The sequence below is a fragment of the Erythrobacter aurantius genome, assembly GCF_023823125.1.
GTDB classification, from domain to species: Bacteria; Pseudomonadota; Alphaproteobacteria; order Sphingomonadales; family Sphingomonadaceae; genus Erythrobacter; species Erythrobacter aurantius.
In genome coordinates this window covers 1,988,300-2,045,771 of record NZ_CP090949.1, presented here as the reverse complement: position 1 = coordinate 2,045,771, position 57,472 = coordinate 1,988,300, and the positions used below count along the sequence as shown (strand labels likewise).

General features: G+C 61.7%; 52 protein-coding genes, 4 tRNA genes and 1 other RNA gene (2 of these 57 cut by a window edge). 22 read left to right on the top strand and 35 right to left on the bottom strand.

The window, feature by feature from the left end; genetic code table 11:
* On the top strand, nt 1-303 hold the end of the coding sequence (locus L1K66_RS09710; protein ID WP_252257684.1) for an NAD(P)H-dependent flavin oxidoreductase. Its footprint begins 702 nt before the window's first position; 303 of the gene's 1,005 nt are visible here — the last part of the coding sequence; the start codon falls outside the window, past its left edge; it ends in the stop codon at nt 301-303.
* A gap of 6 nt (nt 304-309) precedes the next feature.
* Here the strand turns inward: L1K66_RS09710 and L1K66_RS09705 are convergent, their stop codons facing one another.
* The 3 genes from L1K66_RS09705 to L1K66_RS09695 form a co-directional block, all read right to left on the bottom strand.
* On the bottom strand, nt 310-741 hold the full coding sequence (locus L1K66_RS09705) for an AHH domain-containing protein (RefSeq protein WP_252257683.1): 432 nt from the start codon (nt 739-741) through the stop codon (nt 310-312).
* A 127-nt stretch (nt 742-868) separates the two neighbouring features.
* The gene (locus L1K66_RS09700; protein WP_252257682.1) at nt 869-1,459 is read right to left on the bottom strand and encodes a hypothetical protein; all 591 of its coding nucleotides are present in this window, start codon (nt 1,457-1,459) and stop codon (nt 869-871) included.
* Between the two features lie 341 nt (nt 1,460-1,800).
* Complete coding sequence (locus L1K66_RS09695; protein ID WP_252257681.1) at nt 1,801-2,283, bottom strand: flavodoxin family protein; 483 nt, start codon at nt 2,281-2,283, stop codon at nt 1,801-1,803.
* Between the two features lie 80 nt (nt 2,284-2,363).
* On the opposite strand from L1K66_RS09695, the gene recJ reads away from it, so the two are divergent.
* From recJ to phoB, 8 genes are all read left to right on the top strand, one after another.
* Nucleotides 2,364-4,151, top strand: coding sequence for a single-stranded-DNA-specific exonuclease RecJ (gene recJ, locus L1K66_RS09690; RefSeq protein WP_252257680.1), 1,788 nt, complete (start codon nt 2,364-2,366; stop codon nt 4,149-4,151).
* A gap of 104 nt (nt 4,152-4,255) precedes the next feature.
* Nucleotides 4,256-4,330, top strand: a tRNA-Glu gene (locus tag L1K66_RS09685).
* 38 nt (nt 4,331-4,368) lie between these two features.
* On the top strand, nt 4,369-5,670 hold the full coding sequence (locus L1K66_RS09680; RefSeq protein WP_252257679.1) for an ATP-binding protein: 1,302 nt from the start codon (nt 4,369-4,371) through the stop codon (nt 5,668-5,670).
* A 125-nt stretch (nt 5,671-5,795) separates the two neighbouring features.
* Complete coding sequence (pstC, locus tag L1K66_RS09675) at nt 5,796-7,181, top strand: phosphate ABC transporter permease subunit PstC (protein WP_252257678.1); 1,386 nt, start codon at nt 5,796-5,798, stop codon at nt 7,179-7,181.
* Nucleotides 7,174-8,439: a phosphate ABC transporter permease PstA gene (gene pstA, locus L1K66_RS09670; RefSeq protein WP_252257677.1), complete on the top strand. Its 1,266-nt coding sequence runs from the start codon at nt 7,174-7,176 to the stop codon at nt 8,437-8,439. The genes pstC and pstA overlap by 8 nt, the downstream gene beginning before the upstream one ends.
* Before the next feature lie 41 nt (nt 8,440-8,480).
* The gene (gene pstB, locus L1K66_RS09665; protein WP_252257676.1) at nt 8,481-9,227 is read left to right on the top strand and encodes a phosphate ABC transporter ATP-binding protein PstB; all 747 of its coding nucleotides are present in this window, start codon (nt 8,481-8,483) and stop codon (nt 9,225-9,227) included.
* Nucleotides 9,228-9,896: a phosphate signaling complex protein PhoU gene (phoU, locus tag L1K66_RS09660; protein ID WP_252257675.1), complete on the top strand. Its 669-nt coding sequence runs from the start codon at nt 9,228-9,230 to the stop codon at nt 9,894-9,896.
* A gap of 127 nt (nt 9,897-10,023) precedes the next feature.
* Nucleotides 10,024-10,713, top strand: coding sequence for a phosphate regulon transcriptional regulator PhoB (gene phoB / locus L1K66_RS09655; protein WP_034953895.1), 690 nt, complete (start codon nt 10,024-10,026; stop codon nt 10,711-10,713).
* A 234-nt stretch (nt 10,714-10,947) separates the two neighbouring features.
* Here the strand turns inward: phoB and L1K66_RS09650 are convergent, their stop codons facing one another.
* From L1K66_RS09650 to L1K66_RS09630, 5 genes are all read right to left on the bottom strand, one after another.
* Nucleotides 10,948-14,484, bottom strand: coding sequence for an error-prone DNA polymerase (locus L1K66_RS09650; protein ID WP_252257674.1), 3,537 nt, complete (start codon nt 14,482-14,484; stop codon nt 10,948-10,950).
* A 165-nt stretch (nt 14,485-14,649) separates the two neighbouring features.
* The gene (locus L1K66_RS09645; RefSeq protein WP_252257673.1) at nt 14,650-14,985 is read right to left on the bottom strand and encodes a PilZ domain-containing protein; all 336 of its coding nucleotides are present in this window, start codon (nt 14,983-14,985) and stop codon (nt 14,650-14,652) included.
* Nucleotides 14,986-15,050: 65 nt separating this feature from the next.
* Entirely contained in the window at nt 15,051-16,613 is a 1,563-nt protein-coding gene (locus L1K66_RS09640) for a DNA polymerase Y family protein (RefSeq protein ID WP_252257672.1), read from the bottom strand.
* Nucleotides 16,555-17,433, bottom strand: coding sequence for an ImuA family protein (locus L1K66_RS09635; protein WP_252257671.1), 879 nt, complete (start codon nt 17,431-17,433; stop codon nt 16,555-16,557). Before L1K66_RS09635 ends, L1K66_RS09640 begins: the two co-directional genes overlap by 59 nt.
* A 108-nt stretch (nt 17,434-17,541) precedes the next feature.
* Nucleotides 17,542-18,942: a sodium-dependent transporter gene (locus L1K66_RS09630; RefSeq protein ID WP_252257670.1), complete on the bottom strand. Its 1,401-nt coding sequence runs from the start codon at nt 18,940-18,942 to the stop codon at nt 17,542-17,544.
* Between the two features lie 135 nt (nt 18,943-19,077).
* Between L1K66_RS09630 and panB the strand changes: the two genes are divergently transcribed.
* Nucleotides 19,078-19,950 carry a 3-methyl-2-oxobutanoate hydroxymethyltransferase gene (gene panB / locus L1K66_RS09625; protein WP_034953884.1) on the top strand — a complete coding sequence of 291 codons (873 nt, stop codon included), beginning with the start codon at nt 19,078-19,080 and terminating at the stop codon, nt 19,948-19,950.
* Here the strand turns inward: panB and L1K66_RS09620 are convergent.
* The 6 genes from L1K66_RS09620 to L1K66_RS09595 form a co-directional block, all read right to left on the bottom strand.
* Nucleotides 19,935-20,906 carry a bile acid:sodium symporter family protein gene (locus L1K66_RS09620; RefSeq protein ID WP_252257669.1) on the bottom strand — a complete coding sequence of 324 codons (972 nt, stop codon included), beginning with the start codon at nt 20,904-20,906 and terminating at the stop codon, nt 19,935-19,937. The genes panB and L1K66_RS09620 overlap by 16 nt on opposite strands.
* A 47-nt stretch (nt 20,907-20,953) precedes the next feature.
* Nucleotides 20,954-22,432, bottom strand: coding sequence for a tetratricopeptide repeat protein (locus L1K66_RS09615; RefSeq protein ID WP_252257668.1), 1,479 nt, complete (start codon nt 22,430-22,432; stop codon nt 20,954-20,956).
* Nucleotides 22,425-23,789, bottom strand: coding sequence for a PEP-CTERM-box response regulator transcription factor (prsR, locus tag L1K66_RS09610; RefSeq protein ID WP_252257667.1), 1,365 nt, complete (start codon nt 23,787-23,789; stop codon nt 22,425-22,427). Before prsR ends, L1K66_RS09615 begins: the two co-directional genes overlap by 8 nt.
* Complete coding sequence (prsK, locus tag L1K66_RS09605) at nt 23,789-25,909, bottom strand: XrtA/PEP-CTERM system histidine kinase PrsK (protein ID WP_252257666.1); 2,121 nt, start codon at nt 25,907-25,909, stop codon at nt 23,789-23,791. Before prsK ends, prsR begins: the two co-directional genes overlap by 1 nt.
* The gene (locus L1K66_RS09600; protein ID WP_252257665.1) at nt 25,909-27,294 is read right to left on the bottom strand and encodes a TIGR03013 family XrtA/PEP-CTERM system glycosyltransferase; all 1,386 of its coding nucleotides are present in this window, start codon (nt 27,292-27,294) and stop codon (nt 25,909-25,911) included. The genes prsK and L1K66_RS09600 overlap by 1 nt, the downstream gene beginning before the upstream one ends.
* A gap of 147 nt (nt 27,295-27,441) precedes the next feature.
* Entirely contained in the window at nt 27,442-28,779 is a 1,338-nt protein-coding gene (locus tag L1K66_RS09595) for a helix-turn-helix domain-containing protein (RefSeq protein ID WP_252257664.1), read from the bottom strand.
* A gap of 156 nt (nt 28,780-28,935) precedes the next feature.
* Between L1K66_RS09595 and L1K66_RS09590 the strand changes: the two genes are divergently transcribed.
* Nucleotides 28,936-30,534 (top strand): isocitrate lyase, encoded by a 1,599-nt coding sequence (locus L1K66_RS09590; protein WP_252257663.1) that lies wholly within the window; start codon nt 28,936-28,938, stop codon nt 30,532-30,534.
* A gap of 118 nt (nt 30,535-30,652) precedes the next feature.
* Nucleotides 30,653-30,838, top strand: a complete 186-nt coding sequence (locus L1K66_RS09585) for a hypothetical protein (RefSeq protein WP_034953864.1) — start codon at nt 30,653-30,655, stop codon at nt 30,836-30,838.
* 85 nt (nt 30,839-30,923) lie between these two features.
* On the opposite strand, the gene L1K66_RS09580 is transcribed toward L1K66_RS09585, so the two are convergent.
* The 6 genes from L1K66_RS09580 to efp form a co-directional block, all read right to left on the bottom strand.
* Nucleotides 30,924-32,279, bottom strand: coding sequence for an amidohydrolase (locus L1K66_RS09580; RefSeq protein WP_407931940.1), 1,356 nt, complete (start codon nt 32,277-32,279; stop codon nt 30,924-30,926).
* A gap of 312 nt (nt 32,280-32,591) precedes the next feature.
* A complete protein-coding gene (locus L1K66_RS09575; RefSeq protein ID WP_330221223.1) occupies nt 32,592-34,364 on the bottom strand; it encodes an SLC13 family permease in 1,773 nt (590 codons plus the stop codon).
* Nucleotides 34,365-34,441: 77 nt separating this feature from the next.
* Nucleotides 34,442-35,236: a hypothetical protein gene (locus L1K66_RS09570; protein WP_252257661.1), complete on the bottom strand. Its 795-nt coding sequence runs from the start codon at nt 35,234-35,236 to the stop codon at nt 34,442-34,444.
* 28 nt (nt 35,237-35,264) lie between these two features.
* A tRNA-Leu gene (locus L1K66_RS09565) sits at nt 35,265-35,349 on the bottom strand.
* A gap of 41 nt (nt 35,350-35,390) precedes the next feature.
* Nucleotides 35,391-36,209 (bottom strand): inositol monophosphatase family protein, encoded by an 819-nt coding sequence (locus tag L1K66_RS09560; protein ID WP_252257660.1) that lies wholly within the window; start codon nt 36,207-36,209, stop codon nt 35,391-35,393.
* A gap of 5 nt (nt 36,210-36,214) precedes the next feature.
* Complete coding sequence (gene efp / locus L1K66_RS09555; RefSeq protein ID WP_252257659.1) at nt 36,215-36,778, bottom strand: elongation factor P; 564 nt, start codon at nt 36,776-36,778, stop codon at nt 36,215-36,217.
* A 200-nt stretch (nt 36,779-36,978) separates the two neighbouring features.
* On the opposite strand from efp, the gene L1K66_RS09550 reads away from it, so the two are divergent.
* Entirely contained in the window at nt 36,979-37,389 is a 411-nt protein-coding gene (locus L1K66_RS09550; RefSeq protein WP_252257658.1) for an elongation factor P, read from the top strand.
* A gap of 95 nt (nt 37,390-37,484) precedes the next feature.
* On the top strand, nt 37,485-38,309 hold the full coding sequence (locus L1K66_RS09545) for a hypothetical protein (protein WP_252257657.1): 825 nt from the start codon (nt 37,485-37,487) through the stop codon (nt 38,307-38,309).
* Nucleotides 38,310-38,342: 33 nt separating this feature from the next.
* On the opposite strand, the gene L1K66_RS09540 is transcribed toward L1K66_RS09545, so the two are convergent.
* On the bottom strand, nt 38,343-39,128 hold the full coding sequence (locus L1K66_RS09540) for a hypothetical protein (protein ID WP_252257656.1): 786 nt from the start codon (nt 39,126-39,128) through the stop codon (nt 38,343-38,345).
* 149 nt (nt 39,129-39,277) lie between these two features.
* Between L1K66_RS09540 and L1K66_RS09535 the strand changes: the two genes are divergently transcribed.
* The gene (locus L1K66_RS09535; RefSeq protein ID WP_252257655.1) at nt 39,278-40,873 is read left to right on the top strand and encodes a caspase family protein; all 1,596 of its coding nucleotides are present in this window, start codon (nt 39,278-39,280) and stop codon (nt 40,871-40,873) included.
* Nucleotides 40,874-40,888: 15 nt separating this feature from the next.
* On the opposite strand, the gene thiE is transcribed toward L1K66_RS09535, so the two are convergent.
* Nucleotides 40,889-41,524, bottom strand: coding sequence for a thiamine phosphate synthase (thiE, locus tag L1K66_RS09530; RefSeq protein WP_252257654.1), 636 nt, complete (start codon nt 41,522-41,524; stop codon nt 40,889-40,891).
* 129 nt (nt 41,525-41,653) lie between these two features.
* Between thiE and L1K66_RS09525 the strand changes: the two genes are divergently transcribed.
* Nucleotides 41,654-42,115, top strand: a complete 462-nt coding sequence (locus tag L1K66_RS09525) for a hypothetical protein (RefSeq protein ID WP_252257653.1) — start codon at nt 41,654-41,656, stop codon at nt 42,113-42,115.
* A 27-nt stretch (nt 42,116-42,142) separates the two neighbouring features.
* Here L1K66_RS09525 and L1K66_RS09520 read toward each other — a convergent pair whose 3' ends face one another.
* The 7 genes from L1K66_RS09520 to tkt all read right to left on the bottom strand — a co-directional run bounded on the left by L1K66_RS09520 (nt 42,143) and on the right by tkt (nt 48,938).
* Nucleotides 42,143-43,033, bottom strand: a complete 891-nt coding sequence (locus tag L1K66_RS09520; protein WP_252257652.1) for a fructose bisphosphate aldolase — start codon at nt 43,031-43,033, stop codon at nt 42,143-42,145.
* A gap of 88 nt (nt 43,034-43,121) precedes the next feature.
* A complete protein-coding gene (locus tag L1K66_RS09515; protein ID WP_252257651.1) occupies nt 43,122-43,577 on the bottom strand; it encodes a PaaI family thioesterase in 456 nt (151 codons plus the stop codon).
* A 10-nt stretch (nt 43,578-43,587) separates the two neighbouring features.
* Nucleotides 43,588-44,229 carry a TIGR02466 family protein gene (locus L1K66_RS09510; protein WP_252257650.1) on the bottom strand — a complete coding sequence of 214 codons (642 nt, stop codon included), beginning with the start codon at nt 44,227-44,229 and terminating at the stop codon, nt 43,588-43,590.
* Between the two features lie 26 nt (nt 44,230-44,255).
* Entirely contained in the window at nt 44,256-44,684 is a 429-nt protein-coding gene (locus L1K66_RS09505) for a nuclear transport factor 2 family protein (protein ID WP_252257649.1), read from the bottom strand.
* A complete protein-coding gene (locus L1K66_RS09500; RefSeq protein WP_252257648.1) occupies nt 44,685-45,884 on the bottom strand; it encodes a phosphoglycerate kinase in 1,200 nt (399 codons plus the stop codon).
* Nucleotides 45,885-45,908: 24 nt separating this feature from the next.
* Nucleotides 45,909-46,916: a type I glyceraldehyde-3-phosphate dehydrogenase gene (gene gap / locus L1K66_RS09495; protein WP_252257647.1), complete on the bottom strand. Its 1,008-nt coding sequence runs from the start codon at nt 46,914-46,916 to the stop codon at nt 45,909-45,911.
* A gap of 15 nt (nt 46,917-46,931) precedes the next feature.
* On the bottom strand, nt 46,932-48,938 hold the full coding sequence (tkt, locus tag L1K66_RS09490) for a transketolase (RefSeq protein WP_256471502.1): 2,007 nt from the start codon (nt 48,936-48,938) through the stop codon (nt 46,932-46,934).
* A 234-nt stretch (nt 48,939-49,172) separates the two neighbouring features.
* Between tkt and L1K66_RS09485 the strand changes: the two genes are divergently transcribed.
* The 5 genes from L1K66_RS09485 to L1K66_RS09465 all read left to right on the top strand — a co-directional run bounded on the left by L1K66_RS09485 (nt 49,173) and on the right by L1K66_RS09465 (nt 51,086).
* Nucleotides 49,173-49,394: a hypothetical protein gene (locus L1K66_RS09485; protein ID WP_252257645.1), complete on the top strand. Its 222-nt coding sequence runs from the start codon at nt 49,173-49,175 to the stop codon at nt 49,392-49,394.
* A complete protein-coding gene (gene zapA, locus L1K66_RS09480; protein ID WP_252257644.1) occupies nt 49,391-49,969 on the top strand; it encodes a cell division protein ZapA in 579 nt (192 codons plus the stop codon). The genes L1K66_RS09485 and zapA overlap by 4 nt, the downstream gene beginning before the upstream one ends.
* Before the next feature lie 11 nt (nt 49,970-49,980).
* A non-coding RNA gene (ssrS, locus tag L1K66_RS09475) (6S RNA) lies at nt 49,981-50,149 on the top strand.
* A gap of 87 nt (nt 50,150-50,236) precedes the next feature.
* On the top strand, nt 50,237-50,818 hold the full coding sequence (locus L1K66_RS09470) for a 5-formyltetrahydrofolate cyclo-ligase (protein WP_252257643.1): 582 nt from the start codon (nt 50,237-50,239) through the stop codon (nt 50,816-50,818).
* 13 nt (nt 50,819-50,831) lie between these two features.
* Nucleotides 50,832-51,086, top strand: a complete 255-nt coding sequence (locus L1K66_RS09465; protein ID WP_034953831.1) for a DUF2842 domain-containing protein — start codon at nt 50,832-50,834, stop codon at nt 51,084-51,086.
* Nucleotides 51,087-51,124: 38 nt separating this feature from the next.
* Here L1K66_RS09465 and L1K66_RS09460 read toward each other — a convergent pair.
* The 5 genes from L1K66_RS09460 to thyA all read right to left on the bottom strand — a co-directional run bounded on the left by L1K66_RS09460 (nt 51,125) and on the right by thyA (nt 55,951).
* Nucleotides 51,125-51,201, bottom strand: a tRNA-Asp gene (locus tag L1K66_RS09460).
* An 88-nt stretch (nt 51,202-51,289) separates the two neighbouring features.
* Nucleotides 51,290-52,564, bottom strand: a complete 1,275-nt coding sequence (locus L1K66_RS09455) for a dihydrolipoamide acetyltransferase family protein (RefSeq protein WP_252257642.1) — start codon at nt 52,562-52,564, stop codon at nt 51,290-51,292.
* 6 nt (nt 52,565-52,570) lie between these two features.
* On the bottom strand, nt 52,571-53,629 hold the full coding sequence (locus L1K66_RS09450; RefSeq protein WP_252257641.1) for an alpha-ketoacid dehydrogenase subunit beta: 1,059 nt from the start codon (nt 53,627-53,629) through the stop codon (nt 52,571-52,573).
* Complete coding sequence (locus tag L1K66_RS09445) at nt 53,626-54,942, bottom strand: 3-methyl-2-oxobutanoate dehydrogenase (2-methylpropanoyl-transferring) subunit alpha (RefSeq protein WP_252257640.1); 1,317 nt, start codon at nt 54,940-54,942, stop codon at nt 53,626-53,628. The genes L1K66_RS09450 and L1K66_RS09445 overlap by 4 nt, the downstream gene beginning before the upstream one ends.
* A gap of 73 nt (nt 54,943-55,015) precedes the next feature.
* Complete coding sequence (thyA, locus tag L1K66_RS09440) at nt 55,016-55,951, bottom strand: thymidylate synthase (RefSeq protein ID WP_252257639.1); 936 nt, start codon at nt 55,949-55,951, stop codon at nt 55,016-55,018.
* A gap of 109 nt (nt 55,952-56,060) precedes the next feature.
* Between thyA and L1K66_RS09435 the strand changes: the two genes are divergently transcribed.
* Nucleotides 56,061-56,137 (top strand) — tRNA-Pro (locus L1K66_RS09435).
* A 57-nt stretch (nt 56,138-56,194) separates the two neighbouring features.
* Here the strand turns inward: L1K66_RS09435 and L1K66_RS09430 are convergent.
* Nucleotides 56,195-57,472: the 3' portion of a sodium:solute symporter family transporter gene (locus L1K66_RS09430; protein ID WP_252257638.1), read on the bottom strand. Its footprint extends 306 nt past the window's final position; the window shows 1,278 of its 1,584 coding nt (coding positions 307-1,584); its start codon lies off the right edge, out of view; it ends in the stop codon at nt 56,195-56,197.

Genomic DNA, 57,472 nt, shown 5'->3' with positions numbered 1-57,472 from the left:
AACCTCTTCACCGGGGTGCACGGCAACTACCTGCGCTCCTCGATCGAGGCAGCGGGCCTTGATCCCGACAATCTGCCGGAAAGCGATCCGTCGAAGATGAACTTCGGCAGCGGCGGCAACACCAAGGCCAAGGCTTGGAAGGACATCTGGGGCTCGGGCCAAGGCGTCGGCGCGATCAAGTCGGTCGGCACGGTTGAAGACCTGGTGGCGCGGATGGAGCGCGAATACCACGAGGCCAAGGCCCGGATGTTGGCGAATTCGAACTACACCTCGTGGGCGCAGTTGGCGGAGGCGGCGGAGTAACCGCCCTCAGCTTGCGGCCCACAGCGCCTCGGCCATGGCGTCGAGCTCGGTAAAGTCGAAGCCGGTGCCGAGCGGATCGTTGCGATTGAGGATGATGCGGTTGCGTTCCGCCAGCAGCCGCCGTCGCAATGCCCTCTGAAGCAGCGCGAGGCGGAAGACGGCCTCCTCGGCAGCGACCTCTGGTGACTGGCGGCGTGTGGTGGCCCAGTTCGCTTCGATGGCACCGACGCGCTCGATCACCATCTCGTTATAGCGATGGTGCGGCCCCCGGTGCAGCGGCAGCGAAGTGCGCATCGACGCCTTCTCGGTCGCAGGAAGCAGCAGGCCGTTGGCGCGAAAGTCGTCAAACCGTATCGACCCGCGCCCGATCGCCGCGAACATCCGCCCGAAACACTGCCGCCCAAGCAACTGTCGGGGAAGCAAGTGATGCCGCTGCATTGTCGGGTCATGCTCCTTGGACCCGCGGCGATTGATTGAGCGAAAGGGTATCGCGACGCGCGAAATATCCGCCTGCCCGCGGAACTGCAGTTCACAAAGAGCGATAGCGACCCCTTCGTTTAGGGAGCTATTCTCTTGAAACCCTGATAAACTTCTGGTTCCGGGACAAGGTTAACAGCAAGCGGGAACCATCCGGCCCGACGATCCGTTCGCTACCCTCGATGCCGCCGAGAATTACCAACTGATTGACGAGGCGCACCCCAAGACGCGTGGCGGCAACTGGGTCTACGGAAAGGGGTGGTTCAATCCGGATTTCCTGACCGATCCAGTATTCAAGCCCGACGCTTTGCACAGCACCTTCGAGCGTTTCACGAAATGCGGTCAGGCCAAGTGCTGGAAAAGGGCCTCCTGAGATCCAGGCGCTTGTCGTCGATTCGAAGAAACGCCGGCCGATTACGCTGTTCGAAGGTGGCCAGACCACAGCAACCAGATCGTCAAAATGGCGAAGCAGATCACTGGCGAGTCCAACGAGTGCCTTGGCCACCGGCAGACTGTTGCCCCCAGCGGACACATGCGGGCCTGGCAATAATTGGAGCGGATCGCATTCCGACGGATCAGGCATTTCAGCCATGTCGAATTGGTGGTTGATCACGGGCAAGTCCATCTTCCCACCGGGTGCGATGCCGACGAGATCGAAGACAAGGCCTTCGCGAAGCAATTCGAGCCAAATGGAATTCGACCCGGATGGTTCATCATCGCTCGGGCCAAGCGAATGCCCGTCGTTGGCGACCAGATGGATCGATCGATCTGCCTCCGGATCATGGGTGAGCGATATCGCCCGCTGACTTGCGACAAACGCTCTTATCGCAGCGCGGTCAGGCCGCTTGCCTCTCGCAAACAGCAGAAATAGCCCCTTGGCAACTGAATCCGATGACCCAGCGATACCCTAAAATCCCTTCCTCACCGCGACCCGCGGTAGGCTGCGATCTAAGCTTGGCCGCATTTCATTCCAGCGTCGAGTCTCGATTGTTCAGAAACAACACAATTAGCCGAGTTAAGTCAGAAAAGCCCCATCGACAGCCCCTCGGCCAACCCGGTGCCGAGTTCTCGGCAATCATGCAAGACTTTGTTGCATGGCGATTTTTCTGCAAGGATCGCTTCGGGCGTCTGAGCGTCGAAATGGACAATCATCGGGTCAGCCACCCTGCGCAACCGCCAGCCCGTCGCGATGCGATCCAGCTGCCGCTGAGCCCCCTCGCCATCCGATCCCGCCGCGATAATCGTCGCATAGGCACGGCCTTCAAGCCTGCCGAGCACCGGGTAGTAATTCGCATCGAACATCTCTTTCATCTCGCCCGACAATGCGGCGAGATTTTCGGGGCCGACAAAGAGGAAACCCGCGTGTGCGAGCAGATGCTCGGCGCCTACGTCCCGAGCGCGCATCAAATTCGCATTCGGGTGATCGGCCGCGGCTTGCGCCATCGCCTTGCTGGCTCCAGTCCGGCTGTGCCAGATGACGAGAAGATTGCGGGCATTGTTCATGCCCCGGCTTCGCCAATAGGGCTGTCGATTGTCAATCCGCATCACTGTCGCACCAGCCCGGTATCGGCTAATGTCACGAGATGAATTGCCGTTCCCTCTCCAATGTTCTCGGTGTCGCACAATCGCTTAACGGGCGTGCGTGGCAGTGGCGCGGCGGCAATATGGAACTGGCAGAGGGCGCACATGGCCTTGATAACGACATCGTCACCCAGTTGCTGATGACCCGGGGGGTCGCTGCAGACGAGGTGGAGAAACATGCGAAGCCCACCATGCGCGAATTTCTGCCCAATCCATCCGAGTTCCGGGATATGGATCGCGCTGCCGAAAGGATCGTGAAGGCGATAGCCGCCGGCGAAAAGATCACGATCTATGGCGACTACGATGTCGATGGGGCGACAAGCGCCGCGCTGCTGGTGGAATTGCTCCGTTCGCTGGATGTTGATGCAGGTTATTACATTCCGGACAGGCTGCTCGAAGGTTACGGTCCAACAGGTGAAGCCCTGGTGCAGCTTGCGCGCGAAGGCTCCAGCCTGATTGTCACTGTCGATTGCGGGGCCATGGCGCACGAAGCGCTGACTATGGCGCGCGATGCGGGTGTGGATGTCATCGTGGTGGATCACCACAAATGCGCAGCGGAGCTTCCTCCCGCCGCCGCATTGGTCAACCCCAATCGCCTTGACGAAAGCGATCTCGCGGCAAGCCACGGGCATCTTGCAGCGGTCGGCGTAGCCTTCCTGCTCGCCATTGCTATCGTTCGAGTCTTGAGAGCCGACGGCTACTTCAATGGACGTCAGGAACCAGACCTGATGAGCCTGCTCGATCTGGTAGCACTCGGCACAGTGGCCGACGTTGCTGCATTGCACGGGCTCAATCGTGCCTTTGTCGCTCAGGGCCTAAAGATTCTCGCGCGGCGCGAGCGGATCGGCATGGCCGCGCTGATGGATGCAAGCCGCCTTACCCGTGCGCCAGTGGCATCAGACCTAGGCTTTGCGTTGGGTCCACGGATCAATGCCGGTGGGAGAATTGGCGAGTCGACATTGGGTGTCCGATTGCTGACAAGCCGTGACCCGGAGGAAGCGCGCGAGATCGCAGAGCAGCTGTCGCGGTTGAACGAGGAACGGCGAGCCATCGAGGCGGAGGTTCAGGAGGCAGCCGAAGCGCAACTTGCCGGCCAGCACAATATGGCGGTGCAGGTGCTTTCCGGGAGTGGCTGGCACCCCGGAGTGATCGGGATCGTCGCCGGCCGGATCAAGGAGAAGACCGGCAAGCCGTCCATTGTAATTGCGCTGGACGATGCGGACGGGACGGGAAAAGGCTCAGGCCGATCGATCAGCGGCGTGGATCTTGGGGCAGCGATCATTGCTGCCCGCGAAGAAGGATTGCTGGTGGCCGGTGGCGGACATGCGATGGCGGCGGGCCTCACCATTCCCGCAGACAAGCTGTCTGCCTTTACCGAATTTCTCGATTCGCGGCTGGCTCGCGATGTCGAGCGCGCACGGGCCGGACAGGTCATGCACCTTGACCTGTCGCTGGCACCCGGAGGCCTTACGCCGGATCTTGTCACCGCGTTGGAGGCGGCAGGCCCGTTCGGTGTTGGCTGGCCGGCTCCGCGTGTCGCCGTTGGCCCCGCACACATCATCAAGGCAGACATAGTGGGCAAAGACCACCTGCGGGTGATTGCCGCTGGCCAAGACGGGCGTTCGTTCAAGGCCATCGCATTTCGTGCGGCTGAGACCGAGATGGCACAGACGCTGATCCACCGCAGCAAGGGACGGCGGTTCCATCTGGCTGGTCGGGTCAAGCTGGATGACTGGGGTAGCCGTCCGGCAGCAGAATTGCATCTGGAAGACGCGGCGTTTGCCGATTGAATCGTGCACCAACTTTGGCGGCAGACAAATTTTCACAAATCCTGCCAATACGGGCTTGACCCGTCGGACACACACCCCTAGATGCGCGCTTCCGCAACGAGCGTGGCCCGTTCGTCTAGCGGTTAGGACGCGGCCCTTTCACGGCTGAAACACGGGTTCGATTCCCGTACGGGTCACCAACTTTTCACGCTCGGCTTGCCGGTTAATCACACAAAAATTGACCTTGCAGCCGAGCGCTGTAGAGCGATTGCCTATGGGCTCTTGGCAGACCTTTCCTGTGGCCGGCATTCTCCTTGCGATGGTGGTTTTCGTTGCCTTGCTGCTGCTTGGCACGGATCCGATTCTGTCTGCTGCCGTCATCATTGTCTGGATCGGATCTCTGCTCGTAACCGCAGGTCAACCGCCCGAGCCACCGCCGGTCGTGGTAAAGCCATCCTTTACCCGCGACGCCATGCGCGATCTGATCGAGAACTCCTCGACACCCCTGCTGGTGACGGAAAAAAACCTGATCGTGATCGCCAATCGCGTCGCGCGCAAGCTGTTGGGACAGCACATAATCGGACAAGATGCACGGGTCGCGTTTCGCCACCCGGAGGCGGCAGCATTGGTTGGCGAACAGCGCAATGGCCAGGCCATCGTGCGCGGCCTCGTGCGTCGGCAGGACATCTGGCAGGTCAATCGGCAAGCTGTCGATGACAAGCTCGCCGTTATCGAACTGATCAACCAAACTGCCGAAGCCGATATCAGCCGCGCCCATACCGATTTTGTGGCCAACGCGAGCCATGAGCTGCGCACGCCGCTTGCCGCGATCCTCGGCTACGTCGAAACGCTAAGGGAAAGCGGCGGCAACCTTGGTTCGCCCACCTCGCAGCGCTTTCTCGAGACAATCGAACGCGAGGCACAACGCCTCCACAGCCTGATCAGCGATTTGATGAGCCTGTCACGCGTGGAAGCGGAAAAGCACGATTTGCCTCAACAGTTGCATCCGCTCGGAAAGCTGGTGGAACGCGCAGCGCGGGATGCAGCGGGTTCCGAGAGGATGCAGCGCCTAGCGATTGAATTGACGGAGAGCCCGAGCGTTCGTGGCGATGAACAGCAGCTGGAACAGGTGGTGCGAAACCTCGTCGACAACGCGCTGAAATACGGCGCAGCAGATTGCATCGTGAAGGTCCGCCTGGACCTCGCGCGCGATGGCATGGCGAGAATCAGCGTTATCGATCAAGGGGATGGAATTGCGCCTGAGCATATCCCGCACCTGACACGGCGATTCTATCGCACCGATCCGGGCCGCAGCCGGGCATCAGGCGGCACCGGCCTCGGCCTCGCCATCGTCAAACACATCGTGGAACGTCATCGCGGAAAGCTCGACATTGAGAGCGACCTGGGCAAAGGGACCCGCGTGATTGTCCGTCTGCCGACCGTCGAATCCACCGGAAAGGCATCAGGATCCGTTCCAGCATCCGCCATTGCTGACCTTCCTGATGCGCAAGATGATCAGGATTCGACAGCCCTGTCGTAATTTTGTCTTATTTCTTCAACATTCGCACTCCATTGCTCAAGTCAATCGCCTCTGAAGTCCATCATCACCTCCCAGTTCCGGCTCTCCTGACCGAACCAACCGCTTCAGGGAAAACAGGTTAACCCATGTCGCCCATCACTCTTTTCTTGATTGCCGTCGGACTTGGTCTCATCGGCTGGCTTGCCGGCAGGGCCAAGGCGTGGAGCTTTCAGAAGGAAAACCCGGATGTCCGGCCCGCTGCACGCCCGGTGTATTATGCCTGGTATGTAGCGGTGTGGGTGATAGTGCCTGTTCTCGCGTTCGCGGTGGCATGGTCTCTGATTGCCCCGCAACTGATCATGCAGAGCGTCCTCGCATCACCCGCCGCGGAAGTACTCCCGAGCTTCGGCTTTGAACGCGAAGCATGGATCGCCGAAGCGCGAGCGGTTGCCACAGGCAATGCAGTCGGCGTCTTCAACGAAGAAGCAGCAGCGCTGGTCGAACCCTTCCGCGAAGCAATAGGCCGCTACAATCTGATCGGCATTGCAATCACCATCCTTATCGCTTTCGCTGGCGGTGCATGGTCGTTCTTGCGCGTGAAGCCGGACTTCCGCGCTCGCACCAAGGTCGAACGGACGGTGATGACTGTGCTGTTGCTCGCATCGCTCGTCGCGATCCTGACCACCTTCGGTATCGTTGCGAGCCTCGTTTTTGAGACCGTCCGTTTCTTCGGCATGGTTTCGCCGATTGATTTCCTATTCGGCACTTTCTGGGCCCCCGATCCGATGAGCAACCCGGCAAATCCGGACGGTTCACGTTACGGAGCGATCCCGCTGTTCTGGGGTACGATCCTGATCGGGGCGATCATCGCAATGATTGTCGCCATCCCACTTGGCCTGATGAGCGCAGTTTACCTCACCCAGTATGCAGATCCGCGCCTGCGTGCATGGATCAAGCCCGCGCTGGAGATTCTCGCGGGCGTTCCTACAGTGGTTTACGGCTATTTCGCCGCGCTTACGATTGCCCCCGCTATCCGTGACGCAGCAGTTGCTGTGGGCATTTCAGGCGCATCGACGGAAAGCGCGCTAGCCGCCGGTGTCGTGATGGGCGTGATGATCATTCCATTCGTTTCCTCGATGGCTGACGATGCCATGGCGGCCGTTCCTGGAGCCATGCGTGATGGCAGTCTCGCAATGGGAGCAACCCAGTCCGAAACGATCAAGCGTGTGCTTTTTCCCGCTGCCCTTCCGGGGATCGTGGCGGGCATCATGCTCGCCGTGAGCCGCGCGATCGGAGAAACAATGATTGTGGTCATGGCCGCCTCGCCTGCGGCAAACCTTACTGCCAACCCGCTCGAACCGATGTCGACCGTGACCGTTCAGATTGTCAAGCTGCTGACTGGCGAACAAACGACCGAGCACCCGGCAACGCTCAGTGCATTCGCACTGGGCTTCGTTCTTTTCGTCGTGACCCTTGTCCTTAACATCATCGCGCTTCGTGTCGTCAAACGGTTCCGTGAAGCTTATGAGTAACGCCGTGAACACCTCCAGCCTGGGCCCCACCCGAACAGACGCTTTCGCAAAACGGCTCAAGCAGCGCTACACTGCCGAGCGCCGCTTTCGCGCGCTGGGTATGGGCGCCATCGTTTTCTCAGTTTCAGTTCTGGTCTTCCTCCTCGGCAACATGCTGATCAACGGTATCGGCGGGTTTCAGCGGGCCGAAGTCGAAGTCACGATCGACTTCCCTGCCAGCGGCCTGAGCGGTGATGTCGCTTCCCTGTCAGCACCGAGCGCGATCCAGACACTGGAGATGCAGGGACTTGATCAGATCGTCGCTTTCTATGCCGAGAAGCAACTCGGAACAGATGGCGCAGCAGAAGTCAGCCGCGACGCATGGCGCGACGTGGCGGCCGAATTGCAGGCTGACCCCACGCTGATTGGCCGGACGGAAGCGTTCAACCTCGCCGCCTCTTCGAACCTAGCTGCAGGCCTCGCTGGCGAAGGATCGCCGGAGATGCAGGCGCTTGCCCAAAGGCTGGTGAGCGAAGGCAGGCTGGCCAAGAACTGGGACTCCGGCTTTCTGACCCGGTCGGATGCAACCAGCCCGCAGCAAGTCGGCATTTGGGGCGCGCTCAAGGGGTCGATCTTCACCATGATCGTCACCTTCGTTCTGGCGTTCCCGATCGGCGTCCTGGCGGCTCTGTATCTTGAAGAATACGCGCCGAAGAACCGTTGGACCGAACTGATCGAGGTCTCGATCAACAATCTGGCCGCAGTGCCTTCGATCATCTTTGGCCTTCTGGGTCTGGCCGTGTTTCTGACGCTGTTCCCCAACTTGCGATCAGCGCCCCTGATCGGGGGTATGACGCTGGCGCTGATGACCATGCCGGTCATCGTCATTTCCGGGCGCAACGCGATCAAGGCGGTACCTCCTTCGATCCGTGATGGCGCCCTCGCCGTCGGCGCATCGCCGGTACAGGTCGTGTTCCACCACGTCCTGCCGCTTGCCCTGCCCGGCATGCTCACGGGTACGATCATCGGCATGGCACGCGCGCTTGGTGAAACCGCGCCGCTGCTGTTGATCGGGATGCGCGCATTTGTCGCGACCCCTCCTGATGGTTTCACTTCCCCAGCCACCGTCCTGCCGATGCAAATTTTCCTGTGGTCGGACGAGATCGACCGGGGCTTTGTCGAGCGCACGAGCGCCGCAATCATCGTCCTGCTGCTGTTCCTCATGCTGATGAACGGCCTCGCCATTTATCTGCGCAACAAGTTCGAGAAGACCTGGTGACACGCATTCACGAAAGCATCAAACAAGACAAAAGCGCGAAGATGATCGCGCGTGATGTCTCTGTCTATTACGGCTCCAAGAAGGCCATCGACGAGGTGTCGATCGACATCTCGCCCGATTACGTGACCGCCTTCATCGGCCCGTCGGGCTGTGGGAAGTCGACCTTCCTGCGATGCTTCAATCGCATGAACGACACCATTGGTGCGGCAAAGGTAACCGGGCTGATCGAACTGGAAGGCGAGGACATCCACGGTGATGCCATGGATGTGGTACAATTGCGCGCGCGGGTCGGCATGGTTTTTCAAAAGCCCAATCCTTTTCCCAAATCGATTTACGAAAACATTGCCTACGGCCCGAAGATCCATGGTCTTGGCGAAAAGAAGGCGGACCTCGACGAAATCGTCGAGCGTTCGCTCAGGCGTGCCGGGCTTTGGGACGAAGTGAAGGACCGTCTCGACGAGTCGGGTACGGCACTTTCTGGCGGCCAGCAGCAACGCCTTTGCATCGCCCGAGCTATCGCCGTCGATCCAGAAGTCATCCTGATGGACGAACCGGCATCGGCGCTCGATCCCATCGCGACGGCCAAGATCGAGGAACTGATCGACGAACTTTCGGGTCGTTATGCGATTGTCATCGTCACGCACTCGATGCAGCAGGCCGCTCGCGTCAGCCAGCGGACCGCGTTTTTCCATCTCGGCAAGATGATCGAGTACGGGCCCACCTCGGATATCTTCCAAAATCCGATAGAAGAGCGTACCCGTGATTATATCACAGGTAGGTACGGATAATTGTCTGATCATACAGTCAAAGCATTCGATGAGGACATCACCCGGCTTCGCGGCCTGATCGCGGAAATGGGCGGCCTTGCCGAGGTCGCCATTCAGGAAGCACTCGAAGCGCTGGTTCGCGGTGACGAGGCGCTGGGCGATCAGGTTGTCGCGCGTGACAAGAAGATCGATGCGCTCGAAACCGAGGTGGACAAGCTCGCCGTCAGGATCATCGCCCTGCGCGCGCCGATGGCGGATGACTTGCGCGAAGTCATCGCCGCGCTAAAAATCGCCGGCGTTATCGAACGGATCGGCGATTACTCGAAGAACATCGCCAAACGCGTCGGCATGATCGAAGGGCGCGACCGTTTCGAACCGCTGACCTTGCTGCCCGCTATGGGCGAAATCGCGGGCGAAATGGTGCATGATGTGCTGACGGCATACTCGGCGCGCGATCCCGATCTGGCCCGCGAAGTGATCGCAACCGATGCCAAGGTCGATGCTTTCTACAACAGCATTTTCCGCAATCTTGTGAGCCACATGGTTGAGAACCCTGCAACCATTTCGAGCGCGGCCCAACTGTTGTTCGTGGCCCGCAATCTTGAACGGATCGGCGATCATGCCACCAATGTTGCCGAGATGGTGCATTTTGCGGCGACGGGCCTGTATCCGCCCGAAGAGGAACGGTAGCGGTATTTGTGGCGGGGCGTGATTGTGGAAAATTTCGCCCACCCTGTTTCATCAAACTGTAGCTGAAATGAAACATGGGAAAGCTGCAACCCGGTTTTCTCGCGGGTCGTAGTCTAGGAGACAGCCTATGTCCGCCGCCAAACTGCTGCTTGTCGAAGACGATCCGGCCCTGTCGGAACTGCTCGAATACCGTTTCCAGAACGAAGGCTACAGCGTGCGCTGCACCGGTGACGGTGACGAAGCCCTCGTGCTTGCCAGCGAGGACGTGCCTGATCTGATCATCCTCGACTGGATGATCGAAGGCACCAGCGGGATCGAGGTTTGCCGCCGCCTGCGCCGCGACAAGGAAACCGCGCATGTCCCCATCATCATGCTGACCGCACGCGAGGCGGAGGATGACCGGGTGCGCGGACTGGAAACCGGGGCCGACGATTACCTGACCAAGCCGTTTTCCCCGCGTGAACTGCTCGCCCGTGTGGCGGCAGTGATGCGCCGCATCCGTCCGGCGTTGGCGGGTGAAACAATCGAGGTTGGCGACATCAAGCTCGATCCGGTGGCACACAAGGTGCAGCGTCGGGGCCGCGCTCTGCAATTGGGGCCGACGGAATACCGCCTGCTCAAATTCTTCATGGAAAGCCCCGGACGCGTGTTCAGCCGCGGGCAGCTGCTCGACGGCGTATGGGGGACCGGCTCCGACATCGAATTGCGCACTGTTGACGTCCATATCCGCCGCCTGCGCAAGGCGATCGAAGTCGATGGGGCAAAAGACCCGATCCGCACCGTGCGTTCGGCGGGGTACGCGCTCGAAGTGAACTGATCGCGCTCTCCCCGCAGGCTTTGCTGCACCCGCGAACGAAATTGACAAAGCTGACACGGCGTCATGCGCGTTTCCTGCCGCTTTTTCTCATTAGATCAGATAGTTGCGTCAGATAATCGAAATTGACACTTACCCAGTTTTTAAAAATTTATTGCTCCCTCTTGGAGGGCTGCGTTGCGACAATTTGAAAAAGCCAGGCCGCCATAGCAGCGCGCTGGCGAGTAGGAAAACGCGCTAATGAAAGTCTCGTGACTTCGGGATGATCCGGTGATTGCGCGGATGCCCTTTCACATTGGGCGTGAAATCGCGCGGCAGGGGATCAATGATCTCGCGCGGCTCCGCGCCCTTGCGGTGGCGCCTCTCCTCGCTTGTCAGACTGGTCAGATTGCGACCCTGCGGCAGCGGTGAATTGACGTGATCCGCCCGCGCCACCGGAGCGTTGAGCATATCGTCGGACAGCGCATACAATTGTCCGGTCGCGTCGGTCATATGCTGGGCGATCACATGGATCACCTCGTCATCATATTCGACACGCCCCCGCACCTCCATCAGGCGCGCACCCATGACGACGCGGCGCTGCTTCTCTTTCAGATCGGGCCACACGACGAGGTTGATCACCCCGGTTTCATCTTCCAGCGTGATGAAGCACACCCCCTTGGCGCTGCCCGGACGCTGGCGGATCAGCACCACGCCCGCCACCTGCACCATGCTCCGGTATTTGCGGGCACGCAGATCACAGGCGCGCACAAAGCCGCGTTCGGCCAGTTGCGGACGCAGGAACGCCATCGGATGCGCTTTCAGGCTGAGGCGGGTCGTCTGGTAATCGGCCACCACCTCTTCCGACAGCGGCATTTGCGGCAGGCGGGTGACGCTGCGTTCCGCCCCTTCGTCGCGCTCAGCAGCAGCGCGGAACAGCGGCAGGTCCGGCCCGGCGATCAGGCTGCGCGCATCCCACAGGGCCTGCCGCCGGGTAAGCTCCATCGAGGAAAAGCAATCCGCGCTGGCAAGCCGTTCGATATGCGCCGGAGACAGCCCGGCGCGTTCGCGCAAATCGGCGACATCGCGATAGGCGCCGTTCTCCGCACGCTCCGCGACAAGCTGCGCGGCGACATGTTCGGGCAGCCCGTCGATCTGGCGCAAGCCAAGGCGCAGCGCGATGTGACGATCAAACCGGCCTGACCGGGCGTGGTTTGCCTGCCCGATCTCCTCCAGCGTGCAATCCCACTCGCTGTGGTTCACATCCGCCGGCAGCACCTCCACCCCATGCTCGCGTGCGTCGCGCACGATCTGTGCGGGCGCGTAAAAGCCCATTGGCTGGGAATTCAGCAGCGCCGCCGCGAACGCCGCCGGGAAATGGCATTTGAGCCAGCTCGACACGTAAACCAGATGCGCGAAAGACGCCGCGTGGCTTTCGGGAAAGCCATATTCACCAAAGCCCCGGATCTGGTTGAAGCACCGCTGCGCGAAGTCGCGATCATAGCCGCGCGCCACCATCCGCTCGACCATCATGTCCTGCAGCTCGTCCACCATTCCCCGGCTGCGGAAAGTCGCCATCGCCTTGCGCAACCGGTTAGCTTCGAGGCTGGAAAACTTCGCCGCGTCCAATGCGATCTTCATCGCCTGTTCCTGAAAGATCGGAACGCCCAGCGTCCGGCCGAGAATGCTCGAAAGCTCGTCTGGCGGGCCGTGCGCCGGGCCGGGCGCGGGTATCTGCACGGCCTCCGCGCCGCGCCGCCGTTTGAGATAGGGATGCACCATGTCCCCCTGGATCGGGCCGGGACGGACAATCGCGACCTGGATCACGAGATCGTAGAATTCGCGCGGACGCAGCCTCGGCAGCATGTTCATCTGCGCCCGGCTTTCGACCTGAAACACGCCGAGCGAATCCCCCTTGCGCAGCATCGCATAGGTTTCCGGGTCTTCGCGCGGGACGCTGGCAAGGGTGAGCGCGCGGCCGTGATGCGCCTCCACCAGATCAAGGCATTTGCGGATGCAGGTGAGCATCCCCAACGCCAGCACATCGACCTTGAGTATGCCCAGCGCCTCAATATCGTCCTTGTCCCATTCGATGAAACTGCGTTCGGGCATCGCGCCATTGCCGATCGGCACCGTTTCGGTCAGCGCGCCTTCGGTCAGGATGAAGCCGCCGACATGCTGTGACAGGTGGCGCGGCATGCCGATCATCTGTTCGGTCAGCTTGAGCACGCGCCGCAAGTGCGGATCGGTCACATCCATGCCGGTTTCGGCGGCATGGCGTTCGTCGATCTCGCGCCCCCACCCGCCCCACACCGTGCGGGCAAGCGCACCGGTCACATCCTCCGACAGGCCCATCGCCTTGCCCACTTCGCGGATCGCCATGCGTGGGCGATAGTGGATCACCGTGGCGCACAGCCCGGCGCGGTGACGGCCATATCTCCCATAGATGTACTGGATCACCTCCTCGCGCCGTTCATGCTCGAAATCGACGTCTATATCGGGCGGCTCCTTGCGTTCTTCGGAAATGAAGCGATCGAATAGCAGCTGGTGCTTCGCCGGATCGACGCTGGTGATCTCAAGGCAATAGCAGACCGCGGAATTGGCGGCGGACCCCCTGCCCTGGCACAGGATCGGCGGATCGCAGCCACGCGCGAAATCGACGATATCCTTGATGGTGAGGAAATAGCGCGCAAGGTCGAGCTTCGCGATCAGCGCCAGTTCGCGCTCCAGCGTTTCCGCCACGCTATCGGGCACACCCGAAGGGTATCGCCGCTCCGCCCCGCGCCATGTCTCGACCTCGAGATATTCCTGCGGGGTCATTCCGTCGGGATAAATCTCCTCAGGGTATTCATAACGCAGTTCATCGAGGCTGAAGGTGCAGGCATCAGCAACCTCGCGCGCCGCCGTGATCGCATCCGGCCAGCGCGCGAACAGGCGCTGCATGGCCTCAGACCCCTTGAGATGACGTTCCGCATTGGCGTTCAGCAGGTATCCGGCCTCCGCCACCGTGGTCTTGTGCCGGATTGCCGTCATCACGTCCTGCAAGGGGCGGCGTTCGGGGGCATGATAATGCACATCGTTGGTCGCCAGCAGGGCAAGCCCATGTTCGCGCGCAAGGCTGTCGAGCCGGTCGATCCGGGCGATGTCGTCACCGCGATAGAGATAGCTTGCGGCGAGATGGCGCAGCGTGGGCATCTGGCGGACGAGATGCGGGATGATGTCGGCAAAAGCGGTGGTGACAGGCATCAGCCCCGCATCATCCTCGCGCGAATGGATCGCCACGACATTGCTCGGCACCCGGATCGTGAACGGCCTGTCCAGATCATCCGGCGGCAGCAGGATCAGTTGCACACCTTGTGAATGCTCCGCCAACATCTCCAGCGAGATCTCGCAAACGCCCTTGTCCTGCCATTCGCCATCGAGCGTCCGCATCCGCCCGGCGCTGATCAGGCGGGTAAGGCGGCCATAGGCGGCGCGGTCCTTCGGATAGGCGAGGAAGGCCAGCCCTTCGACCGTTTCGATCCGGCAACCGATCACCGGGCGCAGTTTGAGCGTCCTGGCCTCGCTGTGGATGCGAACCACGCCCGCCATGGAATTGGCATCGGCAATCCCGATCGCGTCATAGCCAAGGGTGCGCGCCGTCATCACCAGATCGACCGCATCGGAGGCGCCGCGCAGAAAGCTGAAGCAGCTGACCAGCCCGAGTTCGACAAAGGGTGCACGCGGCGGCGGTGCGATCAGATCGGGATCGATATACAGCCTTCGCTTGGCCGGGGTAAGCGGGGCGTCAGGCACGGCGAAATCCCGCCCGGACACGCCGCGCAGGGCGCATCGGCGACGCCCATTTCGGATCTGCGCGGAGAGACTGTGGAATCATAAGAACATTGGGTCATGAGGACGAAATGTTCTTATTATGTTCCAATTATCGTTCAGACAAATGCAAAGCCTGCAAGTCCCGGTTCAAAGCCGATGGAGCCGCTGCTTTTCCATTCGGAAATTGTTGCCCGCCGTAGCCACCAGATGATCGAGCACGGCAGGGTGCATCTCGCCGTCAAACCGCACGCCGGCAAAGCGATCCTGTACCCAGGCCACCGTCCCCAGTGGCGCGCTGATATCGCCGACTTTCATCGTGATCCGGTCGCCTTCCTTGGCGAAGCCTCGACTGCCCTTGATCTTGCACCCGCCTTCGGAAATGTCGACCAGATCGACAAAGACAACGCGCGACTGCACCCTTCCCTTGACCATCAGGTCAAGAGGCCGACGTTCAGAGGATCTGTCAGCACGGAAACCTGTCATGGGAAGGTTATCTCACCAACCGGTAAAAAAATCCTGACCGGATGGATAATATGCGATTAGGATTTTCAGGCGGAAAGTCCCTGCAGGAACCAGTCCGGAACCCCTCCCCGCCCATCCGCGGCGTGGCCGTGGCGGTAAATCCAGTAGCGTCGCCCGCTCGCATCCTCGATCCGGTAGTAATCGCGCAGGCGCACGCTGGATCTTTCCCGCCACCATTCGGGCGCGATCCTTTCAGGGCCTTCGACGCGTGCGACCTCATGCACATTGCCGCGCCAGCGAAAGCGCTGGGGGCAGCCATCGGGCGAGGCATAAAGGACGGAAATCTTCTCCGGCCTGTCCAGCAGTTTGAGCGGCCTTGCATGGAATTCGAACGCCCCCTGCAAGGCAGGCTGCGGTTCAAGCGGCGGGCGCCAGGCCTGCGCGCGCTCTGGCAAATGGCTGGCATTGGGAGCCGGGCGACGCACGGCCTGCGCCCCCAACCGCACCGTCAACCGATCGACAAAGGCGGCAAGCGAAGTGCCGTGCCGCTCCGCCGCCTGTTCGACATCGGCCTGCATCATCGCCAGAGGCTCGCTCCAGCTGGCGCACAGTCGCACGGTCTCGATCCCGAAACCGGCATCGACCTTATCAAGCTTTTCCTCGAACAGGCGGGCGATATGCGCCGCCTCCCGCGTTGCCGCCGCCAGCTCGATGCGCAACCCGATCACCTCGCCATCGACGCGCCACAGACCCAGTTCCAACCGCCGCGCCCCTTCGGCCCGCGCCTCAAGTTCGCGCGCCATGTCCTGCGCAAGATCGGCAATCACCCGGTCGAGCAATGAGCGGTGGCGCAGCGGCTCCATCAGGCGGCGTTGCACCAGCGGCATCTGCCGCACCTCGACCGGCAGCAGCGGTTCGGGCACGCGGCCCAGCAGCTGATCGAGCCGTACGAGCGGATTGGCGCTGGGCGATTTGCGATTCCGAAACCGGCGATGCAGCGCGTCGCGCGCAGCCGCCTCGCTGCGGTCAACCGCGCCCGTGGCGATACCGGCCAGATCGCCAAGCCGTTTGAGGCCAAGCCGGCGCAGCACCGTCAGCACATCGTCATCCAGCCTGAGCGCCGCGACCGGCAGATCATCCAACGCGCGCAGCGGGTCCTGATGCGGGTCGATGATCGCATGGCGCGGCCCGTAATGCGCCAGCGCCCATGCCGCCCCCGCCGTGGGTGCGATAGCCGCGCGCACCGCCAGCCTGCGCCTCGCAAACGCCGCCTCGACATCAGCCAGCAGCCGCTGCTCCCCGCCAAACAGATGCGCGACAGCCGTCACATCGACCAGCAAGCCGTCGGGCGGGTCGAGCGCGCTCCACGGCCCCCAGCGGCGCGCCCAGACAGCCAGCGTTTCGAGCATGGCGAGATCACCGGCAGGATCGGATGGCGCGGTGCAAAGTTGCGGGCAAAGCGTGCGCGCATCCGCTAGCATCATGCCCGTCTGCGCTCCGGCATCGCGCGCGGCATCGTTCACCGCATCAATGCGCGGCCCATGCGCGGTTTCGGTGATAAGAACCGTCGGTCTGGTGTCGCAATCCTGCTCAGGCGCGAGCGACAGCCGCCAGCGATCGACCGACAGTCGGGCGCACCAGATGGCCAATATCCGGCGTGGCGGCGTTTGCGGCGGCGTTTGACGGGGCTGATCGGCGGATGTGGAGGTTTGCATCGTCATCGCTCAATATCCATTCGCCCGGTGCGTGGGCGCGTGCGCGAAACAGCCTTGCCTTCCATGCAGGCGCGCCGGGTGCGTCCGCGTTCCAGCGCGGGTGTGAGGACGGAGCCGCTTCGACCTGCCAGCGCATCCGGGCAGAAGACAGGTCAGCCTCCGCGTCGAGCCGCACCAGCCACAGCGCCACGCCATGCTTTTCCGCAGCAAGGCTGAGACGGCGCGATGCGGTGAAGTCGAGCGCGCGCGGATTGCCGGTGATCTCTCCGATCACGCAGGCCAGATCGCGGCACCGCACCCCTTCTTCGAGAGCGAAGAGCGCATCTTCGGGCGTTTTCGCCTCGACATGGATCAGCCGGTCTCGCAGGTCGGGCGGCAATCCGGCGCGAAAGGGGCGGCCCGAACGCTGGATCGCCCGCCTGTCCTGCACCCACAGCACCTGACGGCGATCCTCCACCTCTGCCAGAGGGTCTTCGCCTTGCCCGCCCGCCACCTTCAGCGCGTCACGCGCCAGCGCCAGCGCGAACCCCGCCCCGCTCGCATCATCGGCATGGGCGAATATCTCGCTATGCAGCGGTTGATCGGAAAGACCCGGACGCCAGCGCGCCTCCCGCGCCTTTGACAGCGCGGCAATGTCTTTCGCCGACAATAGCGCAGCAGAACGCCGGATCCCTGCGCCGCCCCCCTTGGGGCGCGACGGAACCGAAAAGGCATCAAGCGCTGTCGCGCTGCGAGGAGGAACAGATATCGTCATAGGAACACCGATAAAGACTCATGCGAGTCTTATTTGTTCCTATTATGTTCCATATATGGGAGACGATTGCAATGCCCGATTCAGGGCCGCAATCGCCTCCGTGAAAGGTTAGCCGAACAGGCCGAAGAACATGATCACTGCCAGAACGGCCGGGCAGACAAACCGCACCAGCGCGCGCCACAACTGGTGCAGCAATCCGTCCAGACCGTTCTCTTGATCAATCAGCCGCGCATCCGCGATCCAACCGACAAAGATACAGGTCAAAATCGCGCCAATCGGCATGAACAGCTTTGCCGTCACACCATCCAGCGCATCGAAGAAATTCGCCTCGGCAAAGATCGGAATGAAGGCGAGCGGACGGAAATCGGCCATGTCGTTGAAAGACAAAGCCGACAGCACGCCCAGCACGGCGGCGCCAAAGCCGACGATCCCGGTCGCCACAGGGCGCGACATGTTGAACTTTTCAAACATCCAGGCGGTGGGCGCTTCGAGCAGCGAAACCGAACTGGTAAGCGCGGCAAAGAAGACCATGATGAAGAACGCGAGGCCGATCAGCGAACCGAACGGCATGGCCTGGAACGCAATCGGCAGCGACTGGAACATCAGGCCCGGCCCGGCGCTGGCCGAAAGGCCGGCTGCAAACACGATCGGGAAGATCGCCAGACCCGCCAAGAGCGCAACCGCGGTGTCCGCTCCGGCGATGATGCCCGAAGTCTCAGCCAGATTGGTGTCGCGATTGGCGTATGCGCCATAGGTCATCATGCCCGCCACACCCAGCGACAGGGAGAAGAACGCCTGACCGACAGCGGCAAGCATGACTTCACCCGTCAGCTTGGAGAAATCGAAGGTAAACAGATAGCTCACCGCATCGCCGAAATTGCCGGTGAAGGCACCATAGATGGTGATGCCAAGGAACAGCACGAAGAACAGCGGCATCAGGTAAACCGCCACCCATTCGATCCCGCTCGAAATACCGCGAGCGACGAAGAACATGGTGATTGCTAGGAACCCGAGGTTCAGGCCGACCATCAATCCGCCATCCCCGAACAGCGCGGGCAGCAACCCTTCGATATCGCTCGGATCGCGCCCTTCGAATGCGCCGCCCGTAAGCCCGGTCTGCACCAGATCACCCGCGAAAACGCCGATGTAATAGACCACCCAACCGCCGACCACACAGTAAAAGCTGAGGATCAGGAAGGCGGCGAAGACACCCAGCGAGGCGAGCACGCTCCACCCCTCGGACGCGTTCGAATCCCGTGCGAGGCGCCGCACGCTTTCAGGCGCGTTGGCCTGCCCGTGGCGACCAACCAGCACTTCGGAAAGCAGCACCGGCAGACCGATCAGCAGAACGCAGAAAATGTAGAACAGGACAAAGGCACCGCCGCCGTTCTCACCTGCTTCGGCGGGGAACCTCCACATATTGCCCAAGCCAACGGCAGAACCCACCGCTGCAAGAATGAACGCACTGCGTGATGACCAGTTTTCGTGGCCTGAACCTGCTGCTGCCATGTCTGAAAATCTATCCTCAATTGACGCGCGCTTCCCCGCGCGGATTCCCTTGTTGCAACCTGTTTGCAATGTTTTGGCGCCGAGGCCAAGGGGCAAGCTTGGTCTTTTGCCTGTGTGGCGCTAGACGCTGGCAACATGTCGACCACATTCCAGCTCGATACGAGCACAAGCCGCGCCAATCCCACCCCTGCGCCGATGAAACGGCTGACAGTGCCGCGCATCCGCGCGCGCAAGGCCGACGGCGTTACCGCTGAACCGTTGGTGATGTTGACAGCCTACACCGCGCGCCAGGCGCAATTGCTCGATGCGCATTGCGACCTGTTGCTGGTGGGGGATTCGCTGGGTCAGGTGATTTACGGCCTGCCCTCCACCATTCCGGTGACGCTGGAAATGATGGCCAATCACGGCGCGGCGGTGGTGCGCGGCAGCTATCATTCGGTGGTCGTCGTGGACATGCCTTTCGGCTCCTATGAGGCATCAAAGGAACAGGCGTTCGAGAGCGCGGCCTATCTGCTTAAACAGACCGGCGCTGCTGCAGTGAAGCTGGAAGGTGGCGAAGCCATGGCCGAGACGGTCGAATTCCTCAATTCGCGCGGCATCCCCGTGATGGGACACGTAGGCCTGACCCCGCAGGCGGTGAATGTGCTGGGCGGCTATGCCGCACGCGGCCGCTCCGACGCGGAAGCCGACAAGATCGTCAGCGATGCCGTCGCGTTGGACAAGGCGGGAGCCTTTGCCATCGTCATCGAAGGCGTCGTCGAACCGATCGCCATCGAAGCGACGCAGGCCGTGTCCTGCCCCACCATCGGGATCGGCGCATCGGCGCAATGCGATGGTCAGGTGCTGGTGACGGAGGATATGCTCGGCATGTTCGAACGCGTGCCGCGGTTCGTCAAACGGTATGAAGACATCGCCGCCATCATCGACAAGACAGTCGCCAGTTACGCCGAAGAAGTGCGCTCGCGCAGCTTCCCCGGTGAAGAGCAGACCTATCAACCCAAGGGCTGATTGCGGGCCAGCAGACCGGCAAGCGGTGCGGCGATCACCAGCTGCAGCAGGTGGTAAAGCAGCAGCGGCGCAATGACGAAGCCGGCGGCTTCTGCCGGAAACAGGATCGCTGCCATGGGCGCGCCGATGGCGACGCTTTTCTGCGCTCCTGCAAACAGGAAAGCGATGCGGTCTTCGCGCGGTGCCGAAAGGAACCTCGCGGCAGTCCATGCGCCGCCGCTTGCGACCACCAGATAGATCAGCACCAGAACGATCAGCACCGCCCATTGCGATGCGCCGAACATCGTCCCTAGCCCCTGCTCCACCGCGCCCGAAAAGGCGACATAGACAGCGATGCCGATAACTGCCCGGTCAAGCCATGCGACATCGCTCTTGCGTTCGCGCAGCCACTCGATCGTCCAGCCCTGCACCATCTGCCCAATGACAAATGGCAGGATCAGGATCACCCCGATCCGCACAATGGTTTCGGTGCCGATCGCCACAGCTTCGCTGCCTGCAAGCGCCGCGAACAAGGGCGCGGTGATGAAGACACCGGCAATGTTGATCAGCGCAGCCCCGACCACGGACAGCGCGATATTGCCACTGGCGAGACTGGTATAGGACGTCGCCGATTGCACGGTAGAAGGCAGGCAGCCAAGATACAGGAACCCCAGCGCGACAAGCGGGGGCAAAACTGTACCAGCAAGCCCTGACAGGCCCAACCCGATCACAGGCATCACCCCGAACACCCACAACATCAGCGGCAGGAAAAACCGCCAGTTCGCAAGGCCCCGTGCAATTTCTCCGCGCGCGATGCGCATACCGTTGACCAGAAACAGCACGAAAATCGCCACATTGGATACCGTCTGAGCGGTCGCGCGCGCTTCACCGGCGGCAGGCACGATCATCGCCAGCAGCGTGGCAATGAACAACACCGCGATCATCGGGTCGGCAAGGATCGAAAGGCGGGAACGCATCGCCCCGCCACTGCCTTGTGTCGTGCCCCTTGTCGAGCGTTTGCGCCTCAGCGTTTGAGGAATTCACTCGGCTTCAGTTCGCCAAGCATGGCCGCAAAGCGGGCAGCCTCAGCTTCATCTCCGAGGTTTTGTGCTGCCTGCGCACGCAGGGCCAGCACCTCCAGGTCATTGCCTGCACCCAGCGCAATAGCTGTATCCAGCAGCACACTCACCCGCAGCCAGTCCTCTTTTAGCGCGCTTTCTTCAGCGAGCAGGAAGAGCGCATCGGTGTTTTGCGGATCCCCGGCGATATAGCGGGCAAGCAGGACTTCGGCTGCCAGACCGTCGCCAAAGCTGCGATAGGCATTGATGATCTTGCGCGTCAGCGGCCATGACCGCCGCACCCTTGCCGCGACTTCATAGGCTTCGAGCGCCGCCTTCGCATCGCCTCTGGCAAGCGCGACATCACCGGCGAGCGCATGGAAATCAGCCGAATAGGGCGCTCTGCGGATCAGGTTTGCGGCCTGTCCCCCTGCACCAGAGGCATTGCCTGCGGCGACGCTTCGGCGAAGATCGGCGGTAATCGCCGGCACCGACGCATCGCCATGACTTGACCCGTCGAGCACGACCGGTTGGTTGGAACGCGGCTCGCGCGCACGCTCGATCAACGCGAGGCCACGATTGCGATTTCCCATCCGTTCCAGACTGCGCCCCACCACCATCTGGAGATAGGGCGATGCCGAAGGGCTGGCGGCTTGCGAGGCGTAACGATCGACCAGTTCCCGATCACGCCCGCCCAACCCCAGCGCGCGGGCAAGCAGTTCCTTGACACGCATATTGTCGGGCTGGCGCTTGGCGAGTTCGTCTAGCGCTTCTGATGCGGTGTCGTAATTGCCCTGCTGCAAATCGACAATCGCGCCGAGCATCACTGCGGCAGGCACTGCCTGCGCGCGCAATCCGCTGCGGTTGAGCAGATTGCTTGCGAGCACGGGATCGTCTCCACGCGCCGCCAACACCGCCTGCAGGTAATGCACCTGCGGATAGTTTGGCGCAAATTCGGCGAGTTCGCGCACGACCCGCAACATCTCGCGATACCGCCCCAGATCACCCAAGGTGGCCGCGTAATCCGCCATCACCTCGGGGTTGCGCGGATCAGCCGCAACTGCCGCTTCAAACCACGGCAGCGATTCCTCCAGACCATGCGCATCGCGCACCATTTGCGCCTTGAGCAGCACCGCTGGCGCGTATTGCGGGTTCAGTTCAAGCGCATAATCCGCTGCGTCGATGGCAATCAGATGTTCACCACCGCGGAAGCGCAAACGGGCGATGTCGACCCACAGACCCGGATTTTCGGGCTCGAGTGCGCGCGCCTCGTCATACAGGCGCCCGGCTTCGAGCAGATTGCCGTTCTCGACCGCCAACCGGGCATCATTCACCAATTCGAGAAAGGTATCGCTTCCCGTAAGCGCAGACGCATCTGCGCCTGATTGTTCGTTCGAACAACCAGCCAGAGCGATGGCAAGGCCGAGGGCAAGCAGGCTACGCATGCAGATCATACTGCTTCAGCAAGTCGTAGAGCGTCGGGCGGCTGATCCCGAGCAATTTGGCAGTGCTGGAGATATTGCCTTCGCTACGAGCCAGCGCGTGCCGGATGACGCGGCGATCCGCCAGTTCCCGAGCAGCCTTGAGATTGAGCACTTCGGCGGGCTCCTCCTCGTCGGTGTCGAAATCGAGATCAGCCGCGCTGACCAGCTTGCCATCAGCCATGATCACGGCCCGTTTCACCCGGTTTTCAAGCTCGCGGACATTGCCGGGCCAATCATGCGAGTCGATCGCTGCCAGCGCATCAGGAGCAAATCCGGTGACGCTGGGGTTCATTTCGCTCGCAAAGCGTTTGAGGAAAGCCTTGGCCAACAGCACCGCATCGCCGTGACGTTCGGCCAGGCCCGGGATACGCACGACGATTTCGGCGAGGCGATAGAACAGGTCTTCGCGGAAAGTCCCCTCCCCGATCATCGCTTCAAGGTTCTGATGCGTGGCGCAGACGATGCGCGTATCGACCGAGATCGTCTTGCGACCGCCGATCCGTTCAATCGTGCGTTCTTGCAGGAAGCGCAGCAGTTTCACTTGCAACGGCAGCGGGATGTCGCCGACTTCATCAAGGAACAGCGTGCCGCCATGGGCGCTTTCGATCTTGCCCTCGGTGGTTTTCACCGCACCTGTGAAAGCGCCCTTTTCGTGACCGAACAATTCGCTTTCGAGCAGGTTTTCCGGGATTGCAGCGCAATTGATTGCGACAAACGGCTTGTCCGCGCGATTGCTCGCTTCGTGCAGGCCGCGTGCCAGCAATTCCTTGCCCGTACCGCTTGCACCCAGCAGCATCACCGACACGCTGGTGGAGGCGACCCGTTCGATCGTGCGGGCGACCTTCACCATCTCCGGTGCGCCCGTGATCAGCCGGCCCAGCACTGTCTTGTCTTCGCTCGCATTGGCGACAAGACGACGGTTTTCATCCTCGATTTCGTGCAGGTTGAAGGCGCGGCGGACGATCAGCCCCAGCGCGTCGATATCGACTGGCTTCTGGTAGAAATCATAGGCTCCGCGTTCGATGGCCTGAAGCGCGCTTTCGCAGGCGCCATGGCCACTGGCGACAATCACTTTGGTATCCGGTTTCAACGCCATGATTGCGTCGAGCACAGCGAACCCTTCGGTCGTGCCGTCGGGATCGGGCGGCAGGCCAAGATCCAGCGTGACGACGGCTGGAGCTTCACTGCGCAAGGCGGCGATGGCGCTATCGCGATCACCAGCGATCACGACTTCGAAATCGTCATAAGCCCATTTGAGCTGCGCCTGCAGCCCCTCGTCATCCTCGATTACGAGAAGGGTGGGTTTCTTGTCGGCCATCAGGCGACCTCTTTACTTGGTTGGTGTTTGTGCCGGTTAAGCAGGGTCACAGCTTCGGGAACCGGAAGGACGACGGAAAAACGCGAACCCACGCCTTCGCGGGATTCCACATTGACCCGTCCGCCCATGCTGCGGATCATTTCGCGCGCCTCGAACGCGCCGATGCCAAAGCCGCCCTGCTTCGATGAGACAAAAGGTTTGAACAGCCCGTTGCGGACGAATTCGGGCGACATGCCAGAGCCGGAATCGACCACATTGATCTGACCTGCGAGCCCATCGCTATGGACATCGAGAAACACCGGATCCTGTTTGCCGCTGGCATCGATCGCATTCTGCACAAGGTGGATAAGTGCCTGTTCAAGACTTTCCACATCAGCGAGCACGATGACCGGTTCGGCCTTCGTAATGGCGACAGGATGCACGGATTTGAACCGTTCGGCGATGCCCCTGGCCAGCGATGCCAGGTCGACTTCGCGAACCTCCTGCCCCTGACCCGCACCATAGCGGCTCAGGCGTGCAAGCAGAGCGTTGAGCTTCTCGGTCGAATTGCGCAGCGTCACCAGCATGTCGGCCCGGAACGCGGGATTGTCGGCGTGCTTCTGGGCGTTGGCCGAAAGCAATGAAAGCTGGCTCGCAAGGTTCTTTATGTCGTGCATCACAAAGGCCATGCGGCGATTGAATTCGTCGAAACGGCTCGCATCCATCAGCGCCTGCTGCCCCGCCTGTTCGGCAAGATAGCTGGCAAGCTGTTGCCCGGCGACGCGCAGCAGATCGAAGTCTTCCCAGTCGAGCCGCCGCTCGATCCGGGGGCGGGCAAGAACGATAGCGCCAACAAGGCGATCAAAGTGGATCAGCGGGACGAGCGCCCAGGCATCCTCGGCATCGCTCATCCACTGCGGAACATGGGCCAGTTCCCCATGATGATCGATCCCGGCGCGTACCTCGTCCAGATCGAGGATGTGGCTGTGCTGTTCCAGCAGGCCGGAAAGGGCGTAGTCGCCCGCGCTCGCAGGCACCTCAATGGTCGGCCAGTTCCAGCGCGCCGTCAGTTCAAGCTGCGCTTCCTCGTTTGGAACCAGCAGCAAACCGGCGGGACTATCGGTAATGTCGGCAATCGCCTTTACCGCGCGTTCGTGAAAGCTTGCGCTGCTGCTTGATCCGCGCCCGATCGTGCGGGTGAAGCGCAGCCATTCCTCGCAATAGTCATAGCGGTGCTGGAACAGGTGCTTGGTTGCCGTCACTCGCAGCCAACCTCGTGCACGTTCGGACGGCAGCCAGACAAGCGCACCGATGACGGCGATCACAAGGAAGGCGACTTGCGTAGCGCGAGCGATATCCTCACCAAGCAGCGCAAGGCTGCGTGTGACGAGCACCATCACCAGCAGGTAACTGCCGATCAGCAACAGAGACAGCGTCTGAAAGGTTACCGCGCGCGAAGGACGGAACTGCAGTCCCGCGCTGGTGGCATTAGCACCGAAGGCCAGCAGGCTTGCCATCACCCCGACAACCAGACCACGCAGGGCCACGAGCAACGACGGGTATTCACCGACAAGATAGGCGATCGTGAACAGGTTCAGATCATAGGCAAAGATCATCGCCAGACCGATGCCGCTCCAGCGGATGATCCGCCGCGATGACGCCGCCGCACCCGCATACAAATTGTGCAGCAGCATCAGCGCGCCGATCGCGACCAGCATGTTGAGCACGGTGCCGACTTCGAAAGTGATCTGCGCAATGCGCGAAAAGTCACCCGCCTGCGCCTCGACAAACAGCAGCACGGGCTGGAACATCTGCACCAGCGCCAGAGCGATGATCACCGGGCGGATCGGCTTCAGGCTTTCATCGCGACCGTCAGCTGCGAACAGTCGGAAAATCACCGCGATCAGCGCAAGATTGCGGAATGTCTCCGCGATCTCGATGGCTGGATGGCCCATCGGAAGACTGAGCGAAACGACACACCAAATACCGATCATCGCCAGCGCCGCCAGCACCGCCGCGCGGTCCGGCCGGTCGCGGTCGCCGTAGCGCGCAACCCACAGGCCCGCGCCCACGCTCAACACCGCTCCGACCAGATAGCAGAGCAGCGCGGCATAGGTTTCAAGGGCGACAACCAGCGTCATCAGCGCGCGCCTTCAGGCCACAAAACCACCCGCACCGTCTGGAGCAGGATCACCAGATCGAGGAAAGGAGTGTAATTCTTGGCGTAATACAGATCGTATTCGAGCTTCTTGCGGCTATCTTCGATCGACGCGCCATAGGGGTAGTTGATTTGCGCCCAGCCCGTGATGCCCGGCTTCACCATATGGCGTTCCTGATAAAACGGGATCTGTTCTTGCAGATCATCGACGAACTTGGGCACTTCGGGACGCGGGCCGACAAAGCTCATTTCACCTTTCAGCACGCTCCAGGTTTGCGGCAATTCATCAATCCTGACCTTGCGGATGAAGCGCCCCACGCGGGTGATGCGTGGATCGTTTTCTTCTGCCCACTTCGACCCATCCTTCTCGGCATCGGTGCGCATGGAGCGCAGCTTGATCAGGTGGAACGTCTCTCCATACAGGCCCACGCGCTCCTGCTTGAAGAAGGCGGGCCCGTTGCTGTCGAGTTTCACGATCATCGCGAACAGCGCGATAATCGGGAATGTCAGCAGCAGCAGGACAAGGCTGGCCACGATATCGAAGATGCGCTTCACCGCGCCTGAGAACACCCGCCCGCTGGAAAAGCCGTCGGAGAAGATCAGCCAGCTGGGATTGACCGTATCGAGATCCACCCGCCCCGTTTCGCGTTCGAGAAAGCTGGAAAAATCGTTGACGTGCACGCCCTTGGTCTTGATCCGCAGCAGATCATTGAGCGGCAACGAATTGCGCCGTTCCTGCAGGGCCAGCACCACTTCGCTCACGCCGAGGTTTTCGACAAAGCGTCCAAGATCGTGGATCGCTTCGCGCGGGATTGCCTCTTCGACGGTTCGTTCGGGTTCCCCCATCGCGATATAGGATACGATCGCGAAACCGGCTTCGGGCCTGTCACCCAATTCCCGCAGACGCTGCGCGCGGTCGCCCGCACCCAGGACCATGACCCGGCGACGGAAGGCGGAAGAACCGAGGAAACTGTTGAGCAGCGCGCGGTCGAACACCAGCACAACCACTGCAAACCCCATCGAATACAGCAGGGTGGAGCGCCAGAACGTATCTCCCGGCAAGACCCAGTCGATCGTTGCCAGCGCAATTATGCCAAGGCTGATCGCGACCAGCAGCCGGGCGCTGGCAAAGCGCAGGGATCGAAGCGCGTAAGGGCCGTAAACACCCACGGAGATCATCGCGATCCAGACAACCGCGGCCGAACCAATCAGCGGCACCCAGCGTTCGTCAATTGGGCCGGGATCCATTCCGATCTGTGCCGCGCGAACTTTCCACGCGAGTTCGCTGGCGAACATCAGCAAGCCGAAATCGAGCAGGCCGAGCAGCATCACGGCATGAGGGATATAGTGCTTGAACAAGCGGATCATCGCGTGAGCCTGGCCTTCATCGAGGGTTTTCTACGGTCCCTCTTTAGGCGCCAGACATTAAGTGTCGGTAAACCTTACAACGACCTCGAAACCCCGCAGGATTGCAGGCGCTTTCTCGGTTAATGCGCGCGTAACGCTTTTGCCGGTTCAGACTGCGGTGCCGGTTGCCAATCGCGGCGGTGCCGGGGTCAGGCAATCGGCTCTGCCGCAGCGCGGACATCCGACGCCCAGCGGCACTGCATCCTGCGGATCGAGCGATATCCCTCGAGCGTTCGCCAATTCGCCAGCGAAACGAGCCTCAAGCCCCAGCACAACCGAACGCCGGGCAGAACAGGCCGCCCCGTCGACTTCGATGGTGCGAGCGATGGTGAACCAGTGTCGGGGCGCGCCCTCCCCTTCCCCAAAGGTGACAGCCTGCATCAGTATCGCCCCACGGTTTTCGAAGGCGGCATAAGGCACCCATGCGGGCCAGCGAGCACCGTCGAGCGGATAGACCGCGCCGCTTGCCCCCGCGCTGAAATGGACCATACGGCCAGTGCGGCCAAACCGGGCGCAAAAGAACGGCAAGCCCCGCTCTCCCACCCGTTGCAGCGTCGTCAACCGCTGTGCCAGTTGATCGAAACTGACCGCGAACCGGCGTTGAAGCACGGCAAGGTCGTAACCAGTTTGCTCGCACGCCCGCAAGAAACGGCGGTACGGCATGAGCAAGGCTGCAGCGACGTAATCGGTGACATGTTCGCGGAAACGCTCCCGCGCTTCGGGGGAGGCCAGGTTCGCCCCCGCCACCAGTGTCTCGATTGCATCGCGCTGCTCCAGACTACCGATTTGCCGCGCGATCTGGAACCGCCGCGCCGCCCCAGGAAGCATCTCGGAAATCTGCAATTGCCGCGCATGCAGGTCGAGCCGCTGCACCATCCCCGGCACGACTTCCGCCGGAAGGACACGCACCGAAAGCTGGTGTTTTTCGCGCAGCCGCTCGATCAGGGCGGCGCTGATGTCGCCGTGTGACAACCGCAATTCGTCTGCCAGCCCTTCGGCTGCATGATCGAGATCGGCGAAGTGGTTTTGCCAGCGTTCGACCGCCTGACGCGCATCGTTGACCGGGTCTTCCGTGCGCTCTTCGTCCGGATGCGAACGGTCATAGAGGCGCGCAAATGCGGCTGCAGCCTGCGGGGCTGCGGAGAGAAATTCCTGTATCTCCTCGCGATCAATCGCGAGATCGGCAAAGCGTTTGTCCGCCATGCGCCGTGCAAGGCCATCCACCCCGCCGATCGCCTCATCCTCACGCAGCGAACGCGGGTCGAAATCGAACCGCTCGATCACCTGCACGAGAACCCTTGCCGAAAGCGGGCGCTGATTACGCTCGATCAGGTTGAGATAGCTTGGCGAAATGCCGAGCGAGGCGGCCATGGCAGCTTGGGTCAGCCCTTCGCGTTTGCGCAGGCGGCGGAGTGATGGCCCGGCCAGGAGAGTGTTTTCGGACATTCGCCTCTTGTAACTATCTTTACATCGTTACACAAGATTTGACCGATACCGGCGGATACAGACAAGAATTTTTGTAACTTTTCCTGTTGCGCTGCGCTGCAGCACGGCAAGAGGGGGCATCAACTCCTCCTCACCTCTCTCACACAGGAGAACGCCATGACTTACCAGACCACCATCGCCCAAATGCAGGCTGTCATCAATGCGAACGGCCCGAGCTGGGGCGCGATCGACGCTGAATCGACCGCTCGCATGGCGATCCAGAACCGTTTCCCGACCGGGCTCGACATTGCGAAGTACACCGCCAAGATCATGCGCGCCGACATGGCCGCCTATGACGCCGATCCTGCCGCCTACACCCAGTCTCTCGGCTGCTGGCACGGCTTCATCGCGCAGCAAAAGATGATCGCGATCAAGAAGCATTTCGGCAGCACCAAGCAGCGCTACCTCTATCTCTCGGGCTGGATGGTTGCCGCCCTGCGCAGCGAATTTGGTCCCCTGCCCGACCAGTCGATGCATGAAAAGACCAGCGTCCCGGCACTGATCGAGGAACTCTACACCTTCCTCAAGCAAGCCGACGCTCGCGAGCTGGGCATGCTGTTCCGCGATCTCGATGCCGCGCGTGAAGCGGGTGACGAAGTGCGGGCAAAGGACATCCAGAACCGCATCGACAACTATGAAACCCACGTCGTTCCGATCATCGCCGACATCGACGCAGGCTTCGGCAATGCCGAGGCGACCTATCTGCTCGCCAAGAAGATGATCGAAGCGGGTGCATGCGCGCTCCAGATCGAGAACCAGGTCTCGGACGAAAAGCAGTGCGGCCACCAGGACGGCAAGGTCACCGTGCCGCACGAGGACTTCCTCCAGAAGATCCGTGCGATCCGTCACGCTTTCCTCGAGATGGGTGTGGAAGACGGCATCATCGTCGCCCGCACCGACTCGCTGGGCGCTGGCCTGACCAAGCAGATCGCTTTCTCGAAAGAGCCGGGCGATCTGGGTGACCAGTACAACGCCTTCCTTGATTGTGAGGAAGTCGATCCCGCCAACATCACCAACGGCCAGGTCTTCATCAGCCGCGATGGCAAGCTGATGGCACCAAAGCGTCTCCCGTCGAACCTCTACCAGTTCCGCGCCGGAACCGGCGAAGACCGCTGCGTGCTCGACTGCATCACCTCGCTGCAGAATGGTGCCGACCTGCTGTGGATCGAAACCGAAAAGCCCCACGTTGAACAGATCGCCGGCATGGTCGATCGCATCCGCGAAGTCGTTCCCAATGCCAAGCTCGTCTACAACAACTCGCCGAGCTTCAACTGGACGCTCAACTTCCGCCAGCAGGTCTATGATGCATGGGCCGAAGCGGGCAAGGACGTGTCCGCCTATGATCGCGCAGGCCTGATGAGCATCGATTACGACGCCACGGAACTGGCCGCCGAAGCAGACGAGCGCATCCGCACCTTCCAGCGCGATGCTGCGGCACGGGCCGGCATCTTCCACCACCTCATCACGCTGCCGACGTATCACACCGCCGCGCTCAGCACCGACAACCTCGCTCGCGAGTACTTCGGCGAGCAGGCGATGCTCGGCTACGTCAAGAACGTCCAGCGCGAAGAGATCCGTCAGGGTATCGCCTGCGTGAAGCACCAGAACATGGCCGGCAGCGACATCGGCGATGATCACAAGGAGTACTTCGCCGGTGAAGCCGCGCTGAAAGCGGGTGGCAAGGACAACACCATGAACCAGTTCGCTGCCGCCTGATCGAGCTGGAGAGGGGGCTCGCAAGGTCAGTCAAACACTGGCCTTGCGGGAACCGATCCATCCCGCCATTAGCGGTGTCATCACCATCCCGTCCCCATCGGACCTTCGGAGAGAGACCATGAGCGATACCGACACCCCGAACCGTGAACCTTCGCGCGCCCGTGCGCTGCTTTCGACAGCCGACATGAAGCTGCTGCGCCGTGCGCTGGAAAGCCACGCCCGCAACACCGAGGATCGCGAAGAGCTCGCCAAGATCAACGCGTTGCACCACCGGCTCGGCACCTACGTGCCAAGCGCCGAGTAACGCTGCGCACACCAGTTCTCCTGGGGAGGAGAATACGGCCGTCGATTGCCGGGCTTGCCCTGCATTCGGCGGCCGTTGATTTTGCCTAACCCCCGGCCCCGTCCTTTGGCATCAGGTCAAGCGTCGCCGCAGCAAGCGCCTCTGTCGCGGTCGCAATCACCACCGGAGCGTCCGGCGCCCAGAACGGCGAATGCAGCGAAGGCAGTTCCACCTCGCCGCGCTGCGAGGCTTCCCATTCCGCCATCGGCACGCCGCCTACCCAGAAGATGAGCGATTCCAAATTCTCCGGATCGGCGCGATAGAACTGGCCGAAGTCCTCACCCCCCATCACGCTCGGCACCTCGCGGATGCGTCCGGCAAAGCGATCCTGCAATCCCGCCATCACCTGTTCGGTGAACTCGGGCGTGTTGTAGGTCGAAGGGGTGTATGGGTCCTGCACCGTCACCACGGGCAGCTTGTCCTCGGGCATTCCGGCAGCAATCGCCTCGCCCCGAGCGATCCGCGCGATCCCTTCGAGCAGATGCGCTCGCGTTTCGTCGGAATAGCTGCGCACGGTGATCTGCAGCCGTGCCTCGTCGCTGATGATGTTGTGCTTTGACCCGGCCTGGAAGCTGCCCACCGTCACCACCGCCGAATCGAGCGGGTCGATCTCGCGGCTCACCAGCGTCTGCAAGCGCATGACGATGCTCGACCCGATCACCACCGGGTCCTTCGTAGTGTGCGGATAAGCACCGTGTCCGCCAATGCCCGGGATGACCACGTCGACGCTGTCGACATTGGCCAGCGCATAACCTTTCGAATAGCCGATGAAGCCCGCCGGTGCGCCCGCTGCATCGTGGAAGGCGAGCACATAGTCAGGCTTGGGAAACCGCTCGTAAAGGCCGTCCTGCAGCATCGCCAGCGCGCCCTCACCGATCTCCTCTGCCGGTTGCAGGATCATCACCAGCGTGCCCGACCATTCGTCCTTGCGCTCTGCCAGCAATTGCGCCGCGCCGATCCACGCGGCCATGTGCGTGTCATGCCCGCAGGCGTGCATCACCCCGGTTTCCACTCCCGTCGCCGGCACCGCCGTCCGCTTCGACGCATAGGGCAGCCCGGTCTGTTCGATCACCGGCAGCCCGTCCATGTCGGCGCGCAGCATTACCGTGGGACCGTCACCGTTGCGCATCACCGCGACAACGCCGGTCTTGCCCACGCCCTCGGTCACTTCAAAGCCGAGTGCGCGCATCCGCGTCGCCAGCTTGGCCGCCGTTTCGAATTCCTGAAAGCTCAGTTCGGGATTGGCGTGCAGATCCTGATACAGCTCGATCAGGCCGGGCATGTCTTCCATCACTGCGGCCCGCAGGCCGTCCCCGCCAGCCTCCCTATGCGCATCGGCATGCGCCGGAGTCGCGGCCAGCACCGTCATTGCGGCACCCAGGCAAAGCATCTGTTTTAGCATTCTTGTCTCTCTCCAAACCCTACAGGCTGGAACATGTGGAACACGGTCCAGAAGAAAAAGGGCGAACTGTCATTCTTCGCGCGGCAAACTGTCACCTTGGCGCGCAAAGTGTCAACTGAACGGAGCGAAGTGTCACCCCTTCCGGCCAAAGTGTCACTTTTTGCGTGTCCAGAATGTCGTCTTTCGAGGGCGAAAGTGTCACCCGCCCGCCACCGCATGCCGTCCGGCCGGGATTGCCGTGATGCGCGCTTCAGATAAGGAAATATGGAGGCCATGCGCGCCTTTTCGCACGCGCTGGCCAAGTAGGAAAATTCAAAGCCCGTACCAGATCACCAGCAGGACGGAGAGCGTCGTCACCATCAACGCCACCAGCGGAACCCCGGTGCGGATGTAATCGCCGAATTCATAACTGCCTTCGGACATGATCAGCATGTTGGTCTGATACGCAATCGGGGTGGCGTAACACAGGTTGCAACCGAACAGCACGGCAAGGATCAGCGGCTCAGGCGGCAGGCCCAGCTGGGTCGCGATGCTGAAGGCAATCGGCGTCCCCACTGTCGCGGCGGTGGCGTTGGAGGCGAAATTGGTCAGCAGCGTCACGAACAGCATGATCGCCGCCAGCACCAGCGCCGGGGGCAGATAGGCAAGCCCGATGGACAAAGTGCCGCCAAGCCATTCCGCCGCCCCGCTTTCAAGGATAATACGGCCCACAGCGATGCTGGCCGCGACCAGCACGATCACCTTGGCCGAAAGCGCGCGGCCCACACGGTCAAACTTCACGCAGCCGGTGACAAACATCAAAATCGCGCCGACCAGCGCGGCAATGGCAATGGGCAGGAACCCGAAAGACGCAAGCGCGATCGACCCGCCCATGATGATCGCGGACAGAGCTGCCTTGGAACGGCGCGGCAATTCACGCGCCCCTTCAAGCATCAGCAGGCTGTCGTTGCGGGCAAAGCTTTGCAGATCGGCGGAAAGCCCCATCACCAGCAGCACGTCGCCTTCGGCGATGCGCAGGTCGCCGCCTTCGGAATAACGATCACGCTCGCCCAGAACCCGGTCGGGCCGGTGGATACCCAGCACCGCCACGCTGTAGAGATCGGCAATCCCAGAAGTCGGCAGCGTGCGCGAAATCAGCCGCGAATCCGCCGTGACGGTCATTTCCATTACCGTCACATCCTCGCGATTGGCCGATGCCACGCGCTTGATCCTGTCCAGCACCCAGCTGGGCGCCAGTTCGCCGCGCAGTACCCGCGTCGCTTCTTCCAGCGCGTCATGCGTGCCCGAAATGTCGAGCCTTTGCTGCGGTTGCAATTCACCTGGCGGCGGATTGTGAAAGGTGATGTTGCGCGGCAGCTTGTCGCGGATTGCGTCCAGCGTAACCCCGGCCAGAATGCTGTCCGTACCGACGCGCAAACGGGTGTGGAACAGGCGGGTGCCGTGATCGTCCTCGACGCTGTTGTCGCCCAGCAGGCGCGGCATCACCAGCCACAGATACGGCAGCGCGATCAGCGATGCGAGCAGCACAATCGGGGTGTAATGGAACACGCTCATCTGCGGCTGGCCCAGATCAACCGCGATGGATGTGACAAGGATATTGGTGGAGGTACCGATGGTGGTGGCCATGCCGCCGATCAGCACCGCCGCGTTCAGCGGGATCAGCGTCTTGGACGCAGGCATAGCCCCTTTCGCGGCGAGCGATACGAATATCGGCAACAACAGCACCAGCACCGGCGTATCGTTGACCCCCATCGACAGGAAGAACGCGATCAGCAGCGACACCAGCAGGCCCAGTTGCAGGTTGATCTTGAACACGCCTTCCAGAAACCGCGCCGCCGGTTCGAGCGCGCCGGTGACGACCAGCCCCCGCCCCATGATCATCAGCGCGCAAATGGTGATCAGCGCGTAATGGCCGAAACCGCCGAATGCGAGCGCCAGCCCGTCAGTCGGACTGGTGCCGTCCAGCGGGAAGAAATACAGGCCGACGGCGATCACCGCGATCGTCAGCAGCGAGACGATCTCTACCGAAAGCGTGCCGCGGGCAAAGGCCACGAACATCGCCACGGTAACCGCCATTGCCGCCATGGCGTGATATGATGGAAGCTCTAGCATGTGATCCGCGAGCCAAGATGTCTCAATTCAATGCGCGATTGGCAAGTGGTTTAGCGCTTATGCTCTTTCGCGATGGCCGCGTCGGCCCGGTCACGCGGATCGGATAGCGGTGCGAAAACACGGCCTTGCGTCAGCCACGAGGTGCCGAATGCGGCCAGGATCAGCGCCTCCATCCAGAACGTCATGTTGCGTGCGTTCCACCAGTCACCGAAGATCAGGTCGCCCACGCCGATGGAAATCGCTCCACCAGCGATGACGATGCCGGATGTGCGATAGATGAGATTGCGGCGGCGCTTTGCCGGAGTGGGTTCGATGGCGCCGGTGTTTTCGTCGACCGGGATTTTGGTGAAGACGAACATGCAGAAGAACGCGAGGATAGCGAACAGCAATCCGGCGGCGCCTGCGTGGATCCAGTATCCCGCGACCGGATACCGCGCGGTCTGCACGGCGCAGCTGCCGTCAGCGGCCAATTGCTCGCAAGCCGTGAACCATCCGTACATCGGAACGAAGGCGACAACGAAGGAGGCAAGCCCGGCAATGGTGGCTAGCTGCGCGACCTTGGGCGTCCATCCGCGATAGGCCATCAACAGCGCGCCGATCGCGATCAGGCAGCCGACAAAGAAATCGCCGAGGACGATGGCTTCGTAATAATAGCCCGAAAGCGCGGTGCGGAACCGGCCCAGCAGCATCCCGCCCAGCCCCAGCACCACGGGCATTCCCAGCGCGATAATGCCGACAACGCGGGCAAGGCGGCGCTGATCGAAGCGCAGCTTGGGATCGCGGGCGTAAACGTAATCTTGCGGAGGCTGGTATCGCTGAGGCCCGGTTTCGAAGGGAGTTTCCACGAGATGCTCCGGCGAAGACCGAGAAGGATGGTGCCCCTGGCCCGACTCGAACGGGCACTCCGTAAGGAACTCGATTTTGAGTCGAGCGCGTCTACCAATTCCACCACAGGGGCACAGCCTGTGCGCGAAGCGGGCTGTTAGCCTTCCGCGCGAATTACTTCAAGCTGTTGGCCAACAGTTTATGCAGCTTCGAATGCAAGGCATCGTTTGCCGCGAGGATCTGCGCCGAATGGATCGGGGCCGAGCGTCCGCGATAATCGCTGACAAATCCGCCCGCCTCGCGCACCAGCAGGCATCCGGCGGCGGTCTCCCAATCGTTGAGCCCGCTTTCCCAGAACCCGTCAAAGCGCCCTTGTGCGACATAGGCGAGATCGAGCGAGGCCGCACCGAAGCGGCGGATTCCGGCGACTTCGGGCCCAATAGCTCCGAAGATACGGCTCCATTCGGCAAAGTCGCCATGGCCCGAAAACGGAATGCCCGTCGCGATCAGCGCATCGTCAAGCGTGCGCCGTGCCGAGACGCGCAGGCGCGCATCCTGAAGCCAGGCGCCACGGGTCTTTTCGGCCCAGTAGGTCGCGTCCTCGATCGGGTGGTAGATAACGGCGGCGGTGACTTCGCCCCAGCCCTTCCCGTCCAGACGCGGTTCCTGCACCGCGATGCTGATCGCGAAATGCGGGATGCCGTGGAGGAAGTTGCTGGTGCCATCGAGCGGATCGACGATCCAGCGCGGTTTGTTCGGGTCACCTTCGATAACCCCGGCTTCCTCCATCACGAAGCCCCAGTCGGGCCGTGCGTGGAGCAGTTCGTCATAAATCGCGCGTTCGGCCCGCATGTCGGCCTTGGAGACGAAATCGGCAGGGCCCTTGCGGCTCACCTGCAGGTGCTCGACCTCGCCGAAGTCGCGCCGGAGCCGCCCGCCCGCCTTGCGCGCGGCGCGCTCCATTACGCGGATCAGGCCTGAAAACATCGACATGGGATTTAGCCAGCCTTCCCGACGTAGGACTGCTCGTACACGTCAACCACGATGCGCGTGCCGCTTTCGATGTGCGGCGGCACCATGATGCGCACGCCATTGTCGAGCACGGCGGGCTTGTAGCTGGAGGACGCGGTCTGGCCCTTCACCACGGCGTCGGCTTCGACGATGGTGGCTTCGATCTGCGCGGGCAGTTCGATCGAGATCGGCTTTTCTTCCCACAGTTCCAGCTTCACCTGCATCCCGTCCTGAAGGAAGGGGCGCGCATCGCCCAGCAGGTCGCCCGGCAGGTTGATCTGCTCGTAAGTGTCGTTGTCCATGAACACGAGCATTTCGCCGTCTTCATAGAGGAACTGGAATTCCTTGGTGTCGAGCCGCACTTTCTCGACCGTGTCGGCGCTGCGGAAGCGGACGTTGGTCTTGCGGCCGTCCTGCAGGTTCTTCATTTCGACCTGCATATAGGCACCGCCCTTGCCCGGCTGGGTGTGCTGGATCTTGGCAACTTTCCAGATGCCGCCTTCGTATTCGATGATGTTGCCCGGACGAATGTCGACGCCGCTGATCTTCATGGGTTTCTCTTTGCTGGTAGATGGGCGCGCGGGATGTGGTTTGCGCGCGGCCCTGAAAAACAAAGCGCGCCCATAGCCGCTCGGCATGTTCACGGCAAGCGCGGTGGAAAGCTGGCCTGCAATTGCGCGTTTGTTGGTTAACGAATTGGCCAAGAGTCCGGCCCGCTGCTAAAGGATAAGGCAACAAGGACCCCCACCTTATGAAGACCCTGCACATCATCCTGCTTACGGCATTTGCTGCCGGTATCGCCGCCACCGGACCGGTGTTCGGCCAAAGTGACTCCCAAGGCGGCACGGCACAGGCCGAACCCGCCCCGGGCGGGATGCTGCGCACCATGCCGCATGGCCGCTATCAATGCGCCCTGCCCGGCGATGCGGGCGGCGATGCCTATGTCGTGGTAGAGGAGGAGGAATTCCGCATCTTCACCGCATCCCGCTATGAAACCGCGCAAGGCACCGGCACCTACATCCTGCGCGGCAAGGATCTGACCTTTACCCTGGGGCCCAAGCAGGGTGAGCGGTTCGAACGCGTGGGAGACAACCAGTTGCGCAAGCTCAAGCCAGGCGGCGAAGCCAGCGACCTGCTCTGCACCCGCCGGGCATCGCGTTAAGCCAGAATCTTCCAGCCTTTGCGGCCAAGTTTGCCGCATTCCGGTTTTGCGGTATCATTGCCCCATCTGCCAGTTTGAGCCGGGGGGCAAAACCAATGGCCAGAAACCTTGCGATCATCGCGGCATTGATGGGCCTGTGCGCAGCGCCGGCGGCTGCGGAAAACTACGCGGAGACCGCTTCGAAAATCGCGAATGCAATCTATTCAGGGACGATCCGCGAAAACTCCGATTTCCTGACGATGCTGCCCGAACTGGAGCTTTCAGAAGTCGAAAAGCTGGCCGGTTGCGCGCCTGAACTTCAGGGCGGCGGTGGCGACCGGTTTCTGGTGATCGAATGGTCCTGCGCCGGGAATGACGGTGGCGAAGGCTTCAGCCGCTCGACAACCATGCTCTTTGGCGAAGAGGGTAACCTGCGGGGCTTCTCCATCAACCGTGCTGCAAAAGATTATGCACCGACCCAGGCGGCGCTCGAACGCTCCGAAGCCAACCAGCAATTCGCGCTGTCGCGGGAATTCGGTGAAGCCGTGGTAAATGGCGGCGATCCCACGCTGGGAGGGCTGATCGATCTCGACGAGTTCGATCAGGCTCGGCTGAAGCGATTTGCAGGCGGCGGTTTTCGCGTGCCCAATAGGCGGCGCGGCGGGAATATCCCGATCCGGTTCTATCATGGGCCCGGGCGCACAAATTATGGCGGCGCGGCGACGCTGCGGTATGACGAAGCCGGGGTTGTGAGCGGCATCGTCTTCCTGCCCTATCTCGCCGGGCGCGGACGATCCGCGCGAGATTATGACCGCGCGTTCGATTCGCTCCAGAACACCCAGCGATCGAACCAGAACAGGTCCGTCATCGACAATTTTCAAAGGCCTGATCCGAACAGGACGCCAAATCCGCCCAGAACAATTGTGCCACCGAGGCCGTAAGATCGTGCGGGCTTAACGCGACCCTACGATCACTCAATCTACAAGGGGGCAGGTTCTGGCCGCTTCCAGTTCCGCGCTGCTCCTGGAATTCACCAGCTCAGCAAACCCGGTGCTGTCAAACCGCTGGGTGTAGAGTGTGCGCACGGAAGAACCCCCGGTCGTGATTGTGATGGTGATCCGAAACTCACCGCCCTGATCCAGATTCCTCATGATTTGTCGTGGAGTGCCGGTGCCGGACAAAGGATCAACGATTGCATAGCTCGTGATCCATTCTGGCGGCAGATAGATGCGCTGACGCTCAAGCTTCCCTTTCATGGTCCATTGCGGCCCGCCGTCGAGCCGGTCGATCATGATGGTTAGGTCGCCATCATACACCACATCGTCATCGACTATGGTCGGTGTGCTCGTGGGTAAGCCTTTCAGCCTTGCCTGAACCGCTTCTGATTTCATTATCGCATCAATGTCTGGCCCATTGATCTCTGGTTGCCGACCTTGGGCCATATCGATGCTGAAGCCGATGCCCGTCTCCAAGTGATCCAGCCTGCGTAAAAGTCTGACCTGATTGCCCCACTGATAGAACCTCAAAGTCTTTACCCAGCCCGATGCCGATGTCGTCGCTTCGCATGGCTTGTCGCTCATATCGGTACTGGCGGCGCTGGTTGGCGAGAAACCGAGTACGAGAACTGCAGCAGGTATTGAGATCACGCGTGCAAATTTCATGAGGGTTTGTTGCATCCCTGCAGCCCTCTTTGCAACCTCGTCCGGCGCGCGTCTGATCGACACATCAAAGGCCAGCGCTTGTTGCAGCGCACCTTCCACCCGGTTAGCCGATTTGACTCCTCCGGTTTAACCGTTAGGCCAGTATATGGGGCGCGTTGGGGGGAGCTATGGCATCGAATAAAGCTTCACGCTTAGTCATGCCCGCGGTTCCGGCAATGCTCGCGATCGCAGCGATACCTGCAGTCATAATGCCTATTCTGGCTGATTCACCCGTGTCTGCTCAATCGAATGTCTCGTCTGCCGGCGATGACGCCTGTGGCGACGCTTGCGAGCAAGTCCAGTCTGGCTCCACCGGTTCATCCGTAACTGCCCCCAGATCGACAAACGTCTCGGCGGCGGACACCGGGATCACCAACATGATGCAGATGCTGCGCGACGAAGGGATCGATATCGACGCGCGCATGGCTCAGGCGCGCGCGGATTGCCGTACGCGGATCGTCGCTGAGACGGATGCTGAGGCGGATGCTGAGGCGGGTGCCAAGACGATCGAACAGGCCGTCGAGGATTGTGCCGTCGTCGAAGACGCCATCATCTATGCTCAGGCCATCAACGAGATGAACGCAAACCGCGTTTCAAACTTCAACGATGCAAAGGCGCAGCACGACGCCGAAGTCGCGGAGGCAGAACGCAAGCAGCGCGAATACGAACTTGGGCTGCAACGCCATAGTGCCGAGGTCGCCGAAGTCGAAAGGCAGCAACGCGATTATCAGCGCGATCTCCTCGCCCATCAGCAGTTGGTCAATTCGATGCCGACGGGTAGTCGATCATCAGCAACGTCATCGCCGCCCAATCCAGCAACAGCCCTTGCCGGCAATTCTTCTTCGCCAGCGGTTACCGCAGCACCTGCTGCGAAGCAGGCAGCTCCTCCCGTCCCCGTCCAAGCTTCCGCGCCGCCCCCTGCCATTTCGCAACCATCGTCGGCTGCAACGCTCGCTTCGAACACGCCATCACAACCATCACAGTCGCGTGCTGGAACCCGATCAACCGGCGGGACGCAATCTTCGCCGCCAGCCAGAGCCACTGGCAGAATGTTATCGCAATCCGATACGGCCCCAGCGGACAGCGTCGAACTTGCGATCATGAAAGCAACCGGCCCGCGGATTGCGCTGGTGATCGGGAATGAGAAATACGACGGTTCGATGGGCTCCCTTTCCAACCCGGTGAATGACGCAGTGCTTATTGGCGCTACATTGCGCAGTCTCGGGTTTGACGTCGAAATTTTGACCGATGCGAGTCAGGCAGACATGAAGCGCGCGGTCCGACGGTTGGGCGATCGACTGGCCGATGCTGGCGACAATGCAACCGGCCTGTTCTATTATGCCGGACACGGCGTTCAGTCGGGTGGGGCTAATTACCTGATCCCGGTCGGAGCGGCCATCGACGCAGAAAGCGATCTGGAGCTTGAGGCGGTTTCGGCCGCTTCGATCCTGTCCCAGCTGGAAGAAACCTATGTATCGACCCGGATCGTGATCCTCGACGCCTGCCGCAACATGCCGTTGCGCCGCAGGACAAGAGATGGAAGCCGCGGCCTGGCGCGCATGGACACACCCAACGGCAGCTTCGTCGCCTATTCGACATCACCTGGAAACACGGCGACCGATGGGGGCGGCATACACAGCCCGTTTGCCGAAGCACTTGCCGCACAGATGCTTGTGCCTGACCGTCCTATCGAGGTGACCTTTCGTGAAGTGCGTCGACAGGTCGTTGAAATGACCAATGGCGATCAGGTGCCATGGGACGCTTCATCCCTGCTGGAAACATTCAGCTTTGCCGGGGTCAATTAGGCTGGCGCAGCGCGATCAGCGCCCTTTGACGGCTTTTTCGAACGCCTTGATTGCGGCCACTTCGTCGCCGTTCCACACCGCGCCTGACACCGCGAGGAAATCCACGCCTGCCGCCACCAGCGGGGCGCAGTTTTCCGGAGTGATCCCGCCGATTGCGACACAGGGGATTTCGAACAGCGAACTCCACCATTGCAGGATTTCAGGCTTGGGGCGTTCGGCGTCGCCTTTGTCCTTGGTCGAACTGGCGAAGAACGCGCCAAAGGCGACGTAATCGGCCCCCGCCTCGCCCGCTTCCATCGCCATGTGGCGCGAGGCATGGCAGGTCACGCCAATCTGCGCATCGCGGCCCAGTTGTTCGCGTGCATCCTTGGGCGATCCGTCATCCTGCCCCAGATGCACACCATCGGCCTTAAGCCGCTTTGCCAGCGCAACGCTGTCGTTGACGATAAAGGCCACGTCATGCGCCGCGCAGATCGCCTGCAACGGCTCCGCCAGTCGCGCCGCGTCATGCTGGTCCAGCCCCTTCACGCGGAACTGAAACGCCGTCACCAGACCCTTTCCCGCGGCGAGCGCGCGTTCGAGCCGCTGCGGAAATTCTCCGCCCACTTCGAGCGGGGAAATCAGGTAAAGCTGTGTCGTCAGATCATCCATGTTTCGCGCCATAGCCGGGTTGCATGGTAACGCCAATGCGGTGAACTGTTCTGGCTTGGCACAGGGGAAAAACCCGGAGCGATCCGGCCAGAGCGTCATGGTATATGAACGGTAAAGGAGAGCCTTTCGATGACGCTGTTCAAGCACCTGCCGATTTCCGCCGCCACAGCAATGGCGCTTTCAGCCGCAGCCTTGCCGCAGGCCGCTGCGGCGCAGGCATACGATGGCGTTTACGAGGCGGGACTTGTCCACGATGTGGCGTTTTTCGAGCGCGTGCGGGTCGGCAGCATCGAACTCACACCGTTCGGGGTGGTGCGCGATCAACGCTGCGCCGATCCCCGGTTCTGCTATCGGCCCGAGGACATGCGCGTCTCCGTCGTCATGCATGATCGCACCTACCCCTATGAGGTGGTGCTGGAACTGCGCCGGCCGGTGGAGGTGACAGGCGGCTATCTGATCCTGCACGATCCCGGGACGCGCCCGCGCGAACGCGGTGCGCTCCGGCTGGAGGAATATGCGCTGGATATCGAATTCATCCCTGCCCCGCCGAGCGATCAACGTTTCGCCCGGTCGGAGCTTCCACGTCCCTGAGGATCAGGGGCCGGGATGGCGCGGGGGTCAGCCCGCGCAGCTGGCCGCGGCGATCTGGTCAATCGCCTTTGACAGCGTGCCGTCGAATTCCTCGTCCGACTGGCCTTTGCGCAGATCCTGCAGCAAACCGCGGCTGAAGCTGGCGATCATGCCCGGATTCTTTGCCAGCAGATCGCAGGCGTCATCGGTCGAATAGCCACCCGAAAGCGCCACCACGCGCACCACGTTGGGATGGTTGATCGCGGGGGTGTAATGTCCGGCCTTCACCGGGATCGAGAGCTTAAGCATGACCTTGCGCCCTTCGGGCAGCGCGTCGAGGCCCTTCATGATCTCGGCCATCAGGATGTCTTCACCCTCGGCCCGGTCAGCGGCGTGGATGTCGTATTCCGGCTCAAGCATGGGGACGAGGCCGGCATCGGCGATCTGGTTGCCGACTTCAAACTGTTGCGCCACCACGGCGGCGATCCCGGCGGGGTTCGCGGATTTGATAACCGAACGCATCTTCGTGCCGAACATGCCCTTGGCCACCGATTTTTCGAGCAGCGCGGGAAGCTTGTCCATCGGCTTCATCAGCTGCACGCCGTCGGCTTCGTCAGCTAGGCCCTGATCGACCTTGATGAAGGGGACGATGCCGCGTGCCTTCAGCGCATCGGCGGTGGGCATGCCATCGACTTCGCCATCCATCGTCTTTTCGAACAGGATCGCGCCGATCACCTTGCCGCTGCCGAAACAGGGTGACGTGATAACCCGCGCGCGCATCGCGTGGATCTGGGCAAACATCTCGTCATCGCCGGACCATTCGCTGTCTTCAACGCCGTATCCGCGCAGAGCCTTTGGCGTGGAACCGCCCGATTGATCGAGCGCAGCGATAAAGCCTTGCCCGGTGGCAATCCGGGCCATCATGTCTTGGGTATTCATGGCGTGAGGGCGCCTTTCCTGTTGTCCTGAGGGTCGAACTGTGGCGGGCTTTAGCCAGCGGTTGCAGATGCTGCAACTGCGCCGATAATCAGCCCTTCCGCAAGCGGCGAATTATGCCCGTAAAGCTCAATGCGGGCTGGCCATCGGCGTTAATCAGGCCGCGCACGAAAATCGTCTTCCCCCCGCCCCGCGTGACTTCACCGCGCGCTTCCATCAACGCACCCGGAGGCGCCGATCCGAGAAAATCGCCCGAAAGGTTCATCGTCACCGCGCTGTCGCCCTGCAAGGCATCGGTGGCGATTGCGAACAGCGCGAAATCGGCAAAGGTCAGCAGGCATCCACCATGCATGAAACCCGCGCCATTCATGTGCTGATCGGCGGCCCGGAAGGCGCAGACATAGCTCCCGTCGTCCTCGCGCCGCATGAAGAACGGGCCGGAACGGGTTTCGTAAGGATCATGGTTCCAGTGGTACCAGCCAGCGAATTCGCCCTCGGTGCATTGGACGGCATTGCCATAGCCGTATTCGGTCTTTGTCTCAGTCATAGGCCTTGTCTCACTGCCCCTGCTTGCGCGCCGCCAGCAGGTTGATCGCGATGGAAATGCGCGTGCCGGTGCCGTGGAAAGGACGCACGGCGTGTTGCAGCCAGCTTGGGAACATCACGATCATGCCGGTCTGAGGCCGCAACATCGGCTCGTTGTTCTGCGGGGCGCCCTCGGCATCCTTCAAGCGCAAGTCGGGCGCGGTCATCCGCACCATCGGCATGCGCGGGTCGAGCAGTTGCAGCTCCCCGCCCAGCGCCGGATCGTCCGACCCTTCATAGCCGTCGTCGATATAGGCGACAGCCGACCAGAAGCTGCCCGGATGGGTGTGATGGAAATTGGCGTTGGTCTTGCCGCTGACATTCGCCCACATTTCCGGCACCCAGCCATAACGGCTTTGCTGCGGGCTGCCCGCATCGATTGTCGCTGCGTCAGCCAGCGTCATCGCCTTGAAAGCCAGCGCGCGCGCCGCTTCGCCGCCCCAATCGATCATCTGCGTGTTAGAATGCCATCCGCCAATGTTCGATATCTGCACCCCGGCCTGATCCCGGCTCTTTTCCGCAAGGATGGTATCGCGCAACACCCTGATCCCTTCCGCGCTTTGCAGGCGATCGATGATGAAGGGGGTTGCGAACAGTTGGCGGGTTTCAGACATATGGCGCTCCTATCGGTCCGCCCTTTTCAACGCCACAATTGCAGCGCACGGATGGCGTGGAACATGCTGCCGTCACCGCGCAAAGGGGCAAGGCTGCGTTCGGCCAGCTTCCATTTGCGCCGCACGGTTCCCTTGCGCCACAGGTCGGTAAGCAGAAAGGCCCCGGTCCAGTCCTGACCTTTGACCTTCAGTTCGAGCTCGACATGGGCGGTGAACCACACACCGCGCCCATATCGACGCGCGGTCATTTCGTGGAAGCGGAATCCGTCCAGCACCAGATCGCCTTGAATCCCGGCGATCAGGCTCGCACGGTCAAGCAGCGCGGGTGGCGTGGTGCCGAACATGAACAGGCAATCGCCCGAAATCAGCGCCTTTATCTCGCGCAGGTCGCGGTTCATCCACGCGCGCATGATGCGCGTTTCTAGAACCTCGAATTCGGGTTCCAGTTCGGCCATTTACGCTTGCAGCGCGGCAACGCCGGGCAGCACCTTGCCTTCCATCCATTCGAGGAAAGCCCCGCCCGCGGTCGAGACATAGGTGACATCGCCCGTCACACCCGCCTGGGCGAGCGCGGCGACAGTATCCCCGCCGCCCGCAACGCTGATCAGCGATCCTTCCTGCGTCAGCGCGGCGGCATGGCGTGCCAGCGCCACGGTGGCAGCATCGAACGGTTCCGTTTCGAACGCGCCCAGCGGGCCATTCCAAACCAGCGTACGGCAAGTCTTGAGCACGTCGGCCAGCGCCTCGGTCGCCTGCGGTCCGATGTCGAGGATCATTTCGTCCTCGGCGACTTCGTGAACGTTGCAAGTGCGCAAGGAGGCCGGATTGGCGGCAAATTCCTTTGCCACCACCACATCATAGGGCAGATGCACGGTGCATCCGGCGTGGTCCGCTTCGTCCATGATGCGCGATGCGGTGTCGGCAAGGTCATGCTCGCACAGCGACTTGCCGACATTCACCCCGCGCGCAGCAAGGAAGGTGTTGGCCATGCCACCGCCGATGATCAAGTGCTGTACCCGCCCGACTAGGTTTTCGAGCACGGCCAGCTTGGTTGAAACCTTGGCTCCGCCGACAACCGCCGCAACCGGTGCCTCGGGATTGCCGAGCGCGGCGTCGAGCGCCTTCAGCTCCGCTTCCATTGCGCGTCCGGCATAGGCGGGCAGCAGGTGCGCCAGCCCCTCTGTCGTCGCATGGGCGCGGTGCGCGGCGGAAAAGGCGTCGTTGACGTAGAAATCGCCGTTCGCCGCAATCGCCTTGGCGAATTCGGGATCGTTGGCTTCCTCGCCCGGCCAGAAGCGGGTGTTGTCGAGCAGGCCGATATCGCCATCGCGCAGGATGCCGATCGACTGGGCGACAACCGGCCCGGCGACTTCGGGAATGAACATCAGTTCACGCCCCAGAACCGCCTCCACATCACCCACTACCATGCTGGTCGACAGGATCGAGCTGCGCATTCCTTTGGGCCGCCCGAAATGGGCGAGCAGCAGCACTTTCGCGCCCTTCTCGCTCAGTTCGAGGATGGTCGGCTTGACCGCTTCGACGCGGGTCAGATCGGTTGCCGAACCATCCTTCATCGGCAGGTTGAGATCGACCCGGACGAGCGCGACCTTGCCGGTCACGTCACCCAAATCGTCGAGTGTCTTGAATGCGGCCATGTCGCGCCCTTCCGGTGCCTTGGATTAGAGGAACTTCGCCATCACTCCGGCGGTGTCGATCATGCGGTTGGAGAAGCCCCATTCATTGTCGTACCAACTGACGACGCGGGCAAGCTTGCCTTCCATCACGCTGGTTTCGAGGCTGTCCACGGTCGAGCTGGCCGGGTAATGGTTGAAATCGCTGCTGACGAGCGGCTGATCGGTGTAATCGAGCACGCCCTTCATCGGGCCTTCGGCTGCGGCCTTCAGTGCAGCGTTAAGTTCTTCCGCCGTCGTGTCGCGACCCGGAACGAAGGTCAGGTCAACCAGCGACACATTCGGGGTCGGCACGCGCACCGACGAGCCATCCAGCTTGCCGTTGAGTTCGGGCAGCACCAGGCCGACAGCGCGCGCGGCGCCGGTGGTGGTCGGGATCATGTTGGCCGCACCGGCACGGGCGCGCCGCAGATCCTTGTGGATCTGGTCAAGCATGCGCTGATCGTTGGTGTAGCTGTGGATCGTCGTCATGAAACCCCGCGTGATGCCCACAGTGTCGTTCAGCACCTTGGCAATCGGGGCAAGGCAGTTGGTGGTGCAGCTGGCGTTGGAGACGATATCGTCTTCGGCCGTCAGCGTGTCGTGGTTGACGCCGTAAACGATGGTCTTCGAAACGCCCGTTGCCGGGGCCGAGATCAGCACCCGTTTTGCACCCGCTGCAATGTGCGGACGGGCGGCTTCGTCCGACTGGAAGAAGCCGGTGCATTCCAGCACGATGTCGACGCCCTGTGCCGCGTGCGGCAGCTTGCCTGGATCGCGCTCTGCCGTGACAGCAATGGTCTTGCCGTTGACTGTGATGCTGTCCGCTCCGGCGGTGACTTCGCCGTTGAAGCGGCCATGCACGCTATCATGCGCGAACAGCAGCGCGTTGGACTTCGCATCCGCAAGATCGTTGATCGAAACCAGATCGAGATCGTGATCGTCCCGCTCAAGGATCGCCCGAGCGACCAGACGACCGATGCGACCGAAACCGTTGATGGCAACCTTCGTGGCCATAAGAAAAACTCCTGCTTAGTTGTTCAGTTTGTTCTGGATTTTGGGGACAATCTGGTCCGCCGTGAAACCGTAGTGGGCAAACAGATCGTCTGCCGGGGCCGATGCGCCGAAGCTGTCGATCCCGATGTTGAGCCCGCCCCTGCCGGTGTAGCGTTCCCATCCCAGCGTCGATCCCGCCTCGATCGACACGATCAGCGCATCGTCAGGCAGAATGTCCGCCTTGTACGCATCGCTCTGCGCATCGAACAGTTCGGTGCAAGGCATCGAGACGACATCGGCGCCCACGCGCGCCGCTTCGAGCTGATCGGCGCATTCCATCGCCAGCGCGACTTCGCTGCCCGAAGCGACCAGCACGACCTTGCGGGTATTCTGTGCCGAACGCAGACGATAGCCGCCCTTTGCGCAGGCATTCGTCTCAGCAGTCCATTCGCCATCGCACGCACCGCGCAATTGCGGAAGGTTCTGACGCGACAGCGCAAGCACCGAAGGCGTTTCCGGCGTGGAAAGGGCCAGGGCCCAGCATTCCGCCGTCTCGATCGCGTCGCACGGACGATAGGTGTTGAGATTGGGGATCAGCCGCAGGCTCATGACATGCTCAACCGGCTGGTGCGTCGGCCCGTCTTCGCCAAGGCCGATGCTGTCATGCGTCATGACATAAACCACGCCGACCTTTTGCAGCGCCGACAGGCGGATCGCGTTGCGGCAGTAATCGCTGAAGATCAGGAAGGTGCCGCCATAAGGTACCACCCCGCCATGCAGCGCCATGCCGTTCATCGCGGCAGCCATGCCGAATTCGCGGATGCCGTAATAGACGTAGCGGCCCGAATAATCGTCCGCGCTCATCGGCAGGGTCGATTTGGTCTTGGTGTTGTTGGAGCCGGTGAGGTCGGCAGACCCGCCGATCAGATGCGGCAGCGTCTCCGTCAGCGGGCCGAGCGCCATTTCGCTTGCCTTGCGGGTCGCGACCTTCTGCGGATCAGCTGCAAGCGCGCGGATGTGCCCCTCGATCGCGGCGGAGGCATGATCGGCAACGCCGGCCATCTGTGCTTCGAATTTCGCCTTGTGCGGGGATGCGGCAAGACGCTGTTCCCATGCGCCATGCTCGGCCGCTCCGGCCTCGCCCGTGGCGAGCCAGTCGGCGAGGATTTCGGCAGGCACTTCGAACGGCGCCGGTTCCCAGCCAAGCTCGATACGGGCCGCAGCAATCTCGTCCGCACCAAGCGGAGCGCCGTGGGTGGCGCTGGTGCCTTGCTTGTTGGGCGCGCCCTTGCCGATCACGGTCTTGCAAGCGACCAGCGACGGGCGCGGGTCATTCTTCGCCTCTTCCAGAGCGCGGTCGATAGCGGCAAAGTCATGGCCGTCGCAGGCAACGACATGCCATCCGGTCGCTTCGTACCGGGCCTTGATGTTCTCGCTGGTGGAAAGGTCGGCGGTACCGTCAATGGTGATGTTGTTGTCATCCCACAGAACGATCATCCGGCCGAGCTTGAGATGCCCGGCAAGGCCGATAGCTTCGTGGTTGATGCCTTCCATCAAGCACCCGTCGCCCGCGATCACCCAGGTGCGGTGATCGACCAGATCGTCTCCGAACACCGCGTTGAGGTGCCGCTCCGCCATAGCCATGCCGACCGCCATGGCCAGCCCCTGACCCAGCGGTCCGGTGGTGCATTCGACGCCTTCGAGCAGGAAGTTTTCCGGATGGCCCGCACACGGGCTGCCGAGCTGGCGGAAATTGCGGATTTCGTCCATCGTCGGGTGCGCATAACCGGTCAGGTGCAGCAGGCTGTAGATCAGCATCGAACCGTGCCCGGCCGACAGTACGAAGCGGTCGCGATCGGCCCAGTCGGGGCGCGCTGGATCGAACTTCAGATGCCGCGAGAACAAGACGCTGGCGACATCCGCCATACCCATCGGCATACCCGGATGGCCCGAATTTGCCGCCTGGACCGCGTCCATCGAAAGAGCGCGAATGGCGTTTGCCATCGGCTGGAGGCGGGCTGGGTCGATCGTCATGGCGCGAATTTCCTCCTGCTGGCGCTTTTCATTACGCCTTTATGCGACTGCACGGTTTGTTCCGCGCCCTCGATTCGTACTGCCGAGGCTGTCGCAAAGTGCCATTGCCGAGCGCTTCCCCGAGGTCAACACTCACCCCTCACCCTTTCCCGAAGGGCAACAGCAGCGGCCATTTGCAGACCAGTTATCAACAGGAGTGCCCAAGGCTTTGCGAAGGCGGCCAATCTTGGTATTTCTGGCGCCATGAGTGCGACCCGGATCGATCAGGCGATGGCCCGCATCGGCTCCGCGATGGAGCGGATCGATGCCGCGCGCGCCCGGATGGAGGCAAGCAAGGGCGAAGCCGCTGCCTCGCCCGGATCGTCGCGCGTCATGGAACTGGTCAACGCGCATGAAAGATTGCGCGAAGAAGTGGCTGATACGATTGGCGAACTTGATGCCCTGATCGAGGAACTCGAACAGTGAGCCAGGTCAGGATCAAGATCGGCCCGCAAACCTATTCCATCGCCTGCGGCCCCGGCGAAGAAGAACGCGTCGCGCAACTGGGTGCGATGATCGACGCGCAATACGCCAAGCTCGGCACCTCCCGTGCCGCTCTCGAAGCACAAAACCTCGTTTTTGCCGCTTTGTTCATGGCGGATGAGCTGGACGAAGCCCGCAGCGCCGCGCGCGATGCCAAGGTCGAAGTCGCCGAGGCGCGTCAGCAACTGCAGCAGGCCCGCGATGACGCCGAAAACGCGCTGAAGAAAGCGCAGCAGGACAGCGAGGCGGATCGCGACAAATCCGGTTCGCGCAAGGCCGAATTGCGGGCCGAGATCGAAACCTTGCGCAAAGCGGAAGAAGCCGCCCGCAAGGAAAACATGAAGCTCAAGGCCGATCTTGCCGAATTGCAGGAACGCTCGCGCCACCAGCACGATCTGTTCGGCGGTCCGGCAGAGGATGCCGCTTTGGCCGAGGCATTGGCGGAAAAGCTCGAAACGCTTGCCCTTCGCGCCGAATCTACTGCGAGCGCGCTTGAAGGAAGCGCGCCAGCAGCCTAAGTGAAGGATTGGCGGGGCTGCCCGGCACGAGCCACAGAATATCCCTGAGGCTATAAGCAATCCAAGGGAGCTGTCCCTGCCTGAGTTGACGGGTTCGTCCCGGCGGCTTGGGTACACGGCGCCCACCTGACGTTTTCGGCGTCAGAGGATTTCCCGGCAACGACCCATGGTGGTCCCGTCATAATTTGTTTTTCGCTCGCCCTGCCGAGCTTGCGGCCCGCGCGGCCCGTTTCCCAACACGTTTTTGCGAACAAGGTGAAGCAATCCATGTCCCGTGCGTTGAACAAAACCGATCTCCGCAAGGCCCTGCGCAATGCTCGGCGCGAACATGTGGCCGCGCAACCGCAATCCATCCGTGCACTGCTGTTTCACCGTCCCCCGGCACCGCTGCTGGCGAAGATTGGCGACGAAGCGGTGATCGGCCTCTATTCAGCGACGCCCGACGAAGCACCCACCGCCGGATACGCACGCTTTTTCCAGGAAGCGGGGCACACCATTGCCCTTCCCCGTTTCAACGCTGCCGATGCGCCTATGCAGTTTCACCAGCACACGGACCCGCACGGGCAAAGCGATCTGGAAACCGGCCCCTTCGCGATCCGCCAGCCCGCAGACGACGCGCCCGAAGTGATCCCGGACGTAATTTTCGTTCCGCTGGTGGGTTTTACCGAGGATTGCGAACGTCTGGGCCAGGGCGGCGGCCATTATGATCGCTGGCTGGCGGAACATCCGGGCCGGATAGCCATTGGCCTTGCATGGGATGTACAGCTGGCTGAGCATCTGCCGGTCGAGCCGCATGATATCCCGCTCGATGCGGTGGTGACCCCGACACGGCTTTACGGACTGAACTGAGAGAATTCGACTGATGCGTGAAACCCCGACCTGGCGAATCCCCGTGGGAATCATCGGCCTGTTCATCGGCCTCATGATCTACGGCGTCCTGATCGCAGTCTATCTGGCTGACATCCTGCGGTACTGGCCAGGTTGGGCGCAGACCATAATCTACGTCTTCCTCGGCCTCGTCTGGCTGTTGCCGCTCAAGCGATTCCTGATCTGGATGGAAACCGGACGCTGGAGCGCGCCCCAAGATCCGGACCCCGAAAAGCCGGGTGACGCCTGAGGCGTCTTTCTTTCAAAAGGAAGGAAAAAGGTCCCAAGTGGCGCGAGTGACGGGACTTGAACCCGCGACCCTCGGCGTGACAGGCCGATACTCTAACCAACTGAGCTACACCCGCGCAATTACGCGTCAGCGCCTCTTGGGAGACGCGCAAATAGGGCCGAGTGTCAGACGTGTCAACGGCCCGTTGCGCGAAAAATCGAACTTTATTCCGACAGCAAAAGCACCGGCGTCTCGATCAGCTTTTTGACGTCCTGAATGAAGCTGGCCGCGTCGTATCCGTCGACCACGCGGTGATCGCAACTGATCGAGATGTTCATCAGCTTGCGCTTCTCGATTCGCTCGCCGCCCATGCGGTCAGGCACGAACATCGGGCGCTCGATAATGCGATTCGGGCCGATGATGGCAACCTCGGGCCGATTGATCACGGGGGTTGTCGCCACCCCGCCCAACGGGCCCAGCGAAGTCACCGTAAGTGTCGAACCCGAAAGCTCTTCCGACTTGGCAGAACCATCGCGTGCGGCATTGGCCAGGCGGCCGATTTCGTTTGCGAGCTGCCACAGGTTCTTCGCCTGCGCATCGCGGATGACAGGAACCATCAGACCGTTGTCGGTCTGGGTCGCCATGCCGAGGTGCACGCTGCCGTGACGGGTGACGACATTTGCCTCGTCATCGTAGCGGGCGTTGATCATCGGATATCGCGGGATCAGCTTGCAGAACGCGGTGATCAGCAGCGGCAGCATCGTCAGCTTCGGCTTCGATCCGCGCGCGCTGTTGAGATCGGCGCGCAAAGCTTCCAGCGCGGTGACGTCGCATTCCTCGACATATGTGAAGTGCGGAATGTGCCGCTTGGCCGCGCTCATGTTCTGGGCGATTCGCTTGCGAAGGCCGATGACCTTGACCACCTCGTCCTGGCGTGTCCGGCCGGCAGCGCTGAAGCCGCCGCCCGAATTGTAGGCGAGGAACTGGTCGAGATCGCCGTGGCGCACGCGCCCGTCCTCGGCCGGTTTCACTTCGGCAAGGTCGATGCCCAGATCGCGGGCGCGCTGGCGCACGGCGGGCGAGGCCAAGACCTTTGCTGCGGGTGCGCTGGGAGCCGGCGCGGGCTCTTGCTGCGGAGCCGGCGCAGGTTCGGGTTCAGGCGTGGGTTGCGGTGCAGGAGCAGGAGCGGGAGTGGGCTCAGGCGCGGCTTCCTCAGCCTTTTCCTCGATCTTGGAAGGCGCTTCTGCTTTGACCGCACCTTCCACTTCGATCACAAGCAGCATCGAGCCGACAGCGATCACGTCGCCAACCTCGCCCGCGATTTCCAGCACCTTGCCGTCCACCGGGCTTTCAATGTCGATCGTCGCCTTGTCGGTCATCACGTCGACCAGATGCTGGTCTTCGGAAACGGTGTCACCGACCTTGACGTGCCATTCGACGATCTCCGCCTCGGCCACGCCTTCGCCCACATCGGGCATGTTGAAAGTGAACTTCGCCATTGCGCTTTAGTCCTTGAGGATCTTGTCGATGGCCTCGCCGATGCGGACAGGGCCGGGGAAATAGGCCCATTCGAGGCTGTGGGGATAGGGTGTGTCAAAGCCTGTGACGCGTTCGACCGGGGCTTCGAGATGGTAGAAACAGCGTTCCGTCACCAGTGCCGAAAGTTCCGCACCAAATCCGCTGGTGCGGGTCGCCTCATGCACGATCAGGCAGCGCCCGGTCTTTTTCACCGAAGCCTCGATCGCTTCGATATCGAGCGGGACAAGCGTACGCAGGTCGAGGATTTCGGCGTCGACGCCCTTGGCCTCACAAACGGCCTGCGCCACATGAACCATGGTGCCGTAGGCAATCACGGTCAGCTCTTCACCTTGAGACACGTGGCGAGCTTTGCCCAACGGCACTTTGTAATAGCCTTCGGGCACCACGCTATCTTGATGCTTCTTCCACGGCTCCACGGGCTTGTCGTAATAGCCCGAGAACGGCCCGTTATAGATACGCTTGGGTTCGAAGAAGATGACCGGATCATTATCTTCGATACAGCTGATCAGCAGCCCCTTGGCGTCATAGGGCGTGGACGGGATCACCGTTTTCAGGCCCGAGACGTGAGTGAAGATCGATTCCGGCGATTGCGAGTGCGTCTGCCCGCCGAAAATGCCCCCGCCAAAGGGCGAACGCACCGTCATCGGCGCGATATATTCGGTGGCCGAGCGATAGCGCAGGCGTGCGGCTTCGGAAATCAGCTGGTCAAGGCCGGGATAGATGTAATCGGCGAACTGGATTTCCGGCACCGGGCGCAGGCCATAGGCCCCCATCCCCACCGCGACACCGATGATGCCGCATTCGGAAATCGGCGTATCGAATACGCGGGTCTTGCCGTGCTTTTCCTGAAGGCCCGCGGTGCAGCGGAACACGCCGCCGAAATAGCCGACATCCTCACCCATCACGATCACGTCGGGATCGCGGGTGAGCATGATGTCGAGCGCTTCGTTGATCGCCTCGATCATGTTGATGCGGCGTTCGGCGGTGGCTTCGACGTCCGCCTGTGTCTTTGTCTCGGCGCTCATTTGCCAGCCTCGTCCATCGGGTGGTGATCAGGCCATTTGATCTGGCGTTCACGCGTGGCCTGCTGCGCCTGCTCCTTGAGGTGCCAGGGCAATTCCTCGAACACGTCTTCGAACATGGTGTGGAACGGATGGTGCAGGCCGTGGCCCAGAATGCCGTTCTTTTCGGCTTCCTTGGTGGTAGCCTTGACCCGTTCGGCACATTCGAGGTCCATCGCCGCGTGGCGTTCCTCGTCCCATTCGCCGATGGCGATCAGGTGCTTTTTCAGGCGCATGATCGGATCGCCCAGCGGCCATTCCTCACGCTCCTGCGCGCTGCGGTATCCGCTCGGATCGTCGGAGGTGGAGTGCCCTTCCGCGCGATAGGTGAAGTATTCGATCAGGGTAGGACCCTTGTTGGCGCGGGCGCGGTTCGCCGCCCAAGCCTGCGCGGCGTAACAGGCCAGCGCATCATTGCCGTCGACGCGCAGCCCCGCGAGGCCGTAACCCAGCGCGCGGGCGGCAAAGGTGGTGCGTTCGGCCCCGGCAAAGCCGGAAAAGCTCGAAATCGCCCACTGGTTGTTGATCACGTTGAGGATCACCGGCGCGTTGTAGACGGTCGCAAAGGTGCAGGCGGAATGGAAATCGCCTTCCGCCGTGGAGCCCTCACCCACCCAGGTTGCAGCAATGCGGCTATCGCCCTTGATCGCGCTCGCCATCGCCCAGCCCACGGCCTGCGGCGTTTGCGTCGCAAGGTTGCCCGAAATGCTGAAGAAGCTGTGCTCACGGCTCGAATACATGATCGGCAGCTGGCGGCCTTTCAGCTTGTCGCCCTTGTTCGAATAGATCTGGTTGATCATTTCGATCAGCGGGTAACCGCGCGCGATCAGGATGCCCTGCTGACGATAGGACGGGAACACCATGTCGTCGCTGGCCAGCGCCATCGACGCGGCAACGCTGGTCGCCTCTTCGCCGGTGCACTTCATGTAGAAACTGGTCTTGCCCTGCCGCTGGCCACGGAACATGCGTTCGTCAAACGCGCGCACCAGAGCCATGTGGCCCAGCATGGTGCGCAAGGTTTCAGGATCAAGCTTCGGGTCCCAGGGGCCGTGCGCCTTGTCGTCTTCGCCCAGAACGCGGATCAGGCCATAGGCGAGATCCTTCATCTCATCAGGTTTGGCGCCTTCGTCAGGGCGCGGCTGCGCACCTGCTTCGCCAATGTCGACATCGGAAAAATCGACCGGGTCGCCGGGACGCGAACGCGGCTCGGGCACGTGCAGCGCAAGCGCGGGGCGATTGTCGCCGGACGGGGGTGTTGTGGAGGCCGGATCGGCCATAGGCTTGCTCTCCCAAGAGTGCTCTTGGACCCTCGCCTATGTCAGCCGATGGGGAGCGGTCAAGGACGCGCAATCACACCGCAACAGGAGCCTTGATCGGGGGCAGCGGCGCGTAATCATGCACCACGAAATCCTCGATTTGGTAATCGAAAATTGTTTCGGGCTTTCGCGTGATTTCCAGAGTGGGCAACCCTTGCGGCGCGCGAGTCAGCTGTTCCTCGATCAGATGGGCGTGGTTGAGATAGAGGTGCACATCGCCCCCCATCCACACCAGCTCGCCCGGCTCATGCCCCGTTTGCTGCGCCATCATCCGGGTAAGCAGCGCGGCCGACCACAGGTTGAACGGCAGTCCCAGCGCGACATCGCAGCTGCGCTGATAGAGCATGCAGTTCAGGCGATTTCCGGCGACGTGGAACTGATAGGTCTTGTGGCACGGCGGCAGCGCCATCCGGTCCAGCTCGGCGACGTTCCAGCCTTCGATGATGTGGCGGCGGCTGCCGGGATTCTTGCGCAGGCTCTCGACCACTTCGGCCACCTGATTGATGCCCGGTCCCTTTTCATAAAGCCCGTCCTTGCGATAGCGATATGTCGGCCAGTCGACCCATTGCTTGCCATAGACCGGCCCCAGATCGCCCCAACGCGCAGCGAAAGCTTCGTCATCGGCAATCCGTTGGACGAAATCGTCAAGGCTGATCGCATCGCCCGTTTCGCGCACGTATTTGGCGTGTGGCCATTCGTTCCATATCTTCACCCCCTGCAGCACCAGCGGGCGGATATTGGTTTCGCCGGTGAGGAACCACAGCATCTCGCGCGTGGCGGTTTTCCAGTAGACGCGCTTCGTCGTCAGCAGCGGCATCGCCCCGCCGGCAAGGTCAAACCGCAGCATCACCCCGGCAATCGAACGGGTTCCCACGCCGGTGCGATCGACGCGTTCGCTGCCGCCGGTCCATATCTGGCGCATGAGATCGAGATATTGCTGTTCGGGGTGCGGATTCGCGGGCGTAGGCATGCGAAGTTTATAGGGTGCAAATGCATGCTTGCCACCCGCGCTATCCACACCTATAGCGCCCGCCTTGCCTCGATCCGCGTGGTGCGAATCTGCGTGGAATCGATTGGGTCGGGGAGTAGCTCAGCCTGGTAGAGCACTGTCTTCGGGAGGCAGGGGCCGGAGGTTCGAATCCTCTCTCCCCGACCAGCAAAAAGGGCCGCGAGTGGTTATCCACCCGCGGCCCTTTTGATTCAAGTCAGCCGATCACCACAGCCAGACGTAAAGCCCGATCAGTGTGGCGACAGTCATTGCGGCCAGCGTGTTGAACAGCGTGCTGGTCGCAAAACCGATGTCGCTCAGCTTGACGGTGCGTTCCTCTTCGGGAGCCGCCGTCATCCGCGACATCACCATCGCTGCGATCAGGGCCAGCACAAAGACGCCCCAGATGCGGATGATGAACGGTACATCGGGCATTCCGAATTTCAGAAGCACGTTGACCGCCAGCGATCCGAGCAGCGCGGTGAAGGCGCCAGCGGCATTCGCACGCTTGTCAAAGAAGCCAAGCAGAAACACCACCACGATCCCCGGAGCGATGAAGCCGGTGTATTCCTGCACCGTCTGGAACCCGCTTTCGAACCCGCCGATAAACGGACGGGCCAGAACAAGCGCGATTGCCATGGCGGTGAAGGCGGCGATGCGGCCCACCGTCACGTAATGCTGTTCTGGCTTGTCAGGCTTGGCCGCCTTGTAAAGGTCCATGGTGAAGATCGTCGAGATCGAGTTCATCATCGATGCCAGCGACGAAACCACCGCCGCGACCAGAGCCGCGAACACGAGGCCCCGCAGACCGGCAGGAGCGAACGCCATCAGTTCGCCATAGGTGCGGTCCGATTTCTCGGCCAGAGCCGCTCCATCAAGCACGCCCTGCTGCGCAAGGATCACCGCCGCGATCCCCGGCACCACCACGATGAACGGCACCAGGATCTTCAGGAAGGCGGCAAAGGCCAGACCCTTTTGCGCTTCGCCCAGATTCTCGGCACCCAGCGCGCGCTGGATGATGTACTGGTTGAAGCCCCAATAGCTGAAGTGCAGCACCCACAAACCGCCCAGCAGCGTCCAGATCCCCGGAAGGTCCGAATAGGCCGGATGATCGGGTTCAAGGATCATCTCGAAGTGGCCCGGCATTTCCTGCAGTAGATAGCCAAAGCCCGCCACCGCACCGTCCGCCGGCAGCGCGTCAAGCGCGAACCAGGTGATCGCCAGACCGCCAAGGATCAGGATCACGACCTGAATGATGTCGGTCAGCGCCACGGCCTTGAGACCGCCATAGATCGAATAGAGCGCAGCAAACGCGGCCAGCGCCATCATCGACGACATGACGCTCCACCCCGTCAGCGACTGCACGGCAAGCCCGCCCAGCCACAATACAGTGGTAAGGTTCACCGCGGTGTAAAGCGCGACCCAGAACACGCTCATGAGGTTCTTCACCCCGTCGCCATACCGCTGCATCAGGAATTGCGGCATGGTGTAGATCTTGCGCTT

Coding starts and splice junctions, on each gene's coding strand:
- L1K66_RS09590 (WP_252257663.1), top strand. CDS start 28,936: ATGACTTACCAGACCACCATCGCCCAAATGCAGGCTGTCATCAATGCG.
- L1K66_RS09455 (WP_252257642.1), bottom strand. CDS start 52,564: ATGGCGAAGTTCACTTTCAACATGCCCGATGTGGGCGAAGGCGTGGCC.
- pstA (WP_252257677.1), top strand. CDS start 7,174: ATGAGTAACGCCGTGAACACCTCCAGCCTGGGCCCCACCCGAACAGAC.
- L1K66_RS09695 (WP_252257681.1), bottom strand. CDS start 2,283: ATGAACAATGCCCGCAATCTTCTCGTCATCTGGCACAGCCGGACTGGA.
- L1K66_RS09550 (WP_252257658.1), top strand. CDS start 36,979: ATGAAGACCCTGCACATCATCCTGCTTACGGCATTTGCTGCCGGTATC.
- L1K66_RS09630 (WP_252257670.1), bottom strand. CDS start 18,942: ATGGCAGCAGCAGGTTCAGGCCACGAAAACTGGTCATCACGCAGTGCG.
- phoB (WP_034953895.1), top strand. CDS start 10,024: ATGTCCGCCGCCAAACTGCTGCTTGTCGAAGACGATCCGGCCCTGTCG.
- L1K66_RS09545 (WP_252257657.1), top strand. CDS start 37,485: ATGGCCAGAAACCTTGCGATCATCGCGGCATTGATGGGCCTGTGCGCA.
- thiE (WP_252257654.1), bottom strand. CDS start 41,524: ATGGATGATCTGACGACACAGCTTTACCTGATTTCCCCGCTCGAAGTG.
- L1K66_RS09465 (WP_034953831.1), top strand. CDS start 50,832: ATGCGTGAAACCCCGACCTGGCGAATCCCCGTGGGAATCATCGGCCTG.
- efp (WP_252257659.1), bottom strand. CDS start 36,778: ATGAAGATCAGCGGCGTCGACATTCGTCCGGGCAACATCATCGAATAC.
- L1K66_RS09485 (WP_252257645.1), top strand. CDS start 49,173: ATGAGTGCGACCCGGATCGATCAGGCGATGGCCCGCATCGGCTCCGCG.
- thyA (WP_252257639.1), bottom strand. CDS start 55,951: ATGCCTACGCCCGCGAATCCGCACCCCGAACAGCAATATCTCGATCTC.
- prsR (WP_252257667.1), bottom strand. CDS start 23,789: ATGGCCGACAAGAAACCCACCCTTCTCGTAATCGAGGATGACGAGGGG.
- L1K66_RS09535 (WP_252257655.1), top strand. CDS start 39,278: ATGCCTATTCTGGCTGATTCACCCGTGTCTGCTCAATCGAATGTCTCG.
- pstB (WP_252257676.1), top strand. CDS start 8,481: ATGATCGCGCGTGATGTCTCTGTCTATTACGGCTCCAAGAAGGCCATC.
- prsK (WP_252257666.1), bottom strand. CDS start 25,909: ATGACGCTGGTTGTCGCCCTTGAAACCTATGCCGCGCTGCTCTGCTAT.
- pstC (WP_252257678.1), top strand. CDS start 5,796: ATGTCGCCCATCACTCTTTTCTTGATTGCCGTCGGACTTGGTCTCATC.
- L1K66_RS09445 (WP_252257640.1), bottom strand. CDS start 54,942: ATGGCCGATCCGGCCTCCACAACACCCCCGTCCGGCGACAATCGCCCC.
- L1K66_RS09575 (WP_330221223.1), bottom strand. CDS start 34,364: ATGGCGGCAATGGCGGTTACCGTGGCGATGTTCGTGGCCTTTGCCCGC.
- L1K66_RS09635 (WP_252257671.1), bottom strand. CDS start 17,433: ATGACGATATCTGTTCCTCCTCGCAGCGCGACAGCGCTTGATGCCTTT.
- L1K66_RS09585 (WP_034953864.1), top strand. CDS start 30,653: ATGAGCGATACCGACACCCCGAACCGTGAACCTTCGCGCGCCCGTGCG.
- L1K66_RS09515 (WP_252257651.1), bottom strand. CDS start 43,577: ATGACTGAGACAAAGACCGAATACGGCTATGGCAATGCCGTCCAATGC.
- L1K66_RS09645 (WP_252257673.1), bottom strand. CDS start 14,985: ATGACAGGTTTCCGTGCTGACAGATCCTCTGAACGTCGGCCTCTTGAC.
- L1K66_RS09500 (WP_252257648.1), bottom strand. CDS start 45,884: ATGGCCGCATTCAAGACACTCGACGATTTGGGTGACGTGACCGGCAAG.
- L1K66_RS09600 (WP_252257665.1), bottom strand. CDS start 27,294: ATGATCCGCTTGTTCAAGCACTATATCCCTCATGCCGTGATGCTGCTC.
- gap (WP_252257647.1), bottom strand. CDS start 46,916: ATGGCCACGAAGGTTGCCATCAACGGTTTCGGTCGCATCGGTCGTCTG.
- L1K66_RS09525 (WP_252257653.1), top strand. CDS start 41,654: ATGACGCTGTTCAAGCACCTGCCGATTTCCGCCGCCACAGCAATGGCG.
- L1K66_RS09470 (WP_252257643.1), top strand. CDS start 50,237: ATGTCCCGTGCGTTGAACAAAACCGATCTCCGCAAGGCCCTGCGCAAT.
- recJ (WP_252257680.1), top strand. CDS start 2,364: ATGAATTGCCGTTCCCTCTCCAATGTTCTCGGTGTCGCACAATCGCTT.
- L1K66_RS09620 (WP_252257669.1), bottom strand. CDS start 20,906: ATGCGTTCCCGCCTTTCGATCCTTGCCGACCCGATGATCGCGGTGTTG.
- L1K66_RS09505 (WP_252257649.1), bottom strand. CDS start 44,684: ATGGCCGAACTGGAACCCGAATTCGAGGTTCTAGAAACGCGCATCATG.
- panB (WP_034953884.1), top strand. CDS start 19,078: ATGTCGACCACATTCCAGCTCGATACGAGCACAAGCCGCGCCAATCCC.
- L1K66_RS09580 (WP_407931940.1), bottom strand. CDS start 32,279: ATGCTAAAACAGATGCTTTGCCTGGGTGCCGCAATGACGGTGCTGGCC.
- L1K66_RS09520 (WP_252257652.1), bottom strand. CDS start 43,033: ATGAATACCCAAGACATGATGGCCCGGATTGCCACCGGGCAAGGCTTT.
- L1K66_RS09595 (WP_252257664.1), bottom strand. CDS start 28,779: ATGTCCGAAAACACTCTCCTGGCCGGGCCATCACTCCGCCGCCTGCGC.
- L1K66_RS09510 (WP_252257650.1), bottom strand. CDS start 44,229: ATGTCTGAAACCCGCCAACTGTTCGCAACCCCCTTCATCATCGATCGC.
- L1K66_RS09560 (WP_252257660.1), bottom strand. CDS start 36,209: ATGTCGATGTTTTCAGGCCTGATCCGCGTAATGGAGCGCGCCGCGCGC.
- L1K66_RS09705 (WP_252257683.1), bottom strand. CDS start 741: ATGCAGCGGCATCACTTGCTTCCCCGACAGTTGCTTGGGCGGCAGTGT.
- L1K66_RS09615 (WP_252257668.1), bottom strand. CDS start 22,432: ATGCGTAGCCTGCTTGCCCTCGGCCTTGCCATCGCTCTGGCTGGTTGT.
- L1K66_RS09450 (WP_252257641.1), bottom strand. CDS start 53,629: ATGAGCGCCGAGACAAAGACACAGGCGGACGTCGAAGCCACCGCCGAA.